This is a genomic window from Myxococcus sp. CA023, from assembly GCF_010998615.1.
Classification (GTDB): Bacteria; Myxococcota; Myxococcia; order Myxococcales; family Myxococcaceae; genus Myxococcus.
The window spans coordinates 1-57,447 of the sequence record NZ_JAAEAH010000039.1 but is presented as its reverse complement, the minus strand read 5'-3'; the positions used below and the strand labels follow the sequence as shown (position 1 = coordinate 57,447).

43 protein-coding genes and 1 pseudogene (1 of these 44 only partly in view) are annotated in these 57,447 nt (G+C 67.6%); 13 read left to right on the top strand and 31 right to left on the bottom strand.

Annotated elements, in window-relative coordinates; all coding sequences use genetic code 11:
* Window positions 1–385, top strand: partial view of an Ig-like domain-containing protein gene (locus F8M74_RS18515; protein ID WP_228559972.1) — the end only. It extends 3,119 nt beyond the left edge of the window; 385 of the gene's 3,504 nt are visible here — the last part of the coding sequence; the start codon falls outside the window, past its left edge; its stop codon occupies window positions 383–385.
* A gap of 155 nt (window positions 386–540) precedes the next feature.
* Here the strand turns inward: F8M74_RS18515 and F8M74_RS18510 are convergent, their stop codons facing one another.
* Window positions 541–744 carry a hypothetical protein gene (locus F8M74_RS18510; protein WP_141254800.1) on the bottom strand — a complete coding sequence of 68 codons (204 nt, stop codon included), beginning with the start codon at window positions 742–744 and terminating at the stop codon, window positions 541–543.
* A 394-nt stretch (window positions 745–1,138) separates the two neighbouring features.
* A complete protein-coding gene (locus F8M74_RS18505; RefSeq protein WP_141254799.1) occupies window positions 1,139–3,217 on the bottom strand; it encodes a sodium-translocating pyrophosphatase in 2,079 nt (692 codons plus the stop codon).
* Window positions 3,218–3,649: 432 nt separating this feature from the next.
* Between F8M74_RS18505 and F8M74_RS18500 the strand changes: the two genes are divergently transcribed.
* A complete protein-coding gene (locus F8M74_RS18500) occupies window positions 3,650–4,135 on the top strand; it encodes a PQQ-binding-like beta-propeller repeat protein (RefSeq protein ID WP_141254798.1) in 486 nt (161 codons plus the stop codon).
* A gap of 191 nt (window positions 4,136–4,326) precedes the next feature.
* On the opposite strand, the gene F8M74_RS18495 is transcribed toward F8M74_RS18500, so the two are convergent.
* From F8M74_RS18495 to F8M74_RS18475, 5 genes are all read right to left on the bottom strand, one after another.
* Entirely contained in the window at window positions 4,327–5,088 is a 762-nt protein-coding gene (locus tag F8M74_RS18495; protein ID WP_216619694.1) for a hypothetical protein, read from the bottom strand.
* A 310-nt stretch (window positions 5,089–5,398) separates the two neighbouring features.
* Window positions 5,399–6,940, bottom strand: a complete 1,542-nt coding sequence (locus tag F8M74_RS18490) for a gliding motility protein (protein WP_141254796.1) — start codon at window positions 6,938–6,940, stop codon at window positions 5,399–5,401.
* Window positions 6,941–7,055: 115 nt separating this feature from the next.
* Window positions 7,056–8,021, bottom strand: a complete 966-nt coding sequence (locus F8M74_RS18485; RefSeq protein ID WP_228559974.1) for an NAD-dependent epimerase/dehydratase family protein — start codon at window positions 8,019–8,021, stop codon at window positions 7,056–7,058.
* Window positions 8,018–10,624, bottom strand: a complete 2,607-nt coding sequence (locus F8M74_RS18480; protein ID WP_141254794.1) for an SDR family oxidoreductase — start codon at window positions 10,622–10,624, stop codon at window positions 8,018–8,020. Before F8M74_RS18480 ends, F8M74_RS18485 begins: the two co-directional genes overlap by 4 nt.
* On the bottom strand, window positions 10,624–12,519 hold the full coding sequence (locus tag F8M74_RS18475) for an FAD-binding oxidoreductase (protein ID WP_141254793.1): 1,896 nt from the start codon (window positions 12,517–12,519) through the stop codon (window positions 10,624–10,626). Before F8M74_RS18475 ends, F8M74_RS18480 begins: the two co-directional genes overlap by 1 nt.
* A 172-nt stretch (window positions 12,520–12,691) precedes the next feature.
* On the opposite strand from F8M74_RS18475, the gene F8M74_RS18470 reads away from it, so the two are divergent.
* Together F8M74_RS18470 and F8M74_RS18465 are read left to right on the top strand one after the other, a co-directional pair.
* The gene (locus F8M74_RS18470; RefSeq protein WP_228559975.1) at window positions 12,692–13,186 is read left to right on the top strand and encodes a TetR/AcrR family transcriptional regulator; all 495 of its coding nucleotides are present in this window, start codon (window positions 12,692–12,694) and stop codon (window positions 13,184–13,186) included.
* Window positions 13,187–13,385: 199 nt separating this feature from the next.
* On the top strand, window positions 13,386–14,408 hold the full coding sequence (locus tag F8M74_RS18465; RefSeq protein ID WP_141254792.1) for a deoxyhypusine synthase family protein: 1,023 nt from the start codon (window positions 13,386–13,388) through the stop codon (window positions 14,406–14,408).
* Window positions 14,409–14,506: 98 nt separating this feature from the next.
* On the opposite strand, the gene F8M74_RS18460 is transcribed toward F8M74_RS18465, so the two are convergent.
* Both F8M74_RS18460 and F8M74_RS18455 read right to left on the bottom strand, forming a co-directional pair.
* Entirely contained in the window at window positions 14,507–15,718 is a 1,212-nt protein-coding gene (locus F8M74_RS18460) for a HAMP domain-containing sensor histidine kinase (RefSeq protein WP_228559977.1), read from the bottom strand.
* On the bottom strand, window positions 15,702–16,376 hold the full coding sequence (locus F8M74_RS18455; protein ID WP_141254790.1) for a response regulator transcription factor: 675 nt from the start codon (window positions 16,374–16,376) through the stop codon (window positions 15,702–15,704). Before F8M74_RS18455 ends, F8M74_RS18460 begins: the two co-directional genes overlap by 17 nt.
* A 112-nt stretch (window positions 16,377–16,488) precedes the next feature.
* Between F8M74_RS18455 and F8M74_RS18450 the strand changes: the two genes are divergently transcribed.
* A complete protein-coding gene (locus F8M74_RS18450) occupies window positions 16,489–17,286 on the top strand; it encodes an alpha/beta hydrolase (RefSeq protein WP_141254789.1) in 798 nt (265 codons plus the stop codon).
* Between the two features lie 7 nt (window positions 17,287–17,293).
* Here F8M74_RS18450 and F8M74_RS18445 read toward each other — a convergent pair whose 3' ends face one another.
* A complete protein-coding gene (locus F8M74_RS18445; protein ID WP_141254788.1) occupies window positions 17,294–19,537 on the bottom strand; it encodes a DPP IV N-terminal domain-containing protein in 2,244 nt (747 codons plus the stop codon).
* A 76-nt stretch (window positions 19,538–19,613) separates the two neighbouring features.
* Here F8M74_RS18445 and F8M74_RS18440 point away from each other — a divergent pair, with 76 nt between their 5' ends.
* Window positions 19,614–20,519: a LysR family transcriptional regulator gene (locus F8M74_RS18440; RefSeq protein WP_141254787.1), complete on the top strand. Its 906-nt coding sequence runs from the start codon at window positions 19,614–19,616 to the stop codon at window positions 20,517–20,519.
* Window positions 20,520–20,578: 59 nt separating this feature from the next.
* On the opposite strand, the gene F8M74_RS38650 is transcribed toward F8M74_RS18440, so the two are convergent.
* The 4 genes and pseudogenes from F8M74_RS38650 to F8M74_RS18420 all read right to left on the bottom strand — a co-directional run bounded on the left by F8M74_RS38650 (window position 20,579) and on the right by F8M74_RS18420 (window position 23,927).
* Window positions 20,579–20,899, bottom strand: coding sequence for a DUF1801 domain-containing protein (locus F8M74_RS38650; protein WP_306441939.1), 321 nt, complete (start codon window positions 20,897–20,899; stop codon window positions 20,579–20,581).
* Window positions 20,900–21,070: 171 nt separating this feature from the next.
* Window positions 21,071–21,454: pseudogene (locus F8M74_RS38645) on the bottom strand (DUF1801 domain-containing protein); the annotation flags it as partial.
* 277 nt (window positions 21,455–21,731) lie between these two features.
* The gene (locus F8M74_RS18425; RefSeq protein WP_141254786.1) at window positions 21,732–22,628 is read right to left on the bottom strand and encodes a GNAT family N-acetyltransferase; all 897 of its coding nucleotides are present in this window, start codon (window positions 22,626–22,628) and stop codon (window positions 21,732–21,734) included.
* A 264-nt stretch (window positions 22,629–22,892) separates the two neighbouring features.
* The gene (locus F8M74_RS18420; protein ID WP_141254785.1) at window positions 22,893–23,927 is read right to left on the bottom strand and encodes a DUF3592 domain-containing protein; all 1,035 of its coding nucleotides are present in this window, start codon (window positions 23,925–23,927) and stop codon (window positions 22,893–22,895) included.
* A gap of 550 nt (window positions 23,928–24,477) precedes the next feature.
* On the opposite strand from F8M74_RS18420, the gene mxcH reads away from it, so the two are divergent.
* The 3 genes from mxcH to F8M74_RS18405 all read left to right on the top strand — a co-directional run bounded on the left by mxcH (window position 24,478) and on the right by F8M74_RS18405 (window position 29,299).
* Window positions 24,478–26,868 carry a TonB-dependent siderophore myxochelin receptor MxcH gene (mxcH, locus tag F8M74_RS18415; protein WP_239004927.1) on the top strand — a complete coding sequence of 797 codons (2,391 nt, stop codon included), beginning with the start codon at window positions 24,478–24,480 and terminating at the stop codon, window positions 26,866–26,868.
* 58 nt (window positions 26,869–26,926) lie between these two features.
* A complete protein-coding gene (locus F8M74_RS18410; protein ID WP_141254783.1) occupies window positions 26,927–28,195 on the top strand; it encodes a hypothetical protein in 1,269 nt (422 codons plus the stop codon).
* A gap of 78 nt (window positions 28,196–28,273) precedes the next feature.
* Window positions 28,274–29,299, top strand: a complete 1,026-nt coding sequence (locus tag F8M74_RS18405; RefSeq protein WP_228559981.1) for an alpha/beta hydrolase — start codon at window positions 28,274–28,276, stop codon at window positions 29,297–29,299.
* A 123-nt stretch (window positions 29,300–29,422) separates the two neighbouring features.
* Here the strand turns inward: F8M74_RS18405 and F8M74_RS18400 are convergent, their stop codons facing one another.
* Complete coding sequence (locus F8M74_RS18400) at window positions 29,423–29,857, bottom strand: RidA family protein (protein ID WP_140861378.1); 435 nt, start codon at window positions 29,855–29,857, stop codon at window positions 29,423–29,425.
* Between the two features lie 37 nt (window positions 29,858–29,894).
* Complete coding sequence (locus tag F8M74_RS18395) at window positions 29,895–30,974, bottom strand: hypothetical protein (protein ID WP_141607771.1); 1,080 nt, start codon at window positions 30,972–30,974, stop codon at window positions 29,895–29,897.
* 194 nt (window positions 30,975–31,168) lie between these two features.
* Here F8M74_RS18395 and F8M74_RS18390 point away from each other — a divergent pair, with 194 nt between their 5' ends.
* The gene (locus F8M74_RS18390) at window positions 31,169–32,209 is read left to right on the top strand and encodes a hypothetical protein (RefSeq protein WP_141257610.1); all 1,041 of its coding nucleotides are present in this window, start codon (window positions 31,169–31,171) and stop codon (window positions 32,207–32,209) included.
* Between the two features lie 103 nt (window positions 32,210–32,312).
* Here the strand turns inward: F8M74_RS18390 and F8M74_RS18385 are convergent, their stop codons facing one another.
* From F8M74_RS18385 to F8M74_RS18365, 5 genes are all read right to left on the bottom strand, one after another.
* On the bottom strand, window positions 32,313–34,772 hold the full coding sequence (locus F8M74_RS18385; protein WP_141257609.1) for an ABC transporter permease: 2,460 nt from the start codon (window positions 34,770–34,772) through the stop codon (window positions 32,313–32,315).
* Between the two features lie 193 nt (window positions 34,773–34,965).
* Window positions 34,966–37,560, bottom strand: coding sequence for a rifamycin-inactivating phosphotransferase (rph, locus tag F8M74_RS18380; protein WP_141257608.1), 2,595 nt, complete (start codon window positions 37,558–37,560; stop codon window positions 34,966–34,968).
* Between the two features lie 187 nt (window positions 37,561–37,747).
* On the bottom strand, window positions 37,748–38,113 hold the full coding sequence (locus F8M74_RS18375; protein WP_141257607.1) for a hypothetical protein: 366 nt from the start codon (window positions 38,111–38,113) through the stop codon (window positions 37,748–37,750).
* 140 nt (window positions 38,114–38,253) lie between these two features.
* Window positions 38,254–39,072, bottom strand: coding sequence for an AadA family aminoglycoside 3''-O-nucleotidyltransferase (locus tag F8M74_RS18370; RefSeq protein WP_141257606.1), 819 nt, complete (start codon window positions 39,070–39,072; stop codon window positions 38,254–38,256).
* A 259-nt stretch (window positions 39,073–39,331) separates the two neighbouring features.
* Window positions 39,332–40,462 (bottom strand): alpha/beta fold hydrolase, encoded by a 1,131-nt coding sequence (locus F8M74_RS18365; protein ID WP_171410472.1) that lies wholly within the window; start codon window positions 40,460–40,462, stop codon window positions 39,332–39,334.
* A 386-nt stretch (window positions 40,463–40,848) separates the two neighbouring features.
* On the opposite strand from F8M74_RS18365, the gene F8M74_RS18360 reads away from it, so the two are divergent.
* The gene (locus F8M74_RS18360) at window positions 40,849–42,273 is read left to right on the top strand and encodes a hypothetical protein (protein WP_228559985.1); all 1,425 of its coding nucleotides are present in this window, start codon (window positions 40,849–40,851) and stop codon (window positions 42,271–42,273) included.
* Window positions 42,274–42,481: 208 nt separating this feature from the next.
* Here the strand turns inward: F8M74_RS18360 and F8M74_RS18355 are convergent, their stop codons facing one another.
* The 9 genes from F8M74_RS18355 to F8M74_RS18315 all read right to left on the bottom strand — a co-directional run bounded on the left by F8M74_RS18355 (window position 42,482) and on the right by F8M74_RS18315 (window position 54,790).
* Entirely contained in the window at window positions 42,482–43,795 is a 1,314-nt protein-coding gene (locus F8M74_RS18355) for a Dyp-type peroxidase (protein WP_141257604.1), read from the bottom strand.
* Window position 43,796: 1 nt separating this feature from the next.
* On the bottom strand, window positions 43,797–44,813 hold the full coding sequence (locus tag F8M74_RS18350) for a hypothetical protein (protein WP_171410471.1): 1,017 nt from the start codon (window positions 44,811–44,813) through the stop codon (window positions 43,797–43,799).
* A gap of 9 nt (window positions 44,814–44,822) precedes the next feature.
* A complete protein-coding gene (locus F8M74_RS18345; protein ID WP_141257602.1) occupies window positions 44,823–45,356 on the bottom strand; it encodes a hypothetical protein in 534 nt (177 codons plus the stop codon).
* A gap of 600 nt (window positions 45,357–45,956) precedes the next feature.
* The gene (locus F8M74_RS37880; protein ID WP_228559995.1) at window positions 45,957–46,967 is read right to left on the bottom strand and encodes a kelch repeat-containing protein; all 1,011 of its coding nucleotides are present in this window, start codon (window positions 46,965–46,967) and stop codon (window positions 45,957–45,959) included.
* 302 nt (window positions 46,968–47,269) lie between these two features.
* Window positions 47,270–47,917, bottom strand: coding sequence for a hypothetical protein (locus F8M74_RS18335; RefSeq protein WP_228559987.1), 648 nt, complete (start codon window positions 47,915–47,917; stop codon window positions 47,270–47,272).
* Between the two features lie 284 nt (window positions 47,918–48,201).
* Window positions 48,202–49,026 carry a hypothetical protein gene (locus F8M74_RS18330; protein WP_228565738.1) on the bottom strand — a complete coding sequence of 275 codons (825 nt, stop codon included), beginning with the start codon at window positions 49,024–49,026 and terminating at the stop codon, window positions 48,202–48,204.
* 262 nt (window positions 49,027–49,288) lie between these two features.
* Window positions 49,289–50,182, bottom strand: a complete 894-nt coding sequence (locus F8M74_RS18325) for an RNA polymerase subunit sigma-70 (protein WP_141257599.1) — start codon at window positions 50,180–50,182, stop codon at window positions 49,289–49,291.
* Window positions 50,179–53,325 (bottom strand): tetratricopeptide repeat protein, encoded by a 3,147-nt coding sequence (locus F8M74_RS18320; RefSeq protein WP_141257598.1) that lies wholly within the window; start codon window positions 53,323–53,325, stop codon window positions 50,179–50,181. The genes F8M74_RS18325 and F8M74_RS18320 overlap by 4 nt, the downstream gene beginning before the upstream one ends.
* A 514-nt stretch (window positions 53,326–53,839) precedes the next feature.
* Window positions 53,840–54,790: a LysR substrate-binding domain-containing protein gene (locus tag F8M74_RS18315; RefSeq protein WP_141257597.1), complete on the bottom strand. Its 951-nt coding sequence runs from the start codon at window positions 54,788–54,790 to the stop codon at window positions 53,840–53,842.
* A 74-nt stretch (window positions 54,791–54,864) separates the two neighbouring features.
* On the opposite strand from F8M74_RS18315, the gene F8M74_RS18310 reads away from it, so the two are divergent.
* Both F8M74_RS18310 and F8M74_RS18305 read left to right on the top strand, forming a co-directional pair.
* Window positions 54,865–55,230, top strand: coding sequence for a cupin domain-containing protein (locus tag F8M74_RS18310; protein WP_228559991.1), 366 nt, complete (start codon window positions 54,865–54,867; stop codon window positions 55,228–55,230).
* A 68-nt stretch (window positions 55,231–55,298) separates the two neighbouring features.
* A complete protein-coding gene (locus F8M74_RS18305; RefSeq protein ID WP_228559993.1) occupies window positions 55,299–56,165 on the top strand; it encodes an MBL fold metallo-hydrolase in 867 nt (288 codons plus the stop codon).
* 51 nt (window positions 56,166–56,216) lie between these two features.
* Here F8M74_RS18305 and F8M74_RS18300 read toward each other — a convergent pair whose 3' ends face one another.
* Window positions 56,217–57,311 (bottom strand): peptidylprolyl isomerase, encoded by a 1,095-nt coding sequence (locus F8M74_RS18300; RefSeq protein WP_141257594.1) that lies wholly within the window; start codon window positions 57,309–57,311, stop codon window positions 56,217–56,219.
* Window positions 57,312–57,447: the final 136 nt, after the last annotated feature.

Below are 57,447 nucleotides of genomic sequence, written 5' to 3'. Positions count from 1 at the left end.
GGTTCCAGCCAATCCGGTCCGGCGAATCGTCGACGAGCGCGGCCCGGTGCGCGGCGATGGCACCTACCCGTACCCGGTGGGCCAGTTCCGTGGAGAGATTGAGACCCACGGGCAGGTGGTGAGCCACTTCCTTCACGTCGTGCAGGCCAAGGATGTGGCCGACAGCGCGGCGCTGCAGCTCACGCTCGACGAGACGACGACCGCGTACAGCGTGACGTTGAGTCACCCAACCCGCGGAAGCGCGGTGGTCCGCTTCGAGAAGGGGATTGAGAGCACGGGCGGCAGCTTCGGCTACGCCGCCAGCGGCGCGGCCACTCCGGCGCCGCTGCGTGCGGGGGTGCAAGCGATGACGGTCACCCCAAGCGGGCCGGTGTGGGGACCGTGACCGGCTGAACCTGGCCCGCGAGCGACGACGTCCGCCTTCGCGGTGCTCAAGGTCAGCCTGGCGACCGGTGCTGCGCTGCCGGCGACATCGACCTGGAGCACCGCTGTCTCTTGCTCGGGGCTCGGCTGCATTCTCGAGCAACTGGGAAGGGGCATTCAGTCAGGAGATGCCCCTTCCTGGGCTTGCATCAAGGCTTCCACCTGCCGCTGGATGCCTTGCAGGTGGTCGAGCCTGAGCTTCAGTGCTTCGCGCAGGTCGCGCTCGTCGGTGTGAAGGACCTCGTCACGCAACTCCGCGATGCTTTCAGACAGGCACGCGTGGAGGACGTGGATCTGCTGCTGGGAGAGCTCCAGGACCATGGGTCACCTCTCTGAGAGCGGAACAACGGAGACACTCCTCCCTCTCCCCGGAGGGCACGGGTGCGAACGCGTGCACGTCAGGCCGCTGAGGCCGGTGCTGCCGCACCTGAGGCCTGTCGCGCAGGCGGTCGCGGTACACCATGAGTGTAGTGCGCGCCCGCCCGCTGCCCAGAGCACTCCCGGGCAGGCAAGGGTGAGGGTGTTCGGTTAGCTCCCCAGAAGTCCGGGCCGCTGCCAGGAGGCGCGGTGCCGGCGCGGTGGGGACACCAGGTGGCCAGGCTTGCCCTGGCCTCCCTCCGGCGCTCCGGAGCACCGCGCGGCTCATGTGGCCGCGCGGTGCGAGCTGCCGGGAGTGGTGCAGCGCCTCGGTATCCGAGGCGCCACAGCGGTGCGACTAGCGCAGCGCGATGAGCGAGGCCACGAGCAGGGACACGACGCTCATGACCTTGATGAGGATGGCCACGCCAGGACCGGAGGTGTCCTTGAACGGGTCACCGACCATGTCACCGACCACGGCGGCCTTGTGGACCGCAGAGCCCTTCACGTGGCCCGGCAGCTTGCCCTTCTCGATGAACTTCTTGGCGTTGTCCCACGCGCCGCCCGCGTTGGCCATGTAGAGGGCCATCGTGGCGCCGACGACGAGCGAGCCGGCCAGCAGACCCGCCAGAGCGCCAGGGCCCAGCAGGTAGCCCACCAGGGGCGGGGCGGCGACGGCGATGATGCCCGGGAAGATCATCTCGCGCAGGGCGCTCTTGGTGGCGATGTCGACGATCTTCTTGGGGTCCGGGTCCGCCTTGAGCTCCATCAGCCCCGGAATCTCGCGGAACTGACGGCCAATCTCCTCGACGATGGCACCGGCCGCGCGGCCCACGGCGAGCATCGTGGAGGCGCCCACCAGGAACGGGAGGATGGAGCCCAGCAGCAGGCCGACGATGACGTTCGGGTTGGTCAGTTGCAGGCTCATCTCCGGCAGGCCAGCGGCGATGCGCGTGTGGTTGACCTCGAGGTTGAAGGCGGAGAAGAGCGCGATGACGGTGAGCGTCGCCGAGCCGATGGCGAAGCCCTTGCCGATGGCCGCCGTGGTGTTGCCCACCGCGTCCAGCTCATCGGTGATGGCGCGGACCTCGGGGCCCAGGCCGGACATCTCGGAGATGCCACCGGCGTTGTCGGAGATGGGGCCGTAGGCATCCACGGTCATCACCACGGCGGTGCCGCCCAGCATGCCCACGGCCGCCAGCGCGATGCCGTACAGGCCAAGCGCCTGGTCGGCGATGTAGGCCACCAGGGCGATGGTGGCCATCGGGATGCCCACGCTCTCCATGCCGACGGCGAGGCCGCGGATGAGGTTGGTGCCGGCGCCCGTGATGGAAGCCTCCGCGATGCGCTGCACCGGCGTGGACGACGTGTAGTAGTCCGTGACGAGGCCGATGATGGCGCCGCCGAAGGCGCCCGCGGCCAGGGCCACCGTGATGGCCTGGGACAGGCCGAACACCTGCATCATCACGAAGGACAGACCCACCAGGATGACCGGGGGCAGGATGAGGGCGCTGCGCAGCACCTGCGCGGGGTTCATGTGCTTGAGCGCGCGCGCGATGAAGATGCTCAGCAGGCTGACCACCAGGCCCACGGCGGACAGCACCAGCGGGATCACCACGCCCGCCACCTTCGCGCTCCCGATCGCGGAGGGGTCCACCACGAGGCGGGAGAGGTCCGCGGCGCTGGCGGTCAGCGCGATGGCCATGGCGGCGACAATCGCGGCCACCATGGACTCGTAGATGTCGGCGCCCATGCCGGCCACGTCACCCACGTTGTCGCCCACGTTGTCGGCGATGACGCCCGGGTTGCGCGGGTCGTCCTCGGGGATGTTCTCAATGACCTTGCCGGCGATGTCGGAGCCGACGTCAGCGGCCTTGGTGTAGATGCCGCCGCCCACGCGGGCGAAGAGCGCGATGGAGCTGGCGCCCACTGCGAAGGAGTGGAGGACGGGGGACAGCTGCGGATGCCCCTGGAAGGCGTAGTAGACGCCGCCCATGCCGATGAGGCCCAGGCCGGCGACGGCGAGGCCCATGACCGCGCCACCGTCGAGCGCGACCAGCAGCGCGTTCGGCTTGGAGCCGGTGCGCGCGGCCTGCGCGGTGCGCACGTTCGCGAACGTCGCGGCCTTCATGCCGATGTAGCCGGCCAGCAGCGAGAGGAACGCGCCGAGCACGAAGCTCCCGCTGGCGAGCGGCCCCAGCGCCAGTCCGATGAGCACCGCGATGACCGCGCAGTACGCGGCGAGCACCTTGTACTCGCGGACGAGGAACGCCATCGCGCCTTCGCGGATGTAGCCCGCGATGCGGTTCATCGTCGCGTCACCCTCCGGGAGCGCCTTGACGCGGAAGTAGAAGACCGCAGCGAAGAGCAGCCCCACGGCGCCGACCACGCCCGGTGCGATTGCCCAGAAACTCGACTCGAGACTCGACAACTCCATCCAATCCTCCAGAGACATCCCGGGAGCCTGACCTCACCGACCGGGTCGCTCGTGTGCCGCGAAATTTGTACGGAGCGCGTATAGTTGATTTCAGCGCAATCTGGGAGTTTCCTAGGCGCGCCCCAGCAGGTTGGGAGTCCTACCAACGTTCTGGGCGGGTGCGTTACGGCCTCCAGCGCCGGGCCGGCTCTCATGCGGGGCGCGAGTCCGGACGACATGCGGGGTGGGTGGCTGCATCACTAGGGGCCCCAAGTGCCCGGACTCACTCGCGATTCTACGAAAGTAGGGGCCAGTACGTATTCAAGGCCCCGTCTCCCAAGGGGGGGGCGACGCCCATGGCGCGGTCTTCTCCCGGGGGCACCGTGGGGGCTGTGCGCTCAGGCCGGGGGCGGAGGCTGGGGGCTCTGGGCTTCTGTGGTAACGGATCGCGGCATGAACGCACCGCACCAGTCCAGTCCACTCCTCGTCACGGCTTTCAATGGCCTGGTCGCGGCCTATGACCGCATGAGCGGCAGTACCGCATGGACGTTCCCCGTTCCTGGCAAATCGGTCCCAGGGATGCGCCCGCGTCCCACGCACGTGGAGGTGCGGGATGGGCGAGTGTTCGTGTTCGCGGGTGGCTCCGATGGCGTCTTGAAGAAGCGCGTCTTCCTCGATGTCCACGTGCTCGACTACGAGAGTGGGCGCCCGCTCTGGACGCAGCGCGTGGCGCCGGCTCATGCGCCGAACTTCACGTCCGCGTCGGTGCTGGTGGAAGACGGGCAGGTCATCGTCTCGTACCAAGACGTCTTCGTCGCGTTCGCGGCGGATTCAGGCCGGCCCCAATGGACGCGAAGCAGCGAACATGGGGATGGGGGCAGCTACTCGCTCCAACTGCAGATGGGGGTCCATGGCGCGCGGGCACGCGTGGTGACCTGAGCCGGCTGGCCCGCCTGGTACCCAATACGGGGTGAATCGCTGTTCGTCTGTGATGAGGCTGTGCCCGGCCGCTCTTCTGGACGAAGCACTCATGGATGGCCTCCCGCTGGACCGCTTCGCGCGAGAGGCCAATCCATGGCCATCAATGAGCAACGGCGACTGCCTGCCGCATCAAGCCGCGGCGTGGCGGACTACTCGGAGTACTCGTAGCTGTCGACGAGCTGCCAGTCGCGGTTGTAGACGTAGCGCCGGGTGAACCAGCCGCTGTGGCAGCTGCCCGTGTTGCTGGCCTTGTAGCCATAGACGAAGCCGTTGTGGATGCGGGCCTCGAGGGTCGGGTAGCCGGGGTTCTCACAGGGCTGGGTGACTCGGACGGCCTGGTAGGCGGCCTCGGCGTAGACCTGCTCCTGGCCCTCGAAGTCGTAGCGGGAGTGGACGCGCTCCGCGGTGAACGTGGCGAGCTGGCTGGCCTGCTGGGTGTTGGTCTGCGTGAGGAAGGACTGCAGGTGGGCCAGGGTGGTGGCCTCGGAGGTGAGCGTGCCGGTGAGGCGGTGCACGGCGCCATCCGTGTCGGAGAGCGCCGCGCGGATGGAGGCGATGCCGGCCGGGCCCTGGTAGACGGCGGTGTCGCCCCAGGTGAAGCTGAGGGCGCCGCCAGCGCTGTAGGCATTGAGCGCGCAAGCGCCGTTGGCACCGGCCGTCTCGACGATGATGATCTTGCGGAGGCGGTGCTCGGGGTTCACGAGCGCGATGCACTCGTTGCCAGCGACACCGTCGTAGTTGGCGGCCGGGAGCACCGCCTCGACGATGTTGTGGACGCGGAACAAGGGGTCCGTGGCCTGCTGCTCGATGGACTGAACCGCATCCGTATCAGTGTCCGTCTCGGGGCCGAGACAGCCAGCGGTGAGGGAAGAAGCGACGAGGAGGGACGCGAAGCTGAGGGAAGTGCGCATGGCGGCGGAAGATAGCACGCCAGATTTGCCCGTTTTAAGCGGTAATAAGTGTTCCGATACGGAAAGGGCAGATGTCCTGTTGGAGCACGCGGGCGGACGCTACATGCCTCTGCGTCTGTGAAAAAATTCAATGACTGCGTCCGGTTGTCTCCTGTGGATTGATACACATTTGTTACGAAAATAGCCGGATTGCTCGATGAAGGCATTCACGGCCCCAAGCAATCGGCTGGCCAACGTAGTCGCCGATGTATGCAGGGCTCCGTGAATTCGCCGAAGGGAGTCACCAGCGTGCTTGCGCGGGTGAATCACCCTAGAAGTCTCGAATCGAATCCATCACCGACACCAGGGCATCTCGATTGAGCGGCTCGGCGGGAGTTCCTTCCGTGGACCGGAGCTTTTCATCCACTGCGTCGAAGATGCCCATCAGCGCGAGATAAATCTGCTCACGCTCCTCGGTGAAGATGAAGGTGTGGCGGGCATCCAGCTTGTTGAAGCCCTCGGTGTAGGCCGTGACGATGGGGGTGAGCGCGGACACGAGGGCGGCGGGGGAGCGCTCCCCTTCGGATACGGCCTTGAGCGCGGCCGACCGTGCCTGGCGGTACAGCGCCGCGGCCTTCTTCGCCTGGGCTGGACTGATGTTGTCGGCTCCGTCCCAGACGCGAAATGGGTTGTCCAGGTTCTCCGCCAGCCAATCTGCCTTGCGCGGCTGTCGCACCGACAGGTCCAATCCCTCGCGCGCAGCGGCCTTGTAGGCTCTCTTCACCTGGGCGGCGACGTCCGCGGGAATGCTCGTCAACCAGAGCATGCCCAGGTGGGGGAGCTGCTCCGGACCGGGAAACTCGTCGGGTGACATCCCGAACAGGTCGCTCAATGTCAGCATGGCCAGGGCCGGGAGCTTCGCCAGCTCCGCGGTGTTTCTCAGGTAGCCCGGGGCTCCCCAGATGCGCAGCTCCGTCAGGTTCGGAAAGCGCCGCACGATGCGCGACGCATCCACGTCGCGCGCGGCCCGCAGATGAAGGCTGTCCAGTGTGTCCAGACCGGACCAGGGCATGTCCGGAGCGCCCAGGGACAAGGTCAGCCAGCGCCCATCCGCCTCGCCGTGAATCTTCAGCGCCGGGTCAGGCTGGCCGACCAGGGACAGGTCCTCAAGGCCGTCGTTCAGATAGAGCTCGTGGACGCCCGTCACGTCGAGCGTGAGCCGGGACAGTTGGGCTCCCCGCAGGTCGACTCGGCGCTCACCATGCTTGAGCACCGCTGATTCATAGACAAAGGGGCGGCGCCGGATGAAGTCGAACAGGCCAGGGATGGGGGCGTCCGCATTGACAGACGTCAGAATCGGCAGCACCTCGAACACCGTCAAGTCAGGCGCGGCGGCGAGGCGAGCCGTATCCAGCCGCTGCGTCGAGCGGCGTACCTCCATGTCGCCGACCGTGAACAGCACCTGCTCGTCGGGTGCTGCGACCATCTGCTTGAAGGCGTCGCGCTGCGCCTGGGGGATGGCCTCCCAGCGGCGCTGACTGTAGAGGGCGCTGCCGGATGGCCAACCGCTGTAGCTGTTGACGTCCTCGACGACGAGGGGCGGCCGGCGGCCCACCCGGGTGAAGCCGCGAGGAACCTCGGCGGACGTCCAGACGTGGACGCAGTGGTCCTTCCAGAAGAAGAAGTTGAAGTTGGCGGGGGCCATGGCCGCGACAGCGGCGGCGTCGGGCAGCGAGGTGCCCACCCAGTCCAACGCCAGCACGGAGGCCAGCTCGTCCTTCCCCTCGACCTTCAGGGCGGTCACCTGGACCGCCGTGTAGGCGTCAAGCCGAGGGGTGTGGACGACGAAGATGTCTCCTGGCGTGGGCTTCATGGTCGACCGGGTCCGTAAGAGGGTTGGTTCGGACCCAGTCTAGGCCATGCGCCGCATCGCGCCCTCGTTGTTTGAGGGGGGGAGGGGCCGCGACGGAGCGCTGCCCCTCCAGACTTCAGCCCGCCAGAGGCGTCTGCCGCGCCTGTGCCTCGCGCAGCCACGCCACCGTGTCGCTCAGCGTCTGCCGGTGGCTCCGCGGCCGGTAGTCGAGCTCCTCGTGGCTCCACACCGTCTTGAACCCCCAGTGGCACGTCGACATCTCGAGCACCACGGGGTCCGGCAGCTTCTTGAGCGGCACATGGGAGCCGAGCTTCGCGAGCCCATCGACGACGAGCGTCGGCACGCCGGGACGGTTCACCCGGATGCCGGCGACCTCGCCCACGCGCTCGAAGAAGGTGCGCAGAGGCAGGGTGGTGCCGGGCAGGTGGTACGTGTCCCGCCAGTCGGTCTTCTTCGCCAGCACCGCGAGCGCGTGTGCCACGTCCCGCACGTCGGTGAAGGCGATGCCACCCGTAGGAATGAAGGGGAGTCGGCCGTTCAGCACGCGGGCCACGTTGGTCGTCGAGCGGCCCAAGGTGTCCCCAGGGCCGAGGAGGACCGGAGGCCGCACCACCGTCATCTCCACGCCGAGCTGCTTCGCCAGCTTCCGCGACTGTTGTTCGGCGCGAATCTTCGACAGGTAGTAGGGCCACCGGCCCACGAGCGCCTCGGCGTAGAGGGAGTGCTCGTCCGCCTCGATGGTCGGATGGGAGAAGCAGCCCACCGTGCCTGAGGTCGACACCAGCACCAGCCGGGCGTCGAGCGCCTTCGCGGCGCGCACCATGGCCAGCGAGCTGTCGATGTTGAAGCGCACCATCTCGTCGGCGTGCTGCCGGCTGTGGTGGACCATTCCCGCGGAGTGAATCAGCACCTTCACGCCCTGGGCCTGGGACAGCCACGCGTCAGGGTCGAGCGGCGTGCCCGACACCTGGGCCACCGGGCCCGGCAGCGGCGAGCGAACCAGCGCCACGGCGTCGTCGCCCAGCGTCTCCAGGAGGTTGCGTCCGAGGAACCCGCTGGCTCCTGTCACGAGTGTCTTCATGGCTGAACCCCGCGCCAGGCGCATGCCTCATGGAACTGCGAGAGCTCCGCCGCGTTCGGCCCCCACTCGAAGTTGTCACCCGCGGGCTTCACGATGTCGCGCGAGACCAGCGCCTGCACCACGCCATCGAGGTGTGGCCGGTGCGTCACCGCCACGGCCTTCAGCTCGTCGGGCGCGCGCACCTTCGTCGCTTCCTGGTAGTCGCGCACGACAGGCTCGAAGAGCGCCTTCACCACGGCGTCGACGCGCGCGTCGCTCAGCTCGGCCAGCGGCGTGGCGCACCAACGGTAGCGCGACAGGTGGTCCTCCAGCGCGGGGTTGCCGGGCTGCCGGGCCAGCACGTCACCGGCGAACCAGTGCTGCCACTGGTTCCGGAGCGAGTGCGCCAGCGCGGGAGACAGAGGGCTGGGGACGGGCAGGTCGCTGTCGAGCACTCGGCCTCCGCGGCGCTCGACGGCCTCGCGCAGCCACGCTTCATCCACGCCCGGAATCGGGTTCTCGGCGAGGAACGTGCGCAGATGGAAGCTGCTCACCGTGGTGTGGCGCTGCAGCTCCGCCATGAGCGTATGGCTCAGCGCGCGGACGTCGGTGTCCGGGTTGAGCGCCAGCGGCGCGCCACACGACAGATGCACACGGCCCAGCTGCACCTGGCCACGCGTCAGCTTCGTGAGCCACGACAGCACGCCGGTGAGTGTCATCTTCGGGCGCGGCTTGCCGGACAGTTCCTCCGACAGGGACGCCTCCTCCGGAAGCCGGTCGTAGGAGATGGCGATGGGCAACACGACGAACTGGCGCTTCGTATTCTGCAGCGCGCGCAACATCCCGCGCTTGGGCGGCAGCATCAGCCGCGCGCGGCTGCGCTGACCCTCGACGAAGAACATGAGCGAAGCGTTCTTCTCGGTGAGCCGGCGCAGCTCCTCGCCCAGCTCCGGCACCTCGCGGCCCACGCCGCGCTTGATGAAGAAGGCCTGCGAGTCCTTGAGAATCGGGCCCACCACGGGGATGCGGCCGAACTCCTCCGCGGCGGCGATGTGTGGCATCGAGATGCCCAGCTCCGGGTGCTGGAAGCACAGGTAGCTGGACAGCAGGAAGTCGAAGTAGCTGCGGTGGGTGGGCGCCAGCACCACCAGCGTGCCGGGGGGCACCTGCGCCATCGCGCGCTCGAACGACGGCCGGTCGAACGTCACGTCGCTGGTGCAGTGGCGGAACGTCTTGCGCAGCGCATAGCCAAACACCTTGTGCGTGGTGTTGCCCACGCCGCGCTCCTGGACCCACGCCCGGTCGCCGCGCGCGTCGTCGTGCTTCGGCCCGGCGAAGGACACCTGGCTCTCATCGCGCGACAGCAGGTGGCGGTACATGCCCTCGTTCACCACGCGCACGTACTCGAAGGGCTCGAAGCCGGGGACCTCCAGCGGCGCGCTGCGCACGAAGTCGAAGGTGTGGTGCGTGAAGTACGCGAAGCCTTCGTTGAGGTACTGCACCTTCTCGTCGGCGCGCACCAGCCGGCGGTGGGCCTTGGCCTGGCCGAAGAGCGCGAGCGCCGCCTTCTGCAGTTGCACCGGTAGCTCCCGGCGCATCAAGTCGACCGCGTCGAAGCCGTGGTCCTTGCGGCCGACGAACATGTCGGGCGTCTTCACCACGCCGGGGCGGTGCTTGAACCACTCGATGGTCGTCGCCGCGGCCATGTCGATGCGCAGCGCGCGCTGCACACCCATGGTGGCGTGAACGATGGGAACGGCCTGGCCGGGCTTCGGCATGGGGCCGAACACCGAACGTACGACTTCACTGGCGACCACATCCACCGGCACCACGTCCAGGCGCACCGACGGGTCGGCGTTGAAGGCGCGCACCACGCCCAGGCCGCTGTACAGCAGGCAGCCCGCGAGCGCCGCCGGGCTGTCGAGCCAGGCCGGGAAGGGCGTGCGGTGGGCCGCCGAGACGATGCTGGGGCGCACGATGACGACGGGCACGTGGCCGCGGCGTTCACAGATGAGGTGCTCGGCGACGCTCTTGGTGAGCGTGTACGTGTTGGGGTGGCCGGTGAGCTCCAGCCACTCGCGGCCGTCGCCCTGCGCCACCTGGAAGGCCTCGTAGAGCTCCGCGGCGGGCTTCGGCAGGTGCGCCAGCTTCTCTTCGATGGGGCCGGGCCGCCACACGCTGACGTAGGCCGTCGACACGTCGACCATGCCCACCACCTTGGGGCACGTGCGCGTGAGCTCCAGCACCGACAGCGCACTCCGGATGTTGGCCGAGGTCGCCTGCGCCAGCGGCAGGTCGAACTCCACGCTGGCGGCGCAGTGCACGACGTGGGTGACGTGCTGGCGCACGGCGTCGGCGTCGGCGGGAGACAGGCCGCAAGCGGGCTGCTCGAGGTCGCCGCTCACCACCGCGACGCGCTCCGCCCAGCCGGACGGCAGGCGCGAGAAGCACTCGGCCTGGGCCACCTTCGCGAAGCGCTCCGCGGCTGAATGCACGCGGCCCTGGCGGTCCTTCGACTCGCGCACCAGCACCGTGACGCGCTCGACGCCCTGCGCGAGCAGCGCCTCCAGCACCACCTTGCCGACAAAACCCGTGACGCCGGTGAGAAATACGTGGCGGGACATCAGTGCGCCTCCTCATCCGGGGTCAGGGCCACCGGGCCGTTGATTCCGCAGTTCGACGCGCCGAAGACGTTGTCGGGGTCGATGGCGGCCTTCACCTTGCGGTTGAGGGTCAGCGCGGCCTCCGAGTACACCTCGGGCAGGAAGTCGCGGCGAATCTTGCCGACGCCGTGGTGATGCGACAGCGAGCCGCCCGCGGCCAGAATCTCCTCACGCGCCGCATGCTCGAGCGCCGCGTACGCGCCCACCGGGTCGCTGACGCCGCGCGCGTAGAAGCCCAGGTAGAAATAGATGACCACGCCCGTCTGGTAGACTTGCGTGAATCGGCCGGTGAAGAAGACCTTGCCCGGCAGGCCCAGCGCGGCGTGCTCCTTCTCGACGCGGCGCTGCACGCGCTCGTAGAGGTCCATGGCACGGCTCCACGGCACGCTCGTCTCGAAGCTCTCGGCGATGGCCCAGTGCTCGAACGTGAGGTCCCGGATGTACGCGATGCCGAAGGTCAGCTGGTAGCCGCGCTCACCGTTGGCGCCACCGCCCTTCATGCCGCCGTGCTCCGAGGCGATGCGGTACACCGTCTTCTCCTGGAAGGCGACCTCCTCGCGCGAGCCCTCGAAGACGAGGGTGGCCACGGCGAGCTTGTACGGGTCGAAGCCCTTGAGCTTCGTCACCACGGCCTTCTCGACCTCGCTCTTCAGCTTCGCGGCCAGCCCGTGCTTGGCTGGCTTGAGCGCCTGGCCGAAGTGGAACTGGGTGTTGTCCATCACCCGCACGCTGGCCGGCACCGCTCCCGACTGCTGGAGCGCGTAGAGGAACGAGAGGCCCGTTTCGAGGTCGGGGAAGATGACCGAGCCGTAGCGCTGCACTTCGGGAAGCGGGAACAGCTTCACCACCGCCGTGGTGACGATGCCGAAGTTGCCCTCGCTGCCGAACATGTACTGGCGCGGGTTGACGCCCACGCTCTCCCGGGGGGCCTGGCGCGGGCGCTCCACGATGCCCTGGGGCGTGACGACCTGCATGTCGAGCACCAGGTCCTCGATGTTGCCGTAGCGGTTCTTCTTCATGCCGCTGGCGTTCGTGGCAATCCACCCGCCGAGCGTGGAGAACTCGAGGCTGTCCGGCTCATGGCCCATGGTGAAGCCGAACTTCGCGAGCTCCTCCATCAGGTGACGGCCCGTGGCGCCCGCCTCGATGCAGGCCATGCGGTTGACGGGGTCCACCCACAGAATCCGGTTCATCTGCCGCATGTCGACGGCGATGACCAGGCGCTCCTCGGAGAGCGGGATGCGCAGCGCCTCCGTCACATTGGTGCCGCCGCCGAAGGGGATGACACAGGCGCCGTGCTGGGTGGCGACCTCCACCAGTCGCACCACCTCATCGTGGCTGCGCGGGAAGATGACGAGGTCGGGCACCCGGTCCAGCTTCCCGTAGCGGATTGCCCAGATTTCACCGCCGGTGTGGCCATGGCCACGGCGCAGGCGCTGCTTGGGGTCGTCGGTGAGCTGCTCTTCCTTCAGGAACTCGCGCAGCGCCGCTACAAGCTTGTCGTTCTTCTTCGCCGCGGGAATCTCGGGCGGGTAGTGCGGCTCGTTCCGATTGTCGTACCCCAGCGGCGAGGCCAGCTTGCCGGCGAACCACGGCATCAAGTCTGGCAGCGCGACATTGCTGATGTTGTAGCGGGTGCCCGTGAGGACGGTGCTCCCGTCGGGCTTCACCACGAAACGCGTATCGGCGAAGCCCCAGCCCTCGAGTGATTCCTCGTCCTTCGACGCGGCAGGCGTCGGCGGCGTGAAGCGCGTGTCTCCGGAGGAAGGCGTGGGTGACGGGCTGCCGATGCGCTCGCTCACCTCGTTCAGCGCCACATTCCCAAGACGGCGCAGCAAACCTGATTGTTTAGCCATGGTCACTCGCAGTCGTACACAGGGCCCTATTCCCCGTCAACGCGCGCGGGTTACGCAGGTGCGCACTGCGTTACGCGATTTCGGAACCGCTAGTCTCGTAAGTGGGTTGTTTCCGAGACCCGAAGTCTCGTAAAGGCGTGTCATGCGGACGGGACGACCCAGGGACGAAAAAGTGCGCCTGGCCATTCTCACGGCGGCGCAGGAGCTGGTGCTGGAGAAGGGCTATGCGGCGGTGACGACCGCTGATGTGGCGGAGCGCGCGGGGGCTGGGAAGCAGACCATCTACCGTTGGTGGCCGGGCAAGGGGGCGCTGGTGCTCGACGCGTTCTCCGAGTGGGTGAGTCAGGCGCCCCGCATGAGCCGGCGCAAGCCTTCCCTGTCCTCGACGTTGGTGGAGTTCTGCCGGGGGGCCTCGGAGGCGGCGCCCGTGCTGCGAGCGCTGATGGCGGAGGCGCAATTCGACGAGGACCTCCACCGGCGGCTCATCGCCCAACTGGTGCGCCCGCGGGGTGACGAGCTCCGGGCGTGCCTCGCCGACCGCCGGCCCGCCGACCGGGAGCTCGTGGTCAACGTGCTCTCCGGCCTGGTGTGGCAGCGCCTCATGCTCAATGAGCCACTGGACGCACGTTTCGTGCGCTTCGCGCTGCGGGTGGTTCAGCGCATCTGAGGTGGGCGGCTCTGTTGGGGGCCAACCGGGGAGGCGTGGAACGCGGTGGCGACTCGGGGGCCGCCTGTGCTAGCTAGCCGGAGCCACTTGACGCTCCGATGGCGGCCGCGACATCTCGTTGCGACCGTAGGGTGTCCTCGAGTGGCTCCGCCAGGCGTGCGCCTCTCGAGCATTCACCACGTTGTTGCTGGAGGCTCACATGTCCTCGTCTGAACTTCCCGTTCTCGAGTTCGTCCTCACGAACTACAAGAACTTCAACGCGCGCGCGACGCGCGATGCGCTCCTGTCCTACTGGGAGCACGTGTCGAACGGTGGCCGGATGTTCTGGAGCGTCGCGGGCGCGATGTCGTCGGCGCAGCTCGGTATCACGCTCGCACCGGCCATCCGGGAGGGGCTGATTCACGGCCTGTCGGTGACGGGCGCAAACATCGAGGAGTCGCTCTTCCGGCTCGTCGCGCATACGGGGTACAAGGACTTCCCCGAGTACCGCTACTTCACCAAGCAGGACGACACGCGAATCCTCGAGGCGCGGATGCGCCGGGTCACCGATACGAGCATCCCCGAGGACGAGGCGTTCCGCGCGGTGGAGAAGATTGCCGTCCCGATGTGGAAGGGCGCGACCGAGAAGGGCGAGCGCCGCTTCTGGCACGAGTACTTCTACGCGTTCATCCAGGCGCTCGACCCCTCCGCGTATGAGGGTGACCCGGAGGCCTGCTGGCTGCTCGAGGCGGCGCGGCACCGTCTGCCCATCGTCGTCCCTGGCTATGAGGACTCGACGTTCGGCAACATCTTCGCGTCCTACGTGAAGGCGGGCGAATGCAACGCGAGCATCGTCAAGTCTGGCATTGAGTACATGGCCGACTTCTACGACCGCTACGAGGAGATGTCCGAGGGCCGGGGTGTCGGCTTCTTCCAGATTGGCGGCGGTATCGCTGGTGACTTCCCCATCTGCGTCGTTCCTTCGATCAAGTACGACCTGCAGAAGCCGGTGAAGCCCTGGGCCTACTTCTGCCAGATCAGCGACTCGACGACGTCCTACGGCTCGTACTCGGGCGCGACGCCCAATGAGAAGATCACCTGGGACAAGCTGACCGAGACGACGCCGATGTTCGTCATCGAGTCGGATGCCACCATTGTCGCTCCGCTGATTCTCAGCGCCCTGCTCGAGTGCAAGCGCAATCCGGAAGCGGCGAACGCGCTCATCGCGAAGCACCAGCGCTAGCCGTCTCAGCAGGCGGGGCGGCTCGCGCCGCTCCGCATGTGGGAATGGCGTGAAGATGCCACGACGCACGGGATGCCGTGCGTCGCGGTCCCCCCCAGTCAGCCGGGCTCCACGGATGGCCAGGTGAGCCGCACCCTCGTTCCGTGTGGCGCCACGGCGCTGAAGGCCACGTCGCAGTTGAACCGGCGCGCCAGCCGCTCCACGAGCGACAGGCCGATACCGAAGCCCGTGTGCTCGGGCTCGACCCGACCGAAGCCCACGCCTGTGTCGGAGATGCTCCAGCCCTCTGGCGCGATGTGGATGACGATGCGCCCCTGGTGCGTATAGGCGAGCGCGTTCTTGATGAGGTTGCCCAGCATCACTCGCGCCACGGACCCCGGAAGTGGCGCGAGGACCTCCTCTTTCGCCTCGATGACGAGCGCCACGTTGCCGTGAGGGCGGTGGTTGCCGTACAGCGTGACCATTTCGCGGGAGATGCTAACCAGTCCGCACGCTTCGTCGGAGTGGCCTGACCGGGCCAGCCAGAGGATGCCCTCCGTCAGCAGGCCCATGTGGTGAATGGCCTGCCGCAGACGGCCGAAGGTCTCCGTGTCCGCGGGTGGGTCCAACTCCAGTATTTCCACCGCGCCCTGCGCCACGGCGAGGGGCGTACGCAGTTCATGGCTCGCGTCCCGGTTGAAGGCACGCTCCCGTTCCAGCAGTTCCTGGATTCGGGCATCCCGGACACGCAGGGCTTCGGCCAGGGCCTGCACCTCGGTGACCCCGACGTCCTCTTCCCGCGCCGGCGTATCCGACTGGACGCGTGCCACGAGTTGTTCCAGCGGACGGCTGAGCCTCCTCGCGACGACAAGGGAGAGCCCGGCGGCGCCCAGCAGGGCCAGCAGGGCACTTGCCAGCAGCAGTCCGGACGTCTGGCGCAGGTGACGGGTGGTGCTCGTCAGCGCCGTCGTGTCCAAGACCACGTAGCGCGTCGTGCCAGCCGACACGCCCGGTCGCACCGCGACATGGAAGTGCCCACGGCCCTGGGCAAAGACCTCGTATTCGCCGCGAGGTGTGTCCAGGGGGAGCGCGTCTCCGAGCCAGGACGGAAGGCCTTCGTGGCCGACATAGGCCGTCATTCCAAGTGGGATGGCCCCCGTGTCATCCCTGCGTCCGTCCGCCGCGGTGGCGACGAACCGAGCGAAGATGGCGTCTTCGAGGTCGTAGCTGAAGAGCGTGAAGAACGTCCCCATCAGGACGAGCGCGAGCGCCGCGGACATGCCCATGGCGCCCAGGAGGAGACCTCGGACCGACCTAGTCCTCGCACGCATCCAGGCGGTATCCCTTGTTGCGGAGGGTGGTGATGCAGTCGCTCATCCCCAGCTCGGCGAGTGCTCCGCGCAGGGCATAGACGTGGGTGCGCAAGGCACTGGACTCCGGCGCATCGTCCCCCCAGAGGTGGTGGGCCAGTGTGGCTGTCGATACGGGCTCGGGCGCGGCCTCCATCAGCAGCCTCAGGAGGAGCGTCTCGGTCTTGTTGAGGTGGACGGTGCGCGCGCCTCGCCGTGCCTGGCCCGTGTCTGGCTCCAGCATCAGTGGCCCCACCGTCAGCCGTCGTCCGCTCGGAGGCACGGGGCGCCGCGCCAGGGCTTCGAGCCGCAGCCGCAGCTCCCTCAAGGAGAACGGCTTGACGAGGTAGTCATCCGCGCCCGCGCGGAAGCCTTCTTCCTTGTCATCGAGGGTGTCCCGCGCGGTCAGCATGAGGATGGGCACCAGCCGGGGAGCGAGCTGCCGGTAGCGTTGACACAGCTCGATGCCACTCATTCCCGGCAGCATCAGGTCCAGGACGATGACGTCGTATTCCTGGCTCAGCGCGAGCGTGAGGCCCTGGGGGCCGGTGGCGGCGAAGTCGAGCTGGAAGTCCTTTCCCAGAAACCTCTCGATGTTGGCCTGGAGGTCCAGGTTGTCTTCGACGACGAGCACTCGCATGGGTGGGCAGGTTATCAGCCGCCACGTCAACCGGAGGTCAACCGGGGGTTGACGCGTGGCTGACGCGGAGGGCGGCAAGGTGACCGGGCTTCTGACCTCTGGGAGAGCCGAGATGACCCGCTTGCTGTCGCTGTGCCTGCTGCTTCTATCCGCTTCTGTGGCCCGTGCCGCCGCCCTGGAAACGTCGTTGGACGTCCGCGGCGCGGATGGAGAACGCATCCCCACGCGGGTGTTGGAGCCGGAGGGCGCCGCCGCGAATCCACCCATCGCCGTCCTCCTTCACGGCCTTACGCGCCGCAAGGAGGACTGGCTGTCGAACGAGGGGCCAACCCACGGCGGTGTGCTGAAGGATGAACTGCTGCGGTCCGGCTACCGCGTCTATCTCCTCGATGCACGCCGGCACGGAGAGCGGGCGACGCCCGAAGCCAGGCCGGGAGCGCTCGCCAAGCGGGCCCATCAAGGGGACCCCTCGGGGTACGTGGCGATGATTGCCGACACCGTCCGCGATGCCCACGTGCTGCTGACTACCGTACTCGCGAAAGGCCAGCCGCCCCGGGTGCTCGTCGCCGGGTACAGCATGGGCGCCCAGGTGGGAATCCTGCTGGCGGCGCGTGAGCCCCGCATCACCCACCTGGTCACGATGGTTCCACCCCACATCGACCCGTCGATGGAGGAGGTTGCCCCCTCGCGTCACATGGCGACCGTTCACCAGGACTGGCTGCTGCTGACGGCGAACAAGGATGACTTCGCGCCTGTCGCGGACAGCCGCGCCCTGTTCGATGCCGCTCCGTCCCGTCGCAAGACACACAAGACCTTCGACAGCGGGCATGTCCTCCCACGGGAGTATCTGGAGGAGGTGCGCCGCTGGCTCCATGCGGAACGCCGAGTGCCTGGCCGCAAGGGCCCATGAGGAGCCCTTACCGTGGGCCGCCCAGGGTCCGGAGGAAGAACAGGCCCACATCGTCCCGGTAGTAGCGGCTGGCGGCACCCCGAGGCGAGTGCGGCTGGCCGGGCATGATGAGCAATTCGAAGCGCTTGCCCGCGCGGATGAGCGCGTCCGCCATCCGCATCGTCACGGAGAGCGTGGCATTCACGTCGCTCGTGCCGTGCATCAGCTTCAGGTGGCCCCTCAGCCTGTCCGCAATCGCGAGGTTGTCGCCCGCCGCGTACCCCTGGGGATTGACGCTTGGGAGGTTGAGATAGGGCTCGTTGATGATGGCCTCTTCCTCCAGCGCTCCGGGGGCTACGGCGTAGCCCGCCTTGAAGAAGTCCGGCGCCGTCAGCATGCCGCGCAGCGTGAAGTAGCCACCCCACGAACCGCCGTGGATGCCGACCCGCTCCAGGTCCATCCATGGGCGCGTGGACGCGGCCTGCTTCAGCCCCGCGACGTAGTCGGGAATCTCCGTCTGGCCCACGCGGCCGTAGTTCGCGTCCTGGAAGGACTTGCTCCGTCCGGGGCCACCCCTGGGGTCCAGCAACACCACGATGAAGCCCAACTGCGCCAGGCCGCTGGCGGTCAGCGAATCCGAAGTCCCCAGGAAGGTCCAGGGTACAACGGTGGTGAACGGCCCCGCGTAGATGGAGGCGAGCACGGGGTAGCGTTTCGAGGAGTCGAAGTCGCGTGGTTTGTAGAGCACGCCGTGGAGGGGCGTGACGCCGTCGGCCGCCTTGACGAGCAGCGCCTCCGGCCGCGTGTCGCCGAGCAACTCGAGCTCACTGGCATCCGACGTGGTGAGCCGCACGCGCTTGCCACCCTCCACGGACACCAGCTCCCTCAGCCGGGGCTGTGTCCGCGAGGACCATGTGTCCACGTAGTACTGGCCCGAGGGGGACGGCGTGATGCGGTGCATCCCCGAGCCCGAGGACAGCCGCTTCAACGCGCCTCCCTTCAGGCTCCCCCGGTAGAAGAGGTGCTCGTATGGCGCGCCGCTGTCGGCGGAGGCCAGCACGTAGAGGGCATCTCCCGTGGGGGCGACTCCCACCACTTCGTGCACGGGAAAGGCGCCTCGCGTGAGCTGCCGCACGTGCTTCCCCGAGCGGTCATACGCATACACGTGGCGCCAGCCATCACGCTCGGACATCCAGAGGTAGCCGCGTCCTCCTGGCAGCGCCGTCACCTGCTTCGCCCAGCCGCCCACCGCGAAGTCCAGTCCGGTGACGAAGGTCTCCGGGCGCTCCTCGCGCAGCACGTGCCGGCGCTGGCCCGACGCGGGTTCCACGACGGTCAGGTCCAGCCGCTTGGCGTCACGCGAGAGGTGGAGACACAGCGCCTCGGTGCCCTCGGGATTCCAGCCGGCGAACCAGTCATACGTCTCGCCCTCGACGGGCGGAATGCGCGTCACGCGGCCCGTCGCCACTTCCACGACATGGAGCTCCGCGCGCGGCAGTGGCGTCCCGGACTTCGTGTAGGGCACCGTCGTCACCTTCTCCAGCGCGGAGGAGTAGTCCACGACGGGCACCTGGTGAACGGTGCGGAGGTCATCTCGCCACACCACCAGGAAGCGGCCATCCGGTGACCAGGGACGCTCCGGAATCCGCCAGTCGAGGTTCGCTTCTCCCGTGCGCGCGACCACGGTGGCACCTTCCGCGTTCAGCACCGCGAAGCCGCCTTGGCGTTGCACGGCGAGCGCGCCGCCTTTCGGCGCGAGGAAGTGCTGGGGCGACAGCGTCAGCGCGGCCCGGTCCTCCGGCGACAGCAAGGTGACGTGGCCACCTGACAGGCCCAGGCCAAAGGTCTTCCCCTCCAGGCGGAACACGATGCCCTGCTCATCCGGAGCGAGCTCGACGTCGAAGAAGCGGGGCGTGGTGATGGGCTTGCCCAGCAGCGCCGAGAGCTGCTGCCTCAGTTGCTCCCCGGAAAGGAGTGGCTTCAACTCCCCGGTCTTCGCGTGCGCCAGCACCCACGTCCCGCCGTCCTTGCCCTCACGGGACCAGAAGACCAACCGGTCGCCCTCACGCAGCCACCTGGGGGGGACCAGGCTGTCCCGCAGGAGTTCCGCCCGGCGAACGAACCGGTCCGCCAGGTCCAGCTTCGCCTGGACCTGCGCATCCGGCGTGGCTCCGGAGGGGGCGAGGGGGAGGGGAGTGTCATCCAGCGCCAGGACGGGGGCTCCCATCAGCGCCGTGAACATCAGGCCGAGGGGAACGAAGGGGAATCGCATGCGCCGATGGTAGGAAGCCACATCCTTCACGACCAATATATCTTTTGATGCGCATTGAGATGAATATCGTCTCGATATGGAATTCCGTCAGCTCCAGCTCTTCGTCGCCGTGGCGGAGGAGTTGCACTTCGGACGCGCCGCCGCGCGCATCGGCATGGCCCAGCCGCCCTTCAGCCAGCAGATTCGCCGGCTGGAGTCCGAGCTGGGAGTCGAGCTGCTCACGCGCACGAGCCGCCGAGTGGCCCTCACCGCCGCCGGGAGCCGCTTGCTGGAGGATGCGCGTGCGTTGCTGGCCCGGCGCGCGGATGTCATCCATTCGGTGCAGCAGGCGGCGAGTGGAGAGACGGGCACGCTGCGTGTCGGCTTCGCCGCGTCGTCTGCCTTCGGCGTGCTGCCGGACATCGTGCTGCGCTTCCGCACGCGGTTCCCGAAGGTGAAGCTGGAGTTGGACGACAGCGAGACGCTGGATGTCGGCGCCGCGCTCGCCTCGGGTGAGCTGGACATCGCCATCATCCGGGCGCCGTTCCGTCACGAAGGGCTCACCGTCGAGCGGCTGCTCCAGGAGCGCTTCGTGCTCGCCCTGCCAGCTCGACACCCGCGAGCCCGTCAGCAGGTCGTCGCGCTGTCCTCACTGGCGAACGAGCCGTTCGTGCTCTTTCCGCGTCACTCCGCGCCGGGTCTGCACGACCTGGTGACGAGCATGTGCCTGGCCGCGGGTTTCTCTCCGAACATCCTCCAGGAAGCCAGCTCGTGGCCGTCCGTCGTTGGCATGGTGGAAGCGGGCCTGGGGCTGACCATCGCTCCCGCGTCCTCCCAGGCGCTGTGTCCCAAAGGGGTGGTGTTCCGCCCCCTGAGCGGCGCTCCCGGACACGCGGAGCTGGTGGTGGCCTTTCCTGGAACGCGGCCCGCGCCCGCGGCGCAGCACTTCCGCGTCCTCGCGCATGAAGCTGTCTCCCGCTCTGGCAGGAGTGCTTCTGACTGAGCGGCACTCGCGCCTCGAAGCCGTGGCACGAGGCGCACGTCATGCGCGGAGGGCACGCCCTACATCCGTTCGCCAGGCAATTGGCTGGCCTGCTTCACCCAGGCGGCGAACTGGGCCTCGTCGAGCGGCTCGTCCTCGCGGATATCGAGGTAGCGCGTGTCCTGGCTCTTGGACGCACCGGGTGGGATGGGGCGCAGCGAGGTGCCGCGGAAGAAGGCCACCTTGATGTACTTCGCGAAGCAGTGGATGCCGAGGAACCATCCCTGGCCCTCGACGCCATACATCGGCGAGTTCCATTTGACCGCCTTGCTCACGCCCGGGATGGTGCGCTCGATGAGCTCGTCGAGGCGGTGCCCGACGTCGCGTTTCCAGCCCGGCATGGCCTCGATGTAGGCCCGGATGGGGGCGTCGCCGTAGCCCTTCGCAATCTGCGGATTGCCGCCAGAGAGGAGGACCGGCTTGGCGGCCGCAGCGGGGCTCTTGCGCCTGGCCGCGGTGGCCTTGGGCGCTGCCGCCGATTTCTTCGCCGTGGCCTTCTTGGACTTGGGGGCTGCTGTATTGAGCGCGACGGCCGCGCGGATGAGCGCCTTGAACGCCTTCGCGTTCAGCGCCTCACCTTCGTGAATGTCGATGGCGCGCCTGACGTTCCCGTCGAGGCTCGAGTTGAAGAGCCCGGCGGGATCTTCCAACGAAGCGCCCTTGAAGAAGGTCAGCTTCACGGCCTTCTTGTACGCCTCACCCGTGCAGATGCCCCCGTCGTGGGACCAGACCGGCGTTCCCCGCCACTTCCACTCCTCCACGACCTCCGGGACGGCCTCCTTGATGAGGGCACGCACCCGCGCGAGTGTATCGCCTCGCCAGTCACCCAGTTCGGCAATCCTTTCGTTGATGAATTTCGATGCCGAATCGCCATCTGTCTTGGTTTGACTCTTCATCTACCTGCCTTCCCGTGGAGCGGCAGTGTTGCCCACGTTTCCTGCGTCCGATAGCACTCTGGTGGGGTGTTGGAAACAAGGGGGGCATCCGGTGGAGGCCTCCGCATCCGAGCCTCTCGCCTTGGCGGCATGGGGCGCGCAGGGGAGAGGCACTCCTGGTGCAATCGCGGCTGACCGCCAGTTTCAGTCGGCGCGTCGTGCCCCTTGGCGGTGGACGGGTGTCATTCGTCCTCATCGCTGGCCCGGCCCTCGCCGCAAGTGCGGGTGAGACGGGCGCTCATGGGGACGCCAGGGTGTGGCCGAGGTTGCGGTCCACCACGGTGAAGCCGACGGACTGATAGAGGGCGGGGGAGGCCGGGTTGTCCGCGAAGGCGTACACGATGGCCCGCCTTGCGCCCAGCATGTGCATGCGCCGGAGCCCTTCGTGTAGGAGCGCGCGCACCAGCCCGCGTCGCCTGTGCTCTGGGGCGCACGCCACCGGTTCGAATTCGCCCACCGCGTTCGCCTCGTCGAGCCAGCCCAGCGCGCAGGCCGCGAGGCTTCCGTCGGGTGCCTCGGCGACGAGGTCCAACGCAGGCTGGTAACCCGGTGCCTCCATGAGCCGCGCGTACACCTCCGTTGTCACCCGCTCGGAGCCGAAGCCGCGCCGGTGTACGAGGGCTCGCGGGGCCACCTCCTCGGGGCCCCGCACCGCGCGCACCCGGTAGCCCGCGGGCAGCGAAGGCGGCGGAGACGGCACCGCGTGTAGCGGCAGTGCGAGGTGCAGGTAGCACCCGCCCGTGGTGCGCCGCCAGCCCCGCCGCTGCAGCGCCGCGAGCAGCGGGCCGTTGCTCTCCAGTGCCCACACGGTGGCAGGCTGCGGGGTGCGCTCGTGGCGTGCGCGAACCCAGGGAAGCACATCCTCCGCGAAGGCGTCAGCGTGCACGAGCGGGTGGACGAGCAGGTCCACATCTCCGTTGCCGTAGGCCCACGCAAAGCCAGCGAGCTGCCCGGGCGCGTGTTCCCACAAGGCAATGTCCTCCCGCGGCCGTACCTGTGCATTGCGCAGCAGGCGCCAGGTCAGGTCTCCCACCGCGCACTCCACGTGGGGACCTCGCTCCGCCCAGGCCTGTGCCACGAGGTGAGCCATGGTGTTGAGGTCGGCCACATCGCGATAGGGGCGGAGGCAGAACATCGCTGCTCAATACACCAGACAGGGCGTGATTCGCACTCGTGGATGGGTTGATTCAATGGTGCGCATTGCCCTTGGCGCACCTGTGACGCAGCGACCGGGCTTTGGATAGACACAGGGGGCGGATGCAAACGGAAGGCGGTTCGACAACGAACGTCCGCTGCTCGCCGCGGTGGCCCGTCTCCAGAAGGACAAGGGCAACCCCGCGCTCGTGAAGCTGCTGCTCGAGGCCGGAGCGAGCACCGACATTGAGCGCTACGGTTTGTGTCAGGCGGTGCTCCGCTCTCCCGGAACGACCGCGCCCAACTCGAGGCGCGTTCGCAGCCAGCCTGCCAGTGCTTCTGCCTGCTCCTGGCGGGGGAAACCGGCGATGGCTTCCTGGCGCCCCCCTCCGTCGGCGGTGGAGAGCTCGAGCGTGAGATGGTAGCGGCTCACCTGCCCCCCCTTCCGTGTGGGCGCCTGGGGTTCGACGCGGAGCGACCGCACGTCGCGCCACTGTACGGCCAGCCGGTGCTTCCGTTCGGAGAAGGGCGGTAGGGAGAGGCTCCGCTCCTGGGGATGGAGACGGAGGTCGTAGTGCCCGGCCTTCACCCGTGCATGTGACCACCGCCCGACGAGCACACCGCTGACGATGACGACCCCCCAGGCCCCCACGGCCACGGGCAGCGGTGCATGGAGACCTACAGTGAGTCCTGCGAGCGCGACGCACGCCAGGGAGGTGCCCACCAGAACCAGGGACACCCAGGTGGCCGTCCACGGCCCCTCGAGCGTCACGTACTCGCTGCCGTCTTCCCGGAAGAAGGTGGACAAGAGCGGCGGTTCCGGCTTCCAGGCCCCCACCACCAAGGTGCCCAGCCAGAGCATCACCAGGTTGAAGGGCATCAGGAGCATGAGCGTGAACAGCTGCGACCCATCCATGCCCGTCTCCAACACCGCCTCCGAGGGCTGGCCGGGCCGGTAGTACACGGGGATGGTGGCCCCGAGGGGGTAGCGTGCCACCAGCTCCTCCGCGAATCCGCGGTCCCCCGTGCGCCACATGGAGGGGCGGGCCTTGCTGCCCTCATACTGCTGCCCGTCGACGGAGTAGGTGTAGGCCACCTTCAGGCCGTAGGTGGTGGTCTTGTTCGAGCGCACCGCATCCACCTCGCTCCGGGTGATGGTGCCCTGCACGGAGGGCCAGCTCTCCGTCTGCATCTGGAGGACCATGCTGGAGACGGTGAAGTAGTCCGCGGCCACCGTGATGGACGTCCACAGCGCCACGAACGCGAGCAAGACGGCGGAAGAGACCACGCGAAAAAGCATGGCCTCAGCCTACAGGGATACCCTGGATTGAAAGAAACGGGCCCGGGTCACCATCAATGGCGTCCTTGAGAGCGCTGCGACTGGTTACTTCAACACCTTGAAGGGCGTCGCGGAGGGCGTCATCGGGTCCCTCTCGACGGGCCGGGCCCCCTCATCTTAGGCGGCGCCATGGGCGCGCTGGGCAGCACCTAGGCCGCTCCGCAGCCGGTGAAGGACATCGCCAACCAATTGACCCCCACCGCCGCCACTGATAGGACGTCGTGTTATTGAGAATGAGTATCAATATCGACATCATCCTCGCGCCTTCGAGCCCTGCCTGTACACCGTGACCATGCCCACACTTCGTTGCTGGCGGGGTGCCCCCGCGCCATCCTCTTTGGTCCCCACGCTCGCACTCCTCTCCGTGCTGTCGATGGGCGTCGCGCGAGCCCAGGATGCGAGCGAGACCTCGGCGCCGGCGACATCCGCTTCCCCCTCTAGCGGGACGCCGCACCCGCAGGCGCCGGAGGGGGAGGGCGGGCCTGCGCCATCCGGTGGGGTCGTCCCTCCGGTGCTGCTGGCCCAGCCAGAGGCTGTCTATCCGCCCGAGGCACTCGCCGCAGGGCTTGAAGGCGCGGTGAAGCTCCTCCTGACGCTTGATGCGGAGGGCCGGGTCACGCGCGCGGAGGTGGTCGAGGGACTTGGACACGGACTCGACGAGGCGGCCGTGAGCGCGCTCGAGAATGCACGCTTCTCCCCGGCGATGCAGGACGGCAGCCCTGTCCCCTGCCAGTTCGAGTTCATCCACCACTTCGTCCTCGCCCGTCCTCCCGAGGTCGCGCCGCCAGGCGCCGAGGATGTCGCCCAAGTCGCGTCCGACACGCCCGCGGAAGAGGCGACCGCGCAGCCTTCCGAAGAGCCAGAGCTTCCCGCTCCCCCTGGCTTCACCTCGGTCGTCCGCGCCAGGTCGACCGAAGCCCGCGCCCTGGTGCGCGGCTCGGAGGCGGTGGACGTCGTCGAACTGGAGAAGGCCCATGAGCGCGCCGAGGACCTCGCGGAGGTGTTGACGCGTGCCTCTGCCGTGCAGGTCCAGCGGACGGGCGGAATGGGGAGCCGGACCCAGCTCTCGCTCGGGGGCCTCTCCGGCGACCAGGTGCGAGTCCTCCTCGACGGGGTCCCCATCGAGTACTCGCCCTATGTCTACGGACTCGGAAGTGTGCCGGTATCGCTCATCCGGCAACTCGAGGTCTTCAACGGCGTCGTCCCGGTGCGCCTCGCGACGGACGCGCTGGGCGGTGCCATCCACCTGCGCTCCGACCTCGCGAAGCCCGAAACCGGTGCGTCCCTGTCGCTCCAGGGCGGGTCCTTCGGCAGCTACCGAGGGACTGGCAGGCTGACGTGGCGGGCCCACGAGCACGTCTTCGTGCGGGCCGCGGGGTTCCACGACCGCGCGCAGAACGACTACGTCGTCACCGTCCCCGTGGATGACCCGGCGACGGGGCGCGTCTCGCCGCGCGCCCTGCGCCGCAACCACGACGCCTACCGGGGCACCGGAGGCGATATCGAAGTGGGGTTCGAGGCACTGCCGGGCATCGACCGGCTCGTGCTCAATGGCTACCTCGGCCGCTACGACAAGGAGGTCCCACACGATCAGTTCATGATCCAGCCCTATGGCGCGGTCACCTCCGCGCAGGAGAGTTGGGGCCTCGGGCTTCGCTACGAGGTGTCGCCCCATGAGCGGCTGAAGGTGCTCGCCATCGCCGGGTACAACCAACGTGTGGGCGAGCTTCTCGACGCCTCCGACTGTCTATACGACTGGTACGGCGCCTGCCGTGCGACGCGGGCGAGGGCCGGGGAGATTGGCTCGACGCCGCTGGAGAACACCCAGACGCGCCAGACGTTGTTCGGGCGCGTGCGGTTCCTCGGGACGCTGCTCGACCCGGAGGACCTCGAGGTTTCGCTCGGCGTCGATGACAGCGACCGAAGCGGCGAGAACGCCTACCTCACCCGTTTGCAGCAGGAGGACCCCCTCCGGGTGCCGCTCGCGCTCACGTCCGCCTTCGGAGGTCTCTCCCATCGTCAGCTGCTCTGGGACGGCAGGTTGGAGAACACCGTGTTCGTGAAGGGCTACCTGCAGCGCTTCGCCTCGGGAACGAGGCAGGAGGCCGCGGAGCGCCGGTGGGCCGGAGGCTTCGGTGACACCTTGCGCTTCAGTCTGACGCGGGGGCTGCTCCTCAAGGCGTCCTATGAGCGGACCACGCGGATGCCGCGGGTGGACGAACTCTTCGGCGATGGGGGACTGCTCGTGGAGAACTCGGCGCTCGTCCCCGAGTCGAGTCACAACGCCAACCTGGGCGTGGAGCTCCTCCCCATCGTCACGTCCGTTGGCCGCTTCGGTGCCAACGCGGTCGCGGGCGTCCGAGACGTCGAGAACCTCATCCAGCTCTTCCCCGGCGACGCCACGCAGGCCTACGAGAACGTGGACCACGCTCGCTCCTTCTCGGCGCACGCAGGCGTGGACTGGGACTCACCCGGCGACTGGGTGGGGCTCACCGGCACCGTCACCTGGCTCGACTTCCGCAACCTCGCGCGGGAAGGCCAGTTCGCCCGCTTTCAGGGGGACCGCATGCCCAACATTCCCTGGCTCCAGGCCTCGGCGACCGCGCGGTTCCAGAAGCGTCAGCTCTTGAGCTCCCAGGACGCTCTTGGCCTGGAGTGGACGACCCGTTTCGTCGAGTCGTTCTACCGCTCCTGGGAGAGCGCCGGACGGGGCGGCGACAAGGCGCGGGTGCCCACCCAGGTGCTGCACTTCGCCGCGCTCACCTACCGCTCCCGGTTCGAGGGGCGCGCCTTCTCCTTCTCCTTCAACCTCCAGAATCTCACCGACGCTCCCGCCTTCGACATCGTCGGTGTCCAGAAGCCGGGCCGCGCGTTCTCCGCGCGCGCCACGGTTGATCTCTGAGCGCCCGCTGAGGCGCTTCGAGTCTCCTCGCAGGAACCCTTCGCCAAAAGGAAGCCCGATGAAGCTGAAAGCCTCACTCCTCACCCTCGCCGTGTTCGCCACCGCCTGCTCGGATTCGGACGGCCCCCAGGTGGACCCCGACGCTGGAACCGCCGAGCCCCTCTACGCCGCCATCACCCAGGTCGCCATCGCTGGTGGAAACACCCAGAGCTACCTGGTGACGTTGGACGACATCGAGAAGGAGCAGACCGTCGGGATTGGCGACGCAATCGAGCTTCCCGCGGACGCGTACATCGCCGCCGGCCTTCCGGGCACCGGCAAGTTCATCGTCAGCAGTTCGAGGCTACCGACGGTGACCCCCTACACCCTCAACGCGGATGGCTCGCTCAAAGCCAGCGATCCGCTTTCGTTCACCAGCCAGGGTGTCGCCGCGACCGGTGGCTATCAGTCCCAGCACTACTTCGTCAGCGAGACGAAGGCCTATTACTTCGACCACGTGAACTACAAGCTGGTCATCTGGAATCCCCAGGACCTCGCCATCATCACGTCCAAGGACCTGACGTCCCAGCTCAAGGACGGCGACTTCTCGTTCCGCTATTCGCAGAGCCTGGCCATCACCGCTGGCGACGACGTCATCATCGCAGGCGGCTGGCACGCCGCGGACGTGAAGACGGTTCCGGCGAAGACGGCGCTGGTCATCGTGGACACGCAGACCGACGAGGTGACCGTCAAGGTCGACAATCGCTGCGGCTGGGCGCGCGACGGCGTCAAGCACACGGATGGGAAGATTTATTACGCCACCGAGTCCCTGGGCAGCGGCGCGCACTTCGTGTCTCCCGGGACCACTGGCGCGCCCTGCATGGTTCGCTTCGATCCCGCGACTGGCGAGTTCGATGCGTGGTCCACCACGCTCGATTCCTTCGTCAACCCCGGGACGGAGGGGGACATCGCCGCCATGCTCCTGCCTGGAGCTCCCGGCAAGGGCTACCTGCGGGTGATGAACAAGGCCGCCGCGCAGTCCGCCTGGGACGCCGCGGTGGCCGCCGAGCGGACGTTCAACGGGCAGAGCGCCGCCGTGGGCGCCTGGTGGAGCCTGTGGGAGGTCACCCTCGGCGACGCGCCGACCGCGACGCCCGTCGTCCGAGACGACCTCGTGCCTACCAACGGCCGCACCATCCCGCAGAATCCTGGTGAGCTCCTGGTGCTGCCGGAGTTCATCAATGACAACGCCCAGACGCGCTTCCGCCTCATGAGCCCCGAGACGGGCCTCGGGGACGCGAAGACGGTCGTCGAGGGCCAGGTGCGCGGCCTCCTCCGGATTCGCTAGCCACCCGCTTGCCGTTCGGAGTCCCCGCCGTGCATGGGCGGGGGCTTCGGTTCATCCGTCATCACCGGGTCTCCCGCCATGAGTCTCTTCATCCCCCTCGCGCTGGCGCGCTCCCTTGGGCTGCGCTTGCTGAACCCGCTGATCGCTGCACGCTTCCACGTGCTCCTCGCGGCGGGTCTGCTGACCGCCAGTTGCGCCTCGGGGCCGGTGCCCCGCGCCGCGCCGGTGGCTCGGGTGGACGGGGCGCCAGTGACGCTCCAGAACACCTTCCAGTTCGATCTCGACTCGACCCACACCGGACGGACCCACCGGTTGTACGTGGCGGTCCCCGAGGGCCCAGCGCCCGCCGCCGGCCATCCGGTCATCTACCTCTTGGATGGCGGTGCGCACTTTCCCACCCTGGAGCGTCTGACACGCGCCCTCCCCAGGCTCGCGCGGGGCTTCGGCGTCGCGGCGGCAACGCCGGTCATCGTCGGGCTGACCTATCCGGGTGACCAGGCCCACAACGACCAGGCACGCGGTGAGGACTACACGCCGCCCGCCCCGAATCTGTCGAACACGGGGGACCGGTTCTCGAAGAAGCAGGGTGGGGCGGATCGCTTCCTGGACTTCCTGAAGAAGGAGCTCGAGCCCGCGCTTGCTTCGAGATGGCCGATCGACGGCTCGCGCACCGCGCTGATGGGCCACTCCTATGGCGGCCTCCTGGTGCTGCATGCGTTCTTCACGAGGCCCACGTCCTTCGACACCTTCATCGCGGGGAGCCCGTCCATCTGGTGGAACGACCGCTACGTGCTCACCGAGAAGAAGGCCTTCCTGGAGCAGTTCGCGCGGACCCCGGTGAAGGCGCGCGTGCTGCTCACGGTAGGAGGACTGGAGCAGAAGCCGCGCAAGAGTGAGGGGACGCGGGGCATGTTCGCCGCCGAGCGGCGGATGGTCGACAATGCCCGTGAGCTCGCCTCGGAGCTCAAGGCCATGGGCGGCGGCGATTTCGCGGTCCAGTACCTGGAGTTTCCCGGCGATGATCACTACAGCGCATGGCTCCCCATGCTGAGCCGTGGGCTGCTCTTCTTCTCCGCCCCCTCGCTGATTCCGGGCGCCGACTGAGCCTGCGCGGGGGGCACCATTCGCCGTGCCCACGCGCAGGTGCGTCTCGCCGCATGACCGGCTGCAGAAGCCATCACCCAACGCGATGCGGAGGGCTGGTTCTTCTCATGCGGCTACGTGCTGTCAGGCACGTAGGACAGCGACCGCTTCGACTTCGAAGAGCATCCCGTCCAGCGCCAGCCGAGGGACGGGAATCAGCGTACAGGTTGGCTTCATGCCGCCGTTCCAGGCAGCGTCCAGCTCGGGGCCGATGATCCGGAGCTTCTCCTCCGTGTGGTCCACCACGAGCATCGTGAGCTTGGCGACATCGCCGACGCCGGCTCCCACGGACTCCAGGGCCGTGCGGATGTTCTGGAACGCCTGTCGCACCTGGAGACGGAAGTCGGGCTGGAGGGCCCCGGTTTCACTCTCCCCACCTTGCCCCGCCAGGTAGATGAGCCGGGTGCCCGGCGCCACCTGCGCCACGTGCGAGAAGCCGTAGGGCGCCGGGTCGAACAGTCCCTTGGGATTCGTCAGGACCAGCGGCGACGTCTTCGAGGGTTCTGCTGTCTGTCCCATGATTCACCTGGATGGATTATGGCGCATGTGTGGCCAGCTATTTCGCGCGGCGCGAGTTCCGGCCGCTCAAGAGCGAGAGCGTCGAGAGCAGGCCCAGCACCGTCAGTCCGCCCCCGGCCTGGGTGCAGCCCTTCTTGGTGTCGACCGGCTCGGGGAGCGGCTCCTCGTTCACGATACCTCCGTCCATCTCGGTCCCCTCATCACCTCCGTCCATCTCGGTCCCCCCATCCGAGCATCCGCGCATCTGGCTCATTCCCACGTTCGCGAACCGTGCCGCGCAGCTCAACTCGAAGTCCACACTCACGGGGGGAAGCGTGATGTTCGCGTGCTCCAGCGTCGCCTTGAGCGTGGCCCGGTGTCGGCCGGGCGGGAGGCTTTCGATTGGCGGCCGGTGGTAGGAATCAGCGCAGCTCACGTAGTCGCAGAATGTATAGAGGAAGAGCAGCTGCCGGTTGTATTCGTAGCGACGCGGCTCGAGGCTCTCCTCACCCGTGGAGGTCAGCCCGCTGTGCTTCGCATACGACCAGGGCTCTCCATCCACCTCCACCGTCCAATGCACCCATGGGAGGAACGGCACCAGCTCCGGTGACGGCGTAAAGCGCAGCGTGGTGAAGTTCCCTTCCACCTGCCTGTCGCCGCAGCTCGAATCCCCGTACACGTTGAAGATACCCTGGCTCGGCGTGTCGGCCGTCAGGGTGCCGGTGGTCGTGGGGAGCGGGAGGGCGGGGCCGGCGGTGAAGGACACGGACTCGGTCTGGGTTGGCTGGAACTGACAGACACCCTTTGCCTCGATGCGGTACGTGGTGCCTGGCACCAGCGGTGCGTCCGGGACCAGCACCTGCGTCTGGTGCGAGCCCTGCGTGACGGTCGCGGGCACCTGCGTTCCATCCGGCAACAGCAGCCGGACGGTGGACGAATCCACGCTCTCCAGCAGCGGAGGCACCGTCACCAGTCCGGGGACGTTCGCGGGCACCACACCTCCGTCCTCGGGGAGGGGAAAGCGCACCCCCACCATGCAGTTGGGCGCGACACAGGCACGCGCCGGCGTGGGAATGAGCAATCCCAGTCCCGTGAGGAACATCCCTACCGCACTCCATTTCCATGTGTTTTCGCGCATTCCTCATTAGACACCGGAACCTGGGGATTGGGATATTGCCCAGGTGTGGTTCCGGGTGTGTGTGACCGGCGAGAAGCGTGCGTTGGTAACGCATTCCGAATCGCCGCTGCCTGGCGCGCGGTCGGCGGCCTGGGCTTCCCTCGGGGTACGCTCCGGGGGCCCATGGGGACCGGGTATCTCGAGGAGCGCGTCGCATGAACCCAGGAGTCTCCATCGTCGCCGACGACACCCGGAGCTGGGGACTGGAGAGCCCTGGCCCTGGGCTGCTGCTGCGCGTGCCCTCCACGGGCCGCTGGGCGCGGCGGCCCTCGGTACATCTGGAAGCCGCTCAGGACTATCGGATCCGGTTGCGCGGCGGGGGCCAGACGCTGCTATGGACCCGCATCGATTCCTACTGGGACCGCGCGGTCTTCGTTCGGGGAACGGCCACCGCTCCCCAAGTCCTGCCGCCGCTGTCCGCCCCCGAGGTTCGGGCCGTGGAGGCCTCACCCGGCTCCGATGCGTGGTGGGATGCCTGGAATTGGCGGGTGGCGCGAGCGCTCGTGGAAGCGCCCCTGCCCGTGCTCCACGCCGGCCACTGGTGCCTGCGCCCCGTGCGCGCCATCGCGGCGGAGAAGGCGGAGCGGCACCCTGTCTCCCCCATGGAGTGGGGCTTTGGTCAGCCTCCGATGCCACCGCACTCGTTGGCCGTCATGGCGCGGTTCCTGTTCGCGTGGACGGAGGACTGGTGGGAGTCGCTGCCGGAACAGCGGCCGGGCGCCGTGCTTGGGCTGCGCGCGCTCTCCGCTTCCGAGGATGGGCGTGCGAAGAGCTGGCGAAAGCGCGCGCGGGACGGGACATTGCCGCCCGTGCTGCTGCTCTTCGTGGACATCCTGGCGAAGTGGGTGGTGCTGGATGGCCATGACCGGCTGCACGCCGCGCTGCTCGAAGGCGTGGCGCCTCCGCTGCTGGGCTTGTGGCCGTTCATTGACCGGCGTCGTTCCGGGAACGCCGTCCGCGAGGAGGGCGCTCTGTTCAGCGCGGAGTTTCAGCTGCGCGCCGGAACGACGCCGGAGACCGTCGACCGCGTCAACCGCATGCTGCTGCTCAATTTCACTCCCGACCCGCGGGGCAGCGTTTCACGCGCCTGGCCGCTCCCGGGCGGACGGGAGACCTGGCGCGAGGAGGTCTCCGCCCGCCGCCGCAGGGGCCAGCTCCCGCTCCTGGAGGACTCCGACTGGTGCTGGCTCGCTTAGCTCCCCACACGGGGCCCTGCGCGAGACCGCGACGGGAGACATGAGAACCATCCGTGACGCATGAATGGGCGCAGCAGCCGGACTTCGGGTAGGCACAGGCGCTTCATGCCTCCGAGCGAAGCACGGTCATCGGGTCCACGCGCGAAGCACGTCGGGCCGGCAGCCAGCTCGCGAGCAGCGCCACGCCGAGCAGGAGGAGGGCCACCACGACGAAGACGAGCGGGTCCGTGGTGCTCACTCCGTACACGAGCCCCGCGAGCACCTGGCTGAGCCCCAGGGCCCCCAGCACGCCGAGCACGATGCCCAGCCCCGCGAGCCGCGCCGCCTGCCGGAGCACCAGCCCCAGCACGTCTTCCGTCGTCGCGCCCAGCGCGAAGCGGATACCGAATTCCCGCGTGCGCTGCGCCACCGCGTAGGACACGACGGCGGCGAGGCCCGCCACCGAGAGCAGCAGCGCCATCGCACCGAAGGCGCCCAGCAGCAGGAGGCTGAAGCGTCTGGGGGCGAGCGAGCCCGCGAGCAATCCCTCCACCGTGGACAGGCGCGAGGGCAGCTCGGGGGCAAGCGCTCGCAGCACCGGCAGCGCCGCGGTGACCAGGGCCGTGGAGCCCATCGGACCGTGCACGGCGAGGTGGAAGCGGGAGGAGGCCCGCAGACGCTGCCGGGAGCCGCCATAGAACATGGGCCTGGGCGCGTCATCCAACCCTTGCTCCCGCACGTCCCCCACCACGCCGACAATGGTGAAGGGACGCAGGTCTCCGTCCATGTTGCCGAACTGAATGAGCTTGCCCAGCGGGTCTTCGTGGGGCCAGCGGGCCTTTGCGAGCGACTCGCTGATGACGGCCACGTGCGGCGCGTCGACGGTGTCGCGCGCATCGAACAGACGCCCGCGCACGAGCGGGATGCCGAGCGCGGCGAAGTAGCCCTCGCTCGCCACGCGGTACTCGGCGGAGCCGGTGCGCTCGGGCTCGTGCGCCAGCCGCCCGAAGTCGTCGAAGTCCCCCACCTCGTCGGGGCGGTTGAGCACGAGGAAGGTGCCATCCCCCGCCGGGCTTCCCTCGAGAGGGAAGTTGCTCACGGCGCCCACCGCGCGCACGCCGGGCAGCGCCGCCAGTCGCGAGAGGAGGTGCTCCTGCTGCTGCACGTTTCGCCGCCCCTGCGCCTCGTCCTTTGCCGGAGGGAGCACGAGGCTGAGCACCGCGACATCCTCGGTGCGATACCCTGGGTCCAGCGAGAGCAGCCCCATCAGGCTCCGCCCGAGCAGCGCCGCGCCCACCAGGAGGACCAATGCGAGCGCGAGCTGTCCCACGACGAGGGCTCGGCGCGTGCGCTCGGCGCTCCCTCCTCCGCTGTGCGTGCGCCCGGCGCCCGCCAGCGCGGCCCCCGGAGGTTGCCGCGCCGCGCGCAGCGCCGTCAGCAACCCCAGCCCCAGTGCGAGCAGCAGCGAGAGCCCGAGGGTGAAGAGGAGCACCGTGGCGTTCACCCCCACCTCGTCGACACGTGGCAGGTGGCCCGGCTCCGCCGCGAGCAGCGCGCGCACGCCCCAGGCGGAAAGCAGGGCCCCCAGTGCGCCTCCCGCCAGTGACAGCAGGAGCGACTCCATGAGGAACCGCCGTATCAACGCGCCGGGCCCCGCGCCCAGGGCCACGTGGATGGCGAGCTCCCGGGAACGGGTGGCCGCGCGCGCGAGCAGCAGGTTCGTGACGTTGGCGCCTGCCACGAGGAGCAGGAAGGCCGCGGCGCCTGACAGCAGGTAGAGCGTGGGCCGTACGCCGCCCACCAGGCTCTCTTGGACGGGCTCCAGGGCGATGTCATGCATCTGTGTGTCGCGGCCGTACTGGGCCTTGTGCTCGCGGGCGATGTGTGTGAGTTCCGCTCGCGCGGCCTGGAGGTCGACGCCGTCCGCCAGCCTTCCCACCACCCGCCAGTTGTGCGCGGTGCGGCTGGGCAGGGGAGCCTCCAGCTCTCGCGGAATCCACAGCTGCGTGCCCACCGGGTAGTCGAAGGACTCGGGCATCACGCCCACCACGGAGAATGCGCGCCCCTCGAAAATGAGGGTGTCCGGCAGGGGCAGCGGCCGTGCGCCCAGGTAGCGCTTCCAGAAGGCGTGGCTCACCATCACCACGGGAGCACCTCCCGCCTGCTGTTCCTCCTCCTCAAAGAGGCGGCCCTGGACTGGCTGCACCGCGAAGGCGGGGAAGAAGTCGCGCGAGGCGCGCGCCAGCGTGGCGAAGGCCGGCTCGTCGGCGCCCGTGACGGCGACGCTCGCTGCTCCCGACACCTGGGCCAGCGCTGAAACGGTGCGAGCGCGCGTCCGCACATCCTCGAAGTTGGGGTCCGAAAACCGCATCGTGTGGCCGTCCGCCGCGCGCTGCGACAACTCCACGAGGCGCTCGGGACGCGGGTAGGGCAGGGGGCGCAGCAGAACCCCTTCCACCACGCTGAAGAGCGCGGTGCTCGCTCCGATGCCCACCGCCAGCATCAGCACACACCCCAGCGTGAAGCCGGGGCTGCGGCCCAGCGAGCGCAGGCTCTGACGCAGTCCACCCAGAACAGAATCCATCGCGACGTCTCCTGGAGCCGGTTGGCGGCTTCCGGAGCGGCTACGTTCTGGCCAGCGGACGATTGCGTGGCTCCCCGCCCATGGTGGTCGCATGCGAACAAGCGGGGAGCTTCATGGAACCGTGAGGCTGTCTGCCCAGGTCCCATGTCACATGGTCTCGTGGCCCCATGCAGACGGAGAATTCCTGGCCCGGCTAGGGCAGAAGCTCGACGTACCCGTCCGTTCCATGCACGCGGATTCGCTGCCCATCCCGGATCAGCCGGGTGGCATGCTCCACCCCCACGACGGCCGGCAAGCCGTACTCCCGGGCGATTACCGCGCCGTGGGTCATCAGGCCCCCTACCTCCGTCACCAGGCCCTTGATTGCGACGAACAGGGGCGTCCAGCTCGGGTCCGTGTAGGCGGTGACCAGGATGTCGCCCGCCTCGATATCGGCCTCCGCCATGTCCAGGATGACGCGGGCCCGTCCCTCGATGGTCCCGGCGGAAACCGGTAGGCCGACCAGCGCGCCAGCTGGCAAATCATCGCGTCGGTACGCCCCGGTGATGACTTCGCCATCCGAGGTGAGCACCCGGGGCGGCGTGAGCGTTTGATACGACCTGAAAGCGTCCTCGCGCTGGCGGATGAGCGGGTCATCCACCTGGTTCGTGCGCACGACGGTGTGGAGCTCCTGGAGCGTGAGGTAGAAGATGTCTTCCTTCTCTCGAAGCACGTGGGCTTGTACGAGGCGCTCGGCTTCTTCCAACAAGGCCTGCTTGTAAACGAAGTAGCGGTTGACGATGCCGTACTTCGGATACTCCCGGTACCCGATGAAGGTCCGGACCCGGTCGATCATCCGCTTGGTTTCTTCGGCCTTCCGCTCCCCGTCCGGCAAGGCCCGCAAGCGCTCCAGCAACTCCTGCTCCTTCTTCCAGGCCTCCTGCCGCCCTTGCTCGAAGCGCCGCTCGCCGGCGCCCGGCTCGAAGTTCTTGATGTTGCCGAGGATGAGGGGCACGAGCGTGGTGGGGCGTTCGCTCCAACGCGGCTTCGTGATGTCGATCTCGCCGACGCAGCGCATGCCGTACTTGTCGAGGTAGGCCTGGATGGCGTCTCGTGCTTCCCGTCCGCCCGCGAGCGTGGCCAGCTCGTCCAGGAATCCCTCGTCCTCGACCTGCTGCAGAAAAGCCACCACGTTTGGATGCGGGCGAATCACATCCGCGACGTCCAGGAGCGCCAGCCCCATCTCCGACGTGACGTTGTGGGGGACGGACTGCGTGAGCGTGTCGGCCGCGTTCTTCTCGCCCAGCCACGCCTGGAGTTGCTCGTTGAGCCACCAGGTGGCCTCGATCGCCGCCATGATGACCTGAAGGCTTTGTGGATCGAACACGAACCGCTTCAGCTCTTGGATGTCCGCCAGGATGAAGTCGAGCAGCGCCGGTCCGGACTTCCTCCGGATTTCGCGCTTCAAGGCGGCGATGGAAGCCAGGCTGCGCCCGATCAGCTCGTCGACAGTGGCCGGATCGGTCTCGGGCGGGGCCGGCGCGCCGCCAGCGGGTTCCTTGCCGGGCTCTTCGTCTGGGCGTGACTGGATGAAATCGCCGCGTCCGAGGATGGTCTCCAACGCGTCCCGGAGCAGCGGATCGAGTTTCCCCAGGGCTTCCAGGAGGCCTGCGCGGCTCGCTGGTGAAGCTAGGTTCTGGGTGACGTCGACGAACAGCCTCCCGCCGGCCTCGTACATCGGCCGCAAGGCTGTCAGTTGGAACAGGGAGAGCCCCAGGGGCTTCATGGCGTCAGTCATCATCTGCTGATGACCGACGGAGACGTAGACGTGGTTCTCCCGGTCACCGGCCGCGGGGATGGGGAACAGCGTGGTGATAGGCCGGCTCTGGACGATCTGGAAGTCATCGTCGACCAGGCACCATTCGATGTCCTGGGGGCAACCGAAGTGCGCTTCGATCCTCCGGCCCAACTGCGCGAGCCGTACGACCTGCGCATCCGTCAGCGCCGGCTGCCGCTGCCGCTCCGGCGCGATTGCTTGTTCGTGCGTCCCGCCTGCCGGCGAGGCGTGGATGGCAAGCTGCTTGGTGGCGACCGACTTGGCGATGACCTCTCCGGCCCGCACCTTGTAGACGTCCGTGTTCACCAGGCCGGAGACCAGTGCCTCGCCCAGGCCGAAGCTGGCCTCCACGGAGGCGACCTTCCGGTTGGAGGTGACAGGGTCGGCCGTGAACAGGATACCGGCCGCCTCCGGGAAGACCATCTGCTGCACGACCACTGCCATGTGGACCTTCCGGTGGTCGAAGCCGTTCCGCAGGCGGTAGGTCACGGCTCGCTCGGTAAAGAGCGAGGCCCAGCACCGGCTGACGTGCTGGAGGATCGCCGCCGGTCCCACGACGTTCAGGTACGTGTCCTGCTGGCCCGCGAAGGAGGCCGTCGGTAAGTCCTCCGCCGTCGCGCTCGAGCGGACGGCGTAGGCGGCTTGCTCGCCGAGCTGGACGAGCGGGCGGGTGATCGCCGCCGCCAACTCGTCAGGGATGACGGTCTCTTCGAGGGTTCGGCGGAGCTCAGCGCTGAGCTCGCGGAGCTGTTCCCGGTCGTCCGGCTTCAGGCGCGATAGTCGTTCGAGCTGTTCGTCGAACGACGGAGCATCCGCCATGACCCGCTGGAAGGCGTCCGTCGTCACGCAATAGCCAGCCGGCACGTGGATGCCCTCGAGCCGCGAAAGCTCCCCCAGATGTGCGCCCTTGCCGCCAACGACCGCGACCTGCGTCTGGTCGATCTCTTGGAGACCCCTCACGTAGCGGCCCATACGCTCACCTCGCTCTGCGCAAGGGCGGCACTCTACTCCGCGCAACGCGCGCGTCAGGCGCCAGTGTCCACGACACGATTGCCGCGCTTCTCACTCGGCTCGAGGTGGCGCATGTGGACGCGCGCTTCGAATGACCGAATTCTGGGGAGGCACAGGGAGGCTCAGAGTCCCTAGCCGACTCATGCGCTCAGCGAGCGCGTACTGTGCAGGAGGTCTTGATGTAGTCCACATCGTCATAATAGGCGCATGTGAAGTACACATCGAGCCTGGCGGTCGCGGTGCAGTCCTGGCGCCCCGTCTGGGCGGTGAGGTCTGTGTCCAGATTCACGCAGTCGCAACTCTTGCAGCTCTCCTTCTTGTTCAGACACACATGGCTCGTCACATCCGTCACGATGGTCGCGCAGTATTGAGTGGCGCGCTTGCAGCTGATGTCGCCACACTCAATGGTCTCTGGGAACGAGTTGGTGTCCCCGTCCCCATCGTCTTCGTTCGAGTCACCACAGCCCACCACCAGCATGGAGAGAAGCACCAGGTACCGCGTCGTCGCCTTCATGTCGTCCGCCCGAGGAGTGATGGGGGCATGAACACCCCCTCCTGACGGGAAGAGACAGGCTGGGCGGCACCGTTGCATGGATTCGACCGCCACCCTCCCGGCTAGAGATGCCGGAGGGGCACGGGGCGGAGGAAAGTGGTTCAGCGAGCTGCCGGATTATCGGGCTGCAACTCCAAGTACATTCGTTCGATGGCCGTCCTGGCACAGTGCACGAATGCGGCGACTTCCGGGCCTCTCCTTGCCAAATCGTCCTGCGTCTCTCCAAGGTAAGATGCCCGCGCACTGCGCACGACACCTTGATGTTCATCCGGCAGGCGTTCAATGACCCACTGGGCCGCAACGTCCTTGGGGGCGATCTCCTCCGTCGACAGGCTGAACCAGATGCGAGCCAGCGCAAGCACCACGGTCCTTTCGTCCCCCCGCCAGTCCGCAGGTTTGTTCCATTGGAGAACGGTGTCGTAGAACGCTCTCGCCAGATCGGCCCGGGGCACGGGGTCGAAGAGGTCGGTTGCTGGCGCGCCCAACAGGCAGATGCTGTGTCTCCTTGCCTTCGCCAGCAAGATTGTCAGGTCGGGGTCCACGATGGGGGGCTGGACGTGGCCAGCTTCCAGTTCTCCGCGCAACCATTCCCCGAATTGAAGTTCGCGCGACGGCGGGTAGCGCCAAGGGACGACCGCATCCCGGACGACAACGGTCACTTCGAGAGGGCGGAGCGATTCACGCGTCATTGGCCATGCCGAGACCGACAGCAGTTCCATGTTCAGCGCGTGTCGAACGGCTTCGGTCAATGGGGCGCTGACGGTTACCAGCAAATCGATGTCGCTGTGTGGTTTCAGCCCTCCATCCACTGCCGAGCCGAAGAGGTGTATGGCCTGCAGCGAACCGGCGAGGTTGCGGCCAATCACTGAGCAGGCGCTTGAAACCTGGTGCGTGATTTCAGTCGGTACGGATGCGTTCATGTCGGCCACCACTGGTAGGGTCCTTGGCTCTACAGTTGTAGCTCGGAAGATGCCCCACGCTCCCCACGAAATCGAATCCGCCGGTCACTGGAACTCGACCCGAAGGACGCCGACGCTGTTCGAATTCTCAAGGAAATCGAGCAGCCCTCGGCCAAGAGCCCCTGAGGACATGCCTGCGCGGCCAGCACGCGATGGTGCCGCCCGAATTATGGATAGGCACAGGCGGGAGCGGGCGGAGCCTTCCCCGCTGTGGCCTGCTCTATTTGGTGCTGGTGGGCGCGACATCGCCGGCGCGCTCGGCGATCGGACGGGCATGGCGGACGAGTGAGAGCAGCACCTTGCCCGGCTCCTCGGCCATCAACTCGTGCGCCGACTGCTCGAACCAGACGAGCTGCTTCGACGGCGCCTTGACGCCCGCGAACCATTCGGCGGCAACCATCGCCGAGACATTGTGGTCGTGGCGTCCGAGGAACAGGATCAGCGGCGTCTTCAGCCGCTTCACATGCGTCAGGTCCGCCGTCAGTACCGCGGAAAGAAGCCGCTCGACCGAAAGTTCCTGCGCCTTCCAGACCTGACGCACCTCCTCGTCGGTGTACTCGGGCGACAGATTCACCGCTGCGGCCTCGAAGCTCGCATCGGGACGCCGATAGGCGGCACCCCCGAAGAAATTGAGCCAGCGGCGCTGGAGCAGGATGTCCTTCAACGGCACCGGCGTCTTGCCAACGGCATAGGGCGCGATCGAGTCGAGGTCGCGGATCGCCTCTGCGTTCTTCGCCGCGCGCGCCTGTTCCATCGTCCAGGCCCAGCCGCGCCGCTCGCTCTCCCGCGCATCGATGCCCTGGGCGGCGCCGATATAGGCGTGGAGCCATTCGGGGTGCTTCTCCGCGAGCGTGAGCCCGAGGAGGCTCCCCCAACTATGGCCGAGGACGAAGATCTTCTCCTTGCCGAAGGTTTGGCGCGCCCATTTGACGAGCTCCTCGGTATCGGCGTGCAGCCGCTCGACTGTGATTGTCGGGGAGACAATGGCCGGATCGTTCGCGACATATGTCTTGCCCGAGCCGCGCTGGTCCCACTGGATGACGGTGAAAAACTCGTCCCAGCCGTGCGCGAAATACCAGCTCGTCGGCATCGCCACCCAGCCGGGGCCGCCATGGAGCACGAGCAGCACCGGATTGCGCAGGTCGCGGCTGCGGATCGAGACCCATTGGTCGATGCCTCCGAGGCGCAGCTTCTCGCTGCGCTCCATCCCTTCGGGCGCCACGACCTTGCGGAGCTCCGCGATGATCTTGACAGCCTCGGCCCGGTCATGAGGGCCCGGCGCATCCTTCGCCTGTGCCTGAATGCTCCCCAGAAGCAGCGCCGCCAACGCTAGCCACGATTCTTTGCGCATCACTCCCCCTCGATTCTGCTCGTGATACCCGTGGATAGCACAAGCCCGAACACCGAGCCGCGGCGTTGGGTTGAGTCCGTTCGACGGGCACGCCGCACGGGCGCCTCGCTCATTCACCTTGACGCACTGCTCATTGTGGTCGTTGGGCGCCTATGACGCGGCGACCGAATCGGGGGGGCCCCACGGCTTCCATGTCCGGCCCTGCCTGGGCGTGCTGTTCGCATCGCCTCCCGCGCGCCAGGTCACCACCGTGAACCCCGTGACTGCTCCATTTCAGCGTCCACCGGGCGATGTCAATATGTCCTACGCGCCCAAGCGTTTCTGCGGCTGACGCGGCAAGGAGGCCCGAAACCAGCCTCCAGGGCCTGTGTTTCATGGAGGAAGTGATGCGATGGTTTGGAATGATGCTGGGGCTCTTGGGGGGCGTGGGGTGCGCCACCGCCACGCGAGGTCTCGCCACCCAGTACAATCCGGAGACGGGGCGGTACGAGACGCCCACGCACGAGGTCGTCTATCAGGTGCCCGCCGAGGACGCGATGATGACGGCCCGGTACATCCTGGAGGAGAGCCGCTATGACGTGATGGAGAAGGAGGGCGGACTGGAGATGTTCTCCTCCTTCATTCCGGAAGCCATCCCCCCCGAGCGCTACTACATCCAGGGGAAGCGGCTCGGGCCCCGGCAGGCACTCGTTCGAGTCTTTCGCATCAGGTACACTCAGGAGGGGGGCGGCTACACTGCGGAGGTAACCGGTCGGTCCAGCGAGCATCTCTCCGTGCCGGGTGCCTTCACCAATATCCCTGGGCTGGAGGGCTACCGGCCGGCGCACGGCTACCGCGACCTGGGTATCGAGCAGGAGCTGCAGGAGCTGCTGGAGATGGCTCCCGCGCTGGAGTTGGTGGGCGGCAATCCCCCCGTTCCCATTCGCTCGGTGGTGATGGAGAGCTGGGGCGAGAAGGATGGGACCACCGCTACCTCCACCGCTCCCGCGTGTGATGCTCCCGTGGCGGGAGCCTCGTCCCTGTTCTCCGCGGGAGGCGTCCTGCTCGTGGCGGATCCCCTGGGCACGCAGGAGGTGCCGTCCGCGGCGCTGCGGATGTTGTGCGAGGCCTCGGCCCAGGAACTGCCGGTGACGCTGGCGCTGTCCATTCCCGTCTCCGAGCAACCGCTCCTCGAGCGCTACCTCGCCAGCGATGGCGATTCAGCGGCCGTTCAGGAGCTCCTCTCGGGGAGCGCTTTCTGGCGCCGGGCATACCAGGACGGGCGCAGCAGCCGCGCCATGCTGTGGCTCGTCGAGCAGGCCCGCCGCTTGCGCGTCTCCGGAAAGGACGTGGGCGTGGCCGCCATCGACTCCGACAATGCCAACGGCAATGAGCGCGAGGCGCAGATGGCCCAGCACCTGCTGAACGCCCAGTCAAAGCGCCCCCAGGCCTGGACGCTGGTGCTCACGGGCAGCGTCCACGCGCGCACTACGGAGGTGAGCTGGGATGGCGACCTCGAGCCCATGGGCTCTCGCGTGGCGCGCGCCCTTCCCGCAGTGCGTGCCCTGGATGTGGGCTTCCAGCGAGGCACCCAGTTCGCCTGCCGCTACAGCGTCTGGGACGAGGAGGTGGAGTGCAACGTCTTCGGCATCAGCCCGACGCTCGAGGCACGGCAGTCCTCCAAGCAGGCCGTTGGCCTGCAGCTCTTCACCTCCCCGCAGCCCCACGGCTTCCACGGCCGGCTCTACCTGGGCGCGCTGAGCGCATCGCCTCCCGCGCTCCAGGTGCCGCGCCAGGACACCCCCGTGGACTCCGTGCCCGCCACGAAGTGACTCGCGGTCTTCCGTGAGAAGCGCCTCAGCCGAGGATGATTGCCGCCATTCGATGGGAGATGATTCAGTGCCTGTATCACCCGCCCAGGCAGCACGATGACCGTGCCCGCCGCACTCACTCGCCTTGACGCATCCATGACGCAGCGACAGGGTTTTGGGTAGGCACAGCCGGCACCGATGACCACGACGTCCATGTTCTCCGAGCCGTTCATGTCCGGAGCTCCGCCAGCCACCGCAGAGCCCGGAGCCCGGGCATGAAGCAGTACTCGCCTCCTCGGGTGACGACGAACCGAGGAAGGCCTTGCATGCGCCTGGGGATGGGACGCTTTGGGACTGAGAACACGCCCGTCCCGTCGTTCGCGCCGACGAGGGGGTCCTTCGTATCGCCCAGCCCGAGAAAGTCACCGCCGTTGACCCACTCCGATTGCACGAACTCGAACTGGCGTCCGAGGTGCGCGCCGATGAAGGCAAACATCAACCCTCGCTCGACGCCGTCGTCCTCGAGGATGCCCTCGGGCAGTTCGGGCCCGTAGGCTGTTCCGCGCCGGATCATCCGATGGAGTCTGACCACGCCGGCGACGGACGCGTCGCGGGGATTCGTTCGCCGGACGTGCGACGCGGGAGGCGTCTTGTACCCGGTCGGGTCATCTGAATAGAGGAAGGCGTTGTTCCGTGACGAATCGGCGCCAAGGTCGGGAGCGTCGTGGTGTGGGCACAGCGCCAGCGGCGCGCCGCTCCGCCACCTCCCCATCATCTTCGCTGCCAGAAACTCCTCGTCCTCCCGGCTGCTCGCGGTGGCCTTCAGGTACTGCCTGAACGCGGCCACCCGCTGATGAAGCTTGCGGAAGGCGACATACGTCCCATTGCGCCCCAGGACGTCAGGCCAGGGCATCGGGGAGACGCCGCCCGTCTCGTCGGGGTAGCCGAGGACGAATTCGCCTGCCTTGAGCGGTTCCTCGTGGGGATTGCTTCCTGGAATGCCGCTGCCCTCGACGGCAGGATGACTGATGCCGTCCTTGAAGCCGAACGGCTCCTTGCCGGTGCTCAGTGCGTGGCAGTCCTGACGCCAGATTGCCTCGATGCCGCCAAGCTCCCGCAGCGCCTTGCGCGCGCGCTCCAGCGCCGCTTCGAGTTGAACCTGCGCCGGCGCAAGCGCCGTCAGCACGACATGGACATCGCTCGTTCCCAGCGGTGGCTCCCAGTGTTCGGGGCTGCTCTCGCCGTCGTCTCCCAGTGCCTTCGCCCGGGCGGCCATCCCCTGTCGGAACTCCCACGCGAAGCTGTCCAGCGAGTTTCGAGGTACGCCCAGCGCCTCGAGCCCGTGATACGTGAGCGCGACGCTGAGCCAGCAATCGGCGGTCGGGCTGCTCGGGTGGGCGGCCGTGGCCACCGCCGAGCAGAGCCGCCCCATCAACTCCCGCCCCGCGCTCCGGTCATCGATGCGGAGGAGGATATAGGTCGCGACGTACGGAGAAGGGCGGGGCCGCAGCACTCCGCTCTGGATGTCGTTCAGTTCGAGCATCTCAGTGGGCCATGGCGAGGTTCTTCCAGAAACGCACGAGGCTCTCATCCGCCCCGAACAAGGTGCTGAAGATGGTGGAGTCGGCGACCAGCACGTCGCCGGCCCTGCCGTCGCCCGGCGGCATCCACACCAGCGCATTGAGCTCGGTGTTTCCCTCGTTCGTGAAGGGATGGGGCCTGGTCAGGTCAATCGGCTGTTTCGCCAGGACACGAACGGAATGGGAGTCCTCCGTCGTGACCGCGTAGTGCGGTAGGTGCATGTGGAAGTTGAAGTTCCGGACCCCGGAGAGCCAGCCGCGCGTATCCAGGTCTTCCATCACTGTCAAAGGGACGCTTCGGCTCGTTCCTTCGACGACGGCAGGGCGCAGACCCCAACGGTTCTCGACGGGGATTCCCAGCCCCTTCATCAACGAGCGCGTATAGCCGCCGAAGCGTTGCTGACGAGGTACCAGCGCGTCGCCATGATGGGCGTGTTCCATGGCGCGCTCCTCCAGGTCCGGCGAGTGTCCGACGTCATGGTGTGGGCCTATCACCAGACAGGTGCCTTCACGCTCGAGGAATGCGCGGACCGCTTCTATCTCCTCCGGGGTGGCCACTTGTCCGGTGACGTTGTGGTCCAGGCCGAAGACGAGCAGCGTGTCCGCATCGGAGAGGACCCTCTCGTCGAGTGGCAGGGAGAAACCCGCCTGATCGACCCGCTGAAACATGGGGACCCTTTGCCCGGTGAACTCCTCGATGACCTGTTGGAACTTCACCCATGCCCAGAAGAAGAGCTCCAGTGAGCCCGCGATTCCTTGCTGAAACCTCAGCGGGTCTGCCCACTGTGGGGACTCGTAGGCGGGCCAGAGGGCTCGGCGAACCTCGGTCATCGTCGAGAACCGGTTGTCCATTTCGGAAGGGGGGTGATTGGCTTCTCCGGGGTAGGTCCAGGACGTGTAGACGCTAACTCGCCGATGCCCCCGCATGTATCTCCTCGGCGCGTGGTTCTGGTTGTACGTCCGCCCCGACGTTTCGCTCATGACATGCCTCTACTGCATCTGCTCGAGCATCTCGGCGAGCGCGGCCTTGATCTTCAGCGCCTTCTTGATTTCATCACCCGTGAAGAACGGGTACTCGCCGTACTCGAGAAAGCTGTTGCACTGGTGGTCTCGGATGAATTTGATGAACGCAGGCGTGTTGGTCTTCCAGTCCATGGGAAACCCCTCGAGGTTCTCGAAGGCGGTGTTGATTCCGGACTGTGTGAAGAGTACGACCGCGTCCTCGGTGTATTTGTCGAAATCGGTGTCGAAGATGCCCTGATACATGAACCGGGTGTCGTCATCGAAGAGTACCCAGCGGAGGTAGTGGAGCTTGAGCGGCGCGAGAAGGTCGGGGTTGGCCTTGAGTGCTTCGGCGACCCTCTGGCCGTAGCCGCGCATTGCATCGGCGCGCCCCGGCTTGACGTTGGCAACAATCGTGAAGCCATAACAAGCAGGGGTCTTCGGAAAAATCGGACCGTACTTCCCCCGCTCGAGGTGATCAGTCGACCTGGGAATGGCCATGGCCTGGGGCTTGATCTCCATCGCGAGGCTCCTTCTGTGCGTCCACTCCAATGCTTGTGGTGGAGCCCAGAAGCTGCAAGCACGTAGACGCCAGCGGAACGAGCGCACGCTGTCCCGTCGCCTCGGCATGCTGGGCCGCGAAGCCATGTCGGGTCCGGCATCACACCCTTCGGTGAGGCACTGGTACCGTCACCGTTCGGAATTGAAAGGCACAGTCGCACAACCTGGGGGCGCATCGCCCTTCGTCATGATGAGCGTCTTGACGCAGCATTGACGCACTCATGACGTAGCGACTGGATTTTGAGTAGGCACAGGTGTCGCAGGCTTCTTCTCCGGAGGCTTGACGGGCGGAGTCGAAGGTGGGTCCTGTGGCCGAGGGCTCGGCGTGGGCGCCCCCAGCTGCGAGAAGTCCTTGGGAGCCTTGCCAAAGATAGACGTGCTTGTGTGTCCGGAGGGCGTAGTCCGCTGCGCCTGAGTCCGGGCGCTCTGCGGTTTGATCTCCGCGGGCCTGGTTGTGGTTTGCGGCTTGGGGGCTGTGATTTTTTGCCATGGGATAACTCCGAGGAAGCGGGTTCTTTGAAGCTCACTGCGCAGCGACCGAATACGAGACCGGCACAGGCGTCAGGGGACATACCGCTCGGCGGTGTTCAATACGGCACCGTCGTCGGTACCCCCGATAATGAGCACACTCCCCGATTCAAGCCATGTGGCCGTGTGATTGACGCGCGCCGATGACATGGGGGCGATGAACTCCCAGGAGCCATCTCGCCGGAATATCTCCGCGGAGGCACGCGGCATTGCGTAGGGGCTGGAATACCCGCCCGCAATCAGCACCTCGCCCGAGGGCAATGCGGTCGCCGTGTGAAAGAAACGGGCTTCCATCATTTCTGCCTGGGGCGTCCACGAAGTGCTGCTCACTTGAAAGAGTTCCGCTGCCTTGAGGACCCTCCCAGGTGACCCCTCGAGGGAGCCGGTAACCAAGATTCTTCCAGAAGGCAGCAGCGTGGAGGCGTGCCCGTGGCGCCCATGTTCCATCTGCGCCAGGAGGAGTCGCCATTCCGCATCCGGCTGAGTCGAGTCGTAGACCTCGGCCGTCGTCTCCGCTCCAGCAGCATTGAAGCCACCAATGGCCACCACCACGCCCGTTTCCAGGAGGGTGAGCGTCAGTACGTTGCGTTTGACTTTCAAGTTCCCAGCATCTGTCCAGGAGTCGTTGTCCGGGCGATAGAGCGCGGCGGTGTTCAGCCCGTCGAGAGGCGAGTCCCCGCCACCCGCCACCAGCACCTTCCCCGAGGGAAGCAGGACGGCGGCATGGCTGGCGCGTGCTCCGAGTGGGATGGGATTGGCAGGAGTCCACTCATTCGCATCCACATCGTAGATTTCGGCACTGCTCAGCGCGCCACCTCCGGGGCCCCGGCCACCGACCACCAGTACTTTTCCATTCGGTAGAAGGGTGGCCGTGTGGTCCATGCGCGCCGTCCCGAGGTCTGGCCCAGGACTCCATCTGTTTGATGAGACGGTGTAGAGCTCCGTGGTGTTCGTCGGGGTGTTGCCCGAGCTACTCCCACCAACGACGAGCACTCGACCATTTCTCAGGTCCGTGGCTGTATGCCCTGTGCGCCGTGTCTGCATCGGTGCCACCGGCTTCCACCCCGGCGGTTCGCGCCCGCCATCCGAAGGTCCCCCGTCCGTGCCTGCGTCCGAACCGCCATCCCCGCCGCCGTGCGGTCCACCGTCCTCGCCGTCCGGCCCACCTCCATCGTTACCTCCATCCAGGCTGCCATTGCCATCAGGGCCCGCATCCGATGCGCCATCCAGGCATACGCCAGGTTTCCTGTCGCAGAATTGGTCCACCGCCTCATCGACGTCGAGGCACGCAGCGAGATGGGCGCAGAGCACCAGCAAGCCAAGGGCTGTCGAGCGAAGCAGGGGCTTCATGGCCACCTTCCAGACACGAACGCGGACGTGCCATCCAGCCCGAATTGCAGGGGGCCTGGCTTCTCTGGCGACCCCAGCAGGTACATTCCCGTGGCGGCGCCCAGCCCCACCATGCCTCCCACCAGCAGTCCCACGGAGACTGTCTGCAGCCCGCGCGCGCTGCTGGCCACGCTCCTGGCCTCGGCCTGTGAGCCGATGTGCTGCGCCTTGTGAGCCAGCTTCGACTTCTTTCCCTCCGCCAATCCCCAGAAGACGCCCGCTGTGACGACGAGGGCACCTCCCGCCACCGCGGGGATGAGCGCTTGGTCTCGCAATGAGGAGTGCGAGCCGGACACCCCTGCCACTGGAGACGATGAAGGCTCCGGGAGTCCCGAGGCCACTGCGGGAAGCGGCTCTCGTGGCGCCTGAACCCGCTGAGCCTCTGTGGGGGCCTCCATCGTCAGGGGATCACGTTCGACTCCTCGCGCGGCCAGCTCGCTCAGGACATCCTGGCGCACTGATTCGAAGTGCCGCTTGAGTTTGGGTGAGACAAGCAGCGGCAACTTCGCAGCGGGGTTCAAGAAGAGGGCCGCCTTGAAGGTGGCTTCGGAGTCGCTCAACCGCCCACTCAACTCCACCATGATGACGCCCTCGTAGAGCGACATCACGACCTGATCCTCAGGCCTCTTTGACATCGCCTTGCCGTGGACAACCTGCTCCAGTGCTCGCTCGTACTCGAGGTCCCCAATCAATCTGTGGATGGATACCGCACAGCGGTGCACGTCTGGGGAAACGTCGCCTCGGGCGCTTAGGGGGAGAAGGGAGAGCCCGAGGCACATGAGCCAGACGCATGTGTCATGTTGCGAAAGGCCGCTCGACAAAACGACTCTTGCATTGTCGTAGATGGAAGGATGCATGACGTCCTCTCGCGCATGGCGTCCGACTTCGTTTACTGCTTCGACGTCACCGGGGATGGGGCGCTGCCATCCGGACTGGTGGGGACGGTGTTTCCGCGGGCCGCGTCGGAAGGCACCACCCCTGTGCTGGAGCCCTGGCGCTGGTGGAACCAGGCGTCGGTGGACGAGTCCATGTATGTCTGCCCAAAGGGGCCATGGGCGACGTCCTGCGCGTCCATCGTTTTCATTGCGTCGAACGGAGCCCCAGGCGCCGCTCCGCTCCCGGCAGTCTGGATGACTTCCTGCGGCGGCGGGGGCGTCAATCCCAGCAGCTTCTCCAACTCCGCCTTTCGGCTCGTGCCCTCGAAGGCGGAGTCGAGTTCGTTCTTCGTCGGCTTGACCTTGTCGATGTCCTTCTGACTGTAGGGGGGCGTCTTGGATTCCTCGACGGCCACCGCGTTCGCCTTGCGCATGGCCTCTTCGGCGCTCTTCGCGGCAAGGGCTGCCTTCTCCTCCGCGTCTTGGAGTTTCTGAGCCGCCATGCTGGATGCTTCGGTGGCCTCTTTGAGCTTCTTCTCCGCGGCGGCGAGGTCATCCTTCGACTTTTTCGCCTCTGCGGGCGTCTGTCCTGGCCTCTCCGCGGCCTTGCGTGCAGCGGCGGCGGTCTTCTCCGCCTCGGCCTTCTGCCGTCGCGCGGTATCCGCGTCGCGCCTGGCCTGCGTCAGGTTGTCCCGGGCGGCCGCCGCGGCCTTGCGCCTGGCCTCGGCGGCGAGCCGCGCCGCCTCCGCCTTCTGCCGGGCCTCCTCCGCGCGACGCTGTGCTTCGGCGGGGTCGACTTTCGGAGCTCCAGAACCACCGACCGCTGTCACTGAACCCATGGGACATCTCCTCTTGATGGGGCTTTACCGCGCATGTGATTGGAGGGCCGGGCATGAGGCATGCCCGAGGTTCGTACGTCCTGCGCGAGTCGATGCGTGTCTGCCCCTGCAATCGAAGAGAAAGAGGGAGGTGGCCCACCGACGTCCCAAAAATCTCCGGAGACGACGCTGACGGCGGCGTTGCCCTGGCAAGCCGGCAGGACGCCGGTGCGTCAGGAGTGCCAGCAGTCGGGCGCCTGACGGTAGATGGGCGCCAAGGGCTTCAGTCCAGCAATCCCAGGAGGCTGATATCCAGTCGGCTGCTGACCAGTCCCAGGAGGCTCTCCAGGGCGAGTTGGTCCTGCTTCATTCTTGGCGTGAGCTCCATGCGAACGCGCTCGAGCAACTGCTCGCGGGCATCGGCGACCTTGCGCGCGACGCCGGAGCGCGAGCCGCCGTACATGCGCGTCAGCCGGTCCATCGTGAACCCATGGAAATGGTGCAAGCGCAGTAGGGTCCGCTCCTGCTCGGAGAGCACCGCCACCGCTTTTCGGAGCGACTCTACGAGGAGCTGGCGCGCATCTTCGCGCAGCAGCGCGTACTCGGGGTCGCTCGGGGCCAGCATCCGCGCGAGTTCCTCGGGAGGCTCCGCGACGAGCTGATGGCGCTCGTCCTGGCCCATCAACTCCCCGGCGATGCGCGCGGCGATGATGCTCACCCAGGTCCGCAGGGGCCCTCGCCCCCCATAGCTCGCAATCCTCGGTGGCGTGTTGCTGCTGCCCACCAGCAGCCGCTCGCGCAGCATCTGCAGCACTTCCTCCACCAGGGGCGGCGACACCTTCCCGAGCCGGGCGGGGACGTGCCGGAGGATGTGTTGTTCGAAGGCCCTGAGGGCCGCCGGGTCTCCGGTGGTGCAGGCGCACGCGAGATACAGGTCGGCACCTTGGAGGATGCGCATCACCTCCGCGGCCTTTCCCACAGGCAGGTGCCGGGCCAGGTGCCGCACGAAGGTCTCTGCCGGGAGTGACAACGTGGGCCACCGGGTCCGTGCTGCCTCGACGTGTTTGTCCAGCAGCGCCTCGAATCCCTCCACGGCCTCCAGCTCCGCCCGCTGCTCCCGAGACACGTACGCCCGCAGCAGCGCCGCCAGGGAGCCTGTTCGCTGTTCGTCGCTCATCGTTTCGCCTCACGCCGTTGCCAGGCCAGCACCGTCTGGAGCTCCGACTGGCCCCGGACCCCCACGGACTCCAGCCGTGTCCGGGCCTCCTCGGCCAGCGCGAGCGCCCGTGCCCGTTCCGGGGGAGAGCGCGTTTCCATGAGCGCCCGTGCCAAAAGGAAGGCGGTCTTGCCGGCGACCCGCGGGTCTTTGACTTCGCCCCATTGGGTTTGGATGCGCCGGGCGCGCTCGAGCAGGGGGACTGCCTCCGCCGAGGTGCCCAGCGTCAGATGCGCCTCCCCAGCGCAGGCAAGGGCGCTCGCGCCGTCCGGGGACTCCGCGCCGCCCGTCTTCTCGGTGACCTTCCTCGCCCGCTCGCAGTACACGAGCGCCTCCTTCGAAGCTCGGGTCGCCAGGGCAAGATCGGCGAGGGGAAGCAGCACGGTCACCGTCATCCCGCCCTCCGGGCCATGTTCCTTCTCGAGCCGCTGTAGCGCGTCCAGCAGGTCGCGTCGTGCCTCGGCATAGCGGCCCGCCTTCAGGTACACCTGTCCCCGGACTGTCAGCGGCAGGGCGGCGCGTGGCGTGTCCGGGCCCAGCGAACGCTGGACGCGCTCCAGGGCCTCGGTGGCAAGGCCCAGCGCCTCGTCGCCCTGGCCCGCCTCACTGGAGATGTCTGCCTGCGCTGAGAGCGCGAAGATGACGGTGACGTGGTTGGGGCCCCGGGCCCGCTCGAAGATGGCGCGCGCCCGCTCAGCCATGGAGCGTGCCTCCTCCAGTCGACCCGCGACGCGCGAGACCACGGCGAGGTTCAGCAGAACCGTCCCCATGGGGGTGGTCTCTGGGTTGGAGGATGCCTCCTGAAGGGCCAGGGCCTTGCGCCAGGCGCTGACGGCCTCGGCGTACCGGCCCACCTCCAGCGATGCGGTGGCGACCCGGTTGTAGGAAGTCACGAGGGCCGGATTGTCAGAGCCAAGGATGCGCTCGCGCAGTTCCAGGGCCTCGCGGTGGAGCTTCAGCGCGTCTTCATGGCGGCCCTGGTCGAAGCGGATGCGCCCCAACTGGTGGAGGAGGTTGGGCGTGCGGAGGCTGTCCGGGCGATTCCTCCTCCGCGAGAACTCCAGTCCCTGGAGCGCCTCCTGCTCCGCCTCGGCGAGCTGGCCGTACGACTCTCGCAGCGACGACAGGCGCGTGTGCAGTTCCGTCGTGATGTCCGGGAAGCGCTCCCGCCCCAGCCGCTCGACGGCAGCCCGGGCGTGCCGGATGAGCTTCTCCGCTTCGTCGGGGCGGGACTGCTCCTCGCCCACCGCCCAGATGAGCTCCAGCCAGGCCCGTGCCACCGTCTCGTCGTCACGCGCGGCCTCGGCTGCCCACAGGGCTTGGTAGAAGAATGCCTCCGCTTCCTTTGGTTTGTTGAGGCCCCCGAGGACGGTGCCGTGGGCCAGGAATACCTCCGCCTCCAACGGCTTGTAGCCGAGCCCCTTCTGCTCTTCGAGCAGGGCTGACGTCACCGCGAGGCCGTCGGTGAACCGGTGTGACACGAGGTGGGCCCGGACCTGCGCCAGCTTTTGCCGCGCCGCATGCACGCGGGAGCGGAGGTTGTCGGGCGGCTGGGGGCGGCTGGTGAGTCCTGGGGTATCGCGGCATCCGACGAGCCCCTCGAGGGAGGTCGCCAGTTGGCGCGCGTTCTGCACCGTCTGCGCGTCCGCCTTCTCCAGCACCTCCGTGACGGCGGCGATTTGCCAGAGCCGCGCATCGAGGCACGCGGCGGTCTGCCTGGCCTGGTCCGCGGTGTCGCCCGTTGCGGCCAGGCAGGCCTCCGTGCGAAGCGCCTGCCATTGAGCGGTGTGGGCGTCCATCACCGTCGAGAACTGCTTCCAGGCCTGGGCTGCGTATGTCATGCCGGTGGCGAGGAAGGCTGTGCGGATCCGTTCGCGCCGCGCGGGGCTCCATGCCACTGCGAGCTTCTCCGCTTCCCGCGCACAGCTGGCATCGCGCCGCTGCGCCGTCGTCCCGTAGGCCGCGAGGATGCCCATCGCTCCGGCCACGGTCGTCGTGACGAGAAGCGGCACAAGTCTCCGGTGCGGCGGTGGAGCGAGGGCCGCCAGCAGGGACTGCATGGTGGGGAAGCGATCCTCGGGCTTCGCGCTGAGTCCCCGGAAGACGGCGCGTCGAACCCGGGTCGGGATCTTCACCTCGCGCTTCGGAGGGCTCATCCTCCCTTGCTGCGCGGCCAGGAGCAGCTCCTGCATCGTCTCCCCTTGGAAAGGGCGCGCCCCAAAGAGGGCCTCGTGGAGCGCCACGCAGAAGCTGAACTCGTCGGAGCGGGCATCCGCGCGCTGACCTCGCACCAGCTCCGGGGCGATGTAGGCGGGCGTGCCCAGCAACTGGCCCGTCCGGGTGAGCCGATCCGTGGGAGTGACAGGGGCCTCAATGTGCTCCTGGTGCGACGCGCCTTCTTCCTGCTGGAGGAGCCGGGCGATGCCGAAGTCCGTCACGAAGACCCGCCCGTCCTTCCCAATGAGGGCGTTGGCGGGCTTGAAGTCGCGGTGCACCAGTCCCGCGGCGTGCGCGGCGGCCAGTCCTTTGCCGGCTTCAAGGAAGACCCGGAGCACCTCTTTCCAGGGACGCAGCTCCTTCATCCACTCCGCCAGGGTGGTGCCCTCCACCAGCTCCATGGTCAGGAAGACACCGTCTCCATAGGCGCCCACGTCATAGAGGGTGACGACATTGGGGTGTGAGAGCCGGGCCAGCGCCTGGGCTTCGCGCAGCAGCCGCTGCTGCAGCTCCTCTCGCTGGCTTCCCTTGGGGCGCAACACCTTGAGGGCCACCCGGCGACCGAGCTCTGGATCATCCGCCGCGTACACGATACCCATGGCGCCGGCGCCGAGGCACTCTCGCACCACATACCGGGAGAGTCTGGCGCCAAGCAGCAGTGGCTGGGAATTCGCCTCCCCAGGGGCTGTCGGAGCGCTGGATGGAGCTTGAGTGCCCACTCCCGCTGCCAGTGCCCACCGACAGTCGGCACAGGTCTCGACGTGTGCCAGGACTTGGGCCCGGTGATCTTCGGAAAGCAGCCCGGCAATCAAGTCCGTCAGCGTCGTTTCCTGGGGGCACGACTGCATGGGTGAGGACTCCGCAACGCGTTCCGGCTTTCCGAACATAGCAGAGGTCGGGAGCCTGATTGTGCGTGCAGGCAGGTCTCCAGGAAATTTTGGGACACAGGTTGACCCATTCCCTCTTTGCCATCGATTGCAGGGCAGGACTGCGTTGACTCGCGCACGGAGCGGAGATGGACCTCACTCAATTCTTGATTCCCAAGAGAGGCTTCCGGCGTTCCGTGAGTCCAGCGTGGGCGAATTCCTGCCTTGTCGCTGCGCGGTTCACTGTGTTCGGTAAAGGACAATCAAGGTCGTGATGAAGGACTCCCGCTGACATTGTTTCACCCGCTGGTGGTTCTGGAGTTGCAAAAGCAGAACCTGCCGAGGCGCGGCGCAAAGCGGAGGATGCCGTCAAGAAGTCGGAGGCGGCGCGGCTCTCCGATGCGGCAAGGCACAAGGTCAAGGCGGAGAAGGAGGCGTCCGACACCGCGGAGAAGAAGCGCAAAGATGCCACCAGAAGGACAGCGCACGCCTCTGCTCTCTCACCCATGATGCAGCGAGAGAGTTTGGGCGGCACTCATCGCCGTGAGGCAGCCCGTGGCCCTGCTTTGCCGTGGCGGGAGAAGCGCTCGCGGAGCAACTGGATGAAGTGGGTCAGTGGAGCGGGGCGCTGGCGGGATGCGCGGGTGACGGCGCTCCAGCGGCGTCGGATTCCCTGAGGAGTGAGCCGGACGGTCTGCAGTCCAGGGTGCTGGCTCGGCAGCATCCATTTGGGCAGCGCCGTCACGCCGATACCGCCACGCACCAGCTCGATCAGCGCCTCGGTGAGGGGTACGGGGGAGACCCGGTGCGGCTCGATGCCCGCGGGCCAGAGCACGCGCGTGAAGACATCGAGCTGCTCCCGAGGCGCGGCATAGGTGAGCAGGTGCTCCCGCACCAGGTCCTCCGCCGTGACATGTCCTCGCCGCGCCAGCGCGTGGTCCTCGGGGACCACCAGCATGAGCTCGTCCTCGAAGAGTGCGGTCTGTGCCAGGCGGGCCTGCGGCGGGACGTCGGTGGTCAAGGCGAGATCCAGCTCGCCATTCAGCAGCGCCCCAAGAGGCTGACGCGTGGCCTCCAGGACGATGCGCAGCTCGACGCGTGGGTGCTCGGCCTGCCACCGCCCTAGGATGGGCGGCAGCCAGCCATACACCGTGTAGCAGCCCGTGCTGAGCCGGAGCAGGTCGTCCTGCGGGTGCGCACGGCAGACCGCCTCGGCCTGAGCCACCTCGCTCAGGACCCGCCGTGCGGAGAGGAGCAGCTTCTCGCCTGAGCCGGTCAGGAGCAGACGGCGCTGGCGGCGCTGGAAGAGCTGCACGCCCAGGCGCTCCTCGGCATCGCGGAGTTGGTGACTCAGTGCAGAGGACGTGAGGTGAAGCTGCCGGCTCGCAGCGGCCAGGCTTCCAGTGTCGGCGACCGCGGCAATCAGCTTGAAGTGACGGAGCTCGAGCATGCCGGTCAGCTTCACATGAACCCAATTCAGCATCATCGTGAAATCGTTTCGCTGCGCTTATGGAACGGGTCTCCTTAACGTTGGCGTCCCAGAGCCAGGAGCACGGACGGATGCCCTATTCAGACAGTTTTCCGAAGATGCAGAGCCTTGTCGTACCCCCATGGTCGTCCGTGTGGATTGACGACATTGAACCGGTCGTCGTCGGCCCCGGCTGCCTTCGGAGGGACTTGCCGAGTACTCGCGACGTGAGGGTCTGGGTCGTGGACATGGCTCCCGGGAGTCAGTGGCCCTTTGTGGACGTCCACGACACCGGAGAGGAGGTTCTCGTGGTGAGCGGTGAGCTCATCGAGGGGGAGCAGCGCTTGGGAGCGGGCTCATACCTGTTCTTCCCGCCGGAAAGCCGTCATCAGCCGCGGACCGAGACCGGCGTGCGCCTCTTTGGCATCAACCTCGTGGCCTCCCCGGGGGCTCGGTGAGCCAGGACGCCCTGACTTCCTTCTCCCCATTCCGGATGGAGCCCTCGAACACGGAGGGACGGGACAAGATGGCTCGACCCTCGCGGACGGGGCGTCGGGACTTCCTGCGTGCGGCGGTGGTGCTCTCCGCGGGCGCGGTCCTGCTCCCCCCTGGGACGGGCCGTGCGACGAAGCCTGTCGACAGCGCCGCGCTTCGCGCCCAGCGGTTGGCCTGGGCCGGAGTGCGGCTGCGGCTCGGACAGGACACGCTCTTCCTGGACCCGTTGAGCGACCCCACCGTGTGGGGGGCCGCGCTGAAGGACCCGCTCGTCCCAGTGGACGTGAGCGATGGGGGCCGCTTCGTCCTGGTGACGCATCGCCATTCCGACCACTTCGACCGGGTGGCCGTCCGTCAGGCGCTGGGGGACAGCGGGACGCTGGTGTGCGCCCCAGACATGGCCGCGGCGGCTTCCGCGGCGGGATTCCGCGTGCGGTCCGCCCCGCTCTACGAGCCCATCTTGCTCAATGACTTCACCGCCACCGCCGTTCCCGCGGCGGACGGCTATGGGGATCCCCAGGTTTCGTGGGTCGTCTCCGGTGGAGGCCGCCGCATCATCCACTGCGGCGACACGCTGTGGCATGGCTCCTGGTGGCACATCGGGCGACAGTTCGGCCCCTTCGATGCGGCATTCCTGCCTATCAACGGGGCGCGCTTTGGCTGGCGCAAGCCCGTGAGCGACGTGCATGCCGTCCTGACGCCGGAGCAGGCGGTGGCCGCGGCCGTGGTGTTGGGAGCAAAGCTCCTCGTGCCCATCCACTACGGCCTCGCTGCCTCGGAGGACTACCAGGAGGTCCCGGACGCGGAAGCGCTGCTTCTGGCCGCCGCGCGCACGCGGAAGGTGAACGTGGAGCTGGCACGTCCGGGGGAGTGGCTGACCTGGCGGGCCCGGACCTGACAGCGGGGCTCGAAGTGGGGAGCCGTGGGCACTGAGTTGCCCCCCATTCGATTACTCCCGCGAAACGTCGGCCTTGGACAGGATGTGGCTGACGACCGCCGTGTGCATCGTCAGCGTGTCGAACCTCCGGCCGAGGTTCTTGTCGGACTGGAGCAGGCGCCCCAGCTCACCACGGCTCAGTTGGGTTCTCTCCGCGAGGCTGCTGAACAGCTCCTCCACGGACTCCCGTTCGGACTGGATGTGGTCTCTCTCGGCGATGGCCCGAAGCCCAAGCGCCAGCCGTAGCCGGTACTCCAGTTCGCTCCGGGTGGAGTCGTCGAGCAGCCAGCCATTAAGTCCTTCCCGGACCCGCTCGTGCGGTAGGCCCAGGCTCACCAGGATTGGATACTCGGCCTCGGCCCACCGCTGGCGGATTTCTTCGTCGATGAGGCTCTTTGGCACCTCGACATGCGTGCGCCGAGCCACCTCCCTCATCACGTGGTCCTGGAAGTCCCACAGGTACCGCGCGTCCCGCTGGGCGATGAGTTCCCCGGCGATGTACTCCATGACCTCGTCGAGCGAGCCTCCGCGTCCCAGTGCGGCGAAGAGTTCTGGAGATGACTCCCCCAGGAGAGTCACCTGGTAGGCCGCCTTCATCTTCACGTCGAAGCGAGCAGGGACGCCACGCAGGGGCTCCACCGCGTAGTCATCGGGCAGGACGAGGTCCACCGCTACGGACTCGCCAACCCGGGCCCGCACCAGGGCTTCGAAGAAGCCGGGGAGCAGCGGGTCGGGTGTGGCTTCCGTCCGCCATCCCGCGCGGGCGGAGAACGGGATGAGCCTTCCGTTGGCGAAGCCGACGACGTCCAGGAGCACGTCGTCTCCGGAGTCAACGGCTTCGCCCGGCTCGCGCTCCCTGCGCGGCGCCACCGCGCGGCACAGCGCGGCGAAGCGAGCGAGGATGGCCTCGGGCGAAATTCCCCCGAGCTCCGGCATCTTCACCCGGAGCTCCTCCAGCGAAGGGGCCTCGCGGAGGAGCGGAAGTCGAGGGCTCGTCGCATTGCGGAAGGCCATCGCTCCGGGCGTTTGGTTCAACAGCCCCATGCCCTGCAACTCCCCGATCGAGAGCGGCTGGCCTGGGTTGGACTTGTCAGGAGGTGAGTGCATGGATGGCTCCTAAACCGCCTCGACGAATCCCCTAAACCTCGGAACGGTTGTTCCAATGAAGGGGGTGGTGGTGATGGGGCAGCAGCCATTCAGGCTGACGCCCGAGCAGATGGAGGAGCGGCGATTGTTCGCCGCT

What these genes read in the sequence shown, in the direction of transcription:
- F8M74_RS18425 (WP_141254786.1), bottom strand. Translation starts at nt 22,628, where the DNA reads ATGTTCTGCCTCCGCCCCTATCGCGATGTGGCCGACCTCAACACCATG.
- F8M74_RS18410 (WP_141254783.1), top strand. Translation starts at nt 26,927, where the DNA reads ATGAAGCTGAAAGCCTCACTCCTCACCCTCGCCGTGTTCGCCACCGCC.
- F8M74_RS18455 (WP_141254790.1), bottom strand. Translation starts at nt 16,376, where the DNA reads ATGCGAGTGCTCGTCGTCGAAGACAACCTGGACCTCCAGGCCAACATC.
- F8M74_RS18350 (WP_171410471.1), bottom strand. Translation starts at nt 44,813, where the DNA reads ATGAGCGAAACGTCGGGGCGGACGTACAACCAGAACCACGCGCCGAGG.
- F8M74_RS18475 (WP_141254793.1), bottom strand. Translation starts at nt 12,519, where the DNA reads ATGGCTAAACAATCAGGTTTGCTGCGCCGTCTTGGGAATGTGGCGCTG.
- F8M74_RS18420 (WP_141254785.1), bottom strand. Translation starts at nt 23,927, where the DNA reads ATGCTTTTTCGCGTGGTCTCTTCCGCCGTCTTGCTCGCGTTCGTGGCG.
- F8M74_RS18305 (WP_228559993.1), top strand. Translation starts at nt 55,299, where the DNA reads ATGGCTCGACCCTCGCGGACGGGGCGTCGGGACTTCCTGCGTGCGGCG.
- F8M74_RS18440 (WP_141254787.1), top strand. Translation starts at nt 19,614, where the DNA reads ATGGAATTCCGTCAGCTCCAGCTCTTCGTCGCCGTGGCGGAGGAGTTG.
- F8M74_RS18335 (WP_228559987.1), bottom strand. Translation starts at nt 47,917, where the DNA reads ATGTCGCTCTACGAGGGCGTCATCATGGTGGAGTTGAGTGGGCGGTTG.
- F8M74_RS18445 (WP_141254788.1), bottom strand. Translation starts at nt 19,537, where the DNA reads ATGCGATTCCCCTTCGTTCCCCTCGGCCTGATGTTCACGGCGCTGATG.
- F8M74_RS18320 (WP_141257598.1), bottom strand. Translation starts at nt 53,325, where the DNA reads ATGTTCGGAAAGCCGGAACGCGTTGCGGAGTCCTCACCCATGCAGTCG.
- F8M74_RS18495 (WP_216619694.1), bottom strand. Translation starts at nt 5,088, where the DNA reads ATGCGCACTTCCCTCAGCTTCGCGTCCCTCCTCGTCGCTTCTTCCCTC.
- F8M74_RS18355 (WP_141257604.1), bottom strand. Translation starts at nt 43,795, where the DNA reads ATGCTCGAACTGAACGACATCCAGAGCGGAGTGCTGCGGCCCCGCCCT.
- F8M74_RS18405 (WP_228559981.1), top strand. Translation starts at nt 28,274, where the DNA reads ATGAGTCTCTTCATCCCCCTCGCGCTGGCGCGCTCCCTTGGGCTGCGC.
- F8M74_RS18480 (WP_141254794.1), bottom strand. Translation starts at nt 10,624, where the DNA reads ATGTCCCGCCACGTATTTCTCACCGGCGTCACGGGTTTTGTCGGCAAG.
- F8M74_RS18500 (WP_141254798.1), top strand. Translation starts at nt 3,650, where the DNA reads ATGAACGCACCGCACCAGTCCAGTCCACTCCTCGTCACGGCTTTCAAT.
- F8M74_RS18300 (WP_141257594.1), bottom strand. Translation starts at nt 57,311, where the DNA reads ATGCACTCACCTCCTGACAAGTCCAACCCAGGCCAGCCGCTCTCGATC.
- F8M74_RS18385 (WP_141257609.1), bottom strand. Translation starts at nt 34,772, where the DNA reads ATGGATTCTGTTCTGGGTGGACTGCGTCAGAGCCTGCGCTCGCTGGGC.
- F8M74_RS18310 (WP_228559991.1), top strand. Translation starts at nt 54,865, where the DNA reads ATGCCCTATTCAGACAGTTTTCCGAAGATGCAGAGCCTTGTCGTACCC.
- F8M74_RS18490 (WP_141254796.1), bottom strand. Translation starts at nt 6,940, where the DNA reads ATGAAGCCCACGCCAGGAGACATCTTCGTCGTCCACACCCCTCGGCTT.
- F8M74_RS18370 (WP_141257606.1), bottom strand. Translation starts at nt 39,072, where the DNA reads ATGAACGCATCCGTACCGACTGAAATCACGCACCAGGTTTCAAGCGCC.
- F8M74_RS38650 (WP_306441939.1), bottom strand. Translation starts at nt 20,899, where the DNA reads ATGCCGGGCTGGAAACGCGACGTCGGGCACCGCCTCGACGAGCTCATC.
- F8M74_RS18460 (WP_228559977.1), bottom strand. Translation starts at nt 15,718, where the DNA reads ATGCGTGCGAGGACTAGGTCGGTCCGAGGTCTCCTCCTGGGCGCCATG.
- F8M74_RS18465 (WP_141254792.1), top strand. Translation starts at nt 13,386, where the DNA reads ATGTCCTCGTCTGAACTTCCCGTTCTCGAGTTCGTCCTCACGAACTAC.
- F8M74_RS18330 (WP_228565738.1), bottom strand. Translation starts at nt 49,026, where the DNA reads ATGGGTTCAGTGACAGCGGTCGGTGGTTCTGGAGCTCCGAAAGTCGAC.
- F8M74_RS18360 (WP_228559985.1), top strand. Translation starts at nt 40,849, where the DNA reads ATGCGATGGTTTGGAATGATGCTGGGGCTCTTGGGGGGCGTGGGGTGC.
- F8M74_RS18395 (WP_141607771.1), bottom strand. Translation starts at nt 30,974, where the DNA reads ATGCGCGAAAACACATGGAAATGGAGTGCGGTAGGGATGTTCCTCACG.
- F8M74_RS18390 (WP_141257610.1), top strand. Translation starts at nt 31,169, where the DNA reads ATGAACCCAGGAGTCTCCATCGTCGCCGACGACACCCGGAGCTGGGGA.
- F8M74_RS18400 (WP_140861378.1), bottom strand. Translation starts at nt 29,857, where the DNA reads ATGGGACAGACAGCAGAACCCTCGAAGACGTCGCCGCTGGTCCTGACG.
- F8M74_RS18345 (WP_141257602.1), bottom strand. Translation starts at nt 45,356, where the DNA reads ATGGAGATCAAGCCCCAGGCCATGGCCATTCCCAGGTCGACTGATCAC.
- F8M74_RS18325 (WP_141257599.1), bottom strand. Translation starts at nt 50,182, where the DNA reads ATGAGCGACGAACAGCGAACAGGCTCCCTGGCGGCGCTGCTGCGGGCG.
- F8M74_RS18485 (WP_228559974.1), bottom strand. Translation starts at nt 8,021, where the DNA reads ATGAAGACACTCGTGACAGGAGCCAGCGGGTTCCTCGGACGCAACCTC.
- rph (WP_141257608.1), bottom strand. Translation starts at nt 37,560, where the DNA reads ATGGGCCGCTACGTGAGGGGTCTCCAAGAGATCGACCAGACGCAGGTC.
- F8M74_RS18510 (WP_141254800.1), bottom strand. Translation starts at nt 744, where the DNA reads ATGGTCCTGGAGCTCTCCCAGCAGCAGATCCACGTCCTCCACGCGTGC.
- F8M74_RS37880 (WP_228559995.1), bottom strand. Translation starts at nt 46,967, where the DNA reads ATGCAGACACGGCGCACAGGGCATACAGCCACGGACCTGAGAAATGGT.
- F8M74_RS18375 (WP_141257607.1), bottom strand. Translation starts at nt 38,113, where the DNA reads ATGAAGGCGACGACGCGGTACCTGGTGCTTCTCTCCATGCTGGTGGTG.
- F8M74_RS18315 (WP_141257597.1), bottom strand. Translation starts at nt 54,790, where the DNA reads ATGATGCTGAATTGGGTTCATGTGAAGCTGACCGGCATGCTCGAGCTC.
- F8M74_RS18505 (WP_141254799.1), bottom strand. Translation starts at nt 3,217, where the DNA reads ATGGAGTTGTCGAGTCTCGAGTCGAGTTTCTGGGCAATCGCACCGGGC.
- F8M74_RS18450 (WP_141254789.1), top strand. Translation starts at nt 16,489, where the DNA reads ATGACCCGCTTGCTGTCGCTGTGCCTGCTGCTTCTATCCGCTTCTGTG.
- F8M74_RS18365 (WP_171410472.1), bottom strand. Translation starts at nt 40,462, where the DNA reads ATGCGCAAAGAATCGTGGCTAGCGTTGGCGGCGCTGCTTCTGGGGAGC.